The sequence below is a fragment of the Paenibacillus polymyxa genome (assembly GCF_018614975.1).
In the GTDB taxonomy this organism is placed as follows: Bacteria; Bacillota; Bacilli; order Paenibacillales; family Paenibacillaceae; genus Paenibacillus; species Paenibacillus polymyxa_E.
This window is the reverse complement of the sequence record NZ_JAGGNR010000006.1, coordinates 1-41,815: the sequence shown is the minus strand read 5'-3', so window position 1 is coordinate 41,815 and position 41,815 is coordinate 1. Positions and strand designations below refer to the sequence as shown.

The following is a 41,815-nucleotide window of genomic DNA, read 5'->3' as shown; positions in this document are numbered from 1 at the left end:
AGGCAAGATGTACCGAACGGGAGATGTAGCGCGCTGGAACGAGAACGGCCAAATAGAATACCTGGGACGAACGGATGATCAGGTCAAGATCCGGGGGTACCGGATTGAGCTTGGAGAAGTGGAAAAGCAACTGCTGGAGAGCGGTCTGGTGAGAGAAGCGGTGGTCGTCAGCAAGACCGACCGGGCCGGACTTTCTTATCTATGCGCCTATGTGACGGCGCAGGGAGAAGTGAAGTTGGAAGAACTGCGCGAAGAGCTGGGCAGACGAGTCCCATCCTATATGATGCCTGGGCACATCATCCCGCTGGAGTCTATCCCGCTAAACAGCAGCGGGAAGGCGGATCGCCGAGCATTGGCAGACTTGAACATGGAATGGTATGAAAAAGGCACATACTACGAGGCTCCTCAAACCGATACTCAGCGGAAGCTGGCAGCCCTTTGGTCTGAGATTCTGGGAATCCCAGAAGATGAGATTGGCATTCATAACAACTTCTTCGACCTTGGAGGTCATTCTCTGAACGCAACCATCCTTACATCCAGAATTTCAAAGCTGTATGAAGTGAATTTTAGGTTGGAAAGTTTTATGAAGGAGCCTTATATCGCTGGGATAGCAAAAAAAATGGAGCATCTGGACAGAGGCGTCTTCAGCGAGATTCGACCTGTAAAAAGCCTGGAGCGCTATCCTCTTTCAGCAGCACAACGCAGGATGTTGTTTATTCATCAGCAATCACCTGAGGATATTAGTTATAATATGTCAGGCGTTTTTCAGATTAAAGGCCATGTAGACTTACAGCGCCTTGAACAGGCTCTCACATTACTGACAGACAGGCATGAAATCCTACGTACTTCCTTTCATTTACATGAAGGCGAGTATACACAGGTTGTACAGTCAAATCTAGAGATTCATTTTGAGTTCCTGAAATCCAACGATCAACCTTCTGAATTAATACGCTCGTATATTCGGCCTTTTGATCTTGGACGAACGCCTCTATTTAGAACTTTGATCGTCGAGCAGTCAGAAAATAAGTATCTGTTTTTGTTTGATATGCATCATATCATTGGTGACGGGTTCTCCATGCCGATTTTAGTTGAAGATCTCTTGCGGTTGTACAATGGGGAAAGCTTAGCTCCAATTCAGCTACATTATAAAGATATAGCGGCATGGCAGGAAGACAGGCTGACTTCTGGCACATTGTCAGATCAGGGGGACTATTGGATTCAGAACATGCAGGGACAGTTACCAGAGTTACATTTGCCGGTTGATTATCCGGATCAGAACAAGCATCAGACCTCTGGTGGTACCGAAAGATTAAAATTAGATTCAATGTTAAGCAGTGAAATCAAAGAGTTTTGCAAGAACGAGAATGTCACCTTATTCATGTCTATGATGACTACTTACTATATCTTGCTCCATAAATGGATCGGACAAAGAGATTTGATCATTGGCACACCTATAGCAGGCCGGACACATCCGGATATGGAGAAGGTTCCAGGGTTATTTGTCAATACGCTGGCTATGCGTCTGTCCGTTCAACCTAAGCAAACCATTAAACAGCTTCTGACAGAGGTAAGAGAGTTATGTCTAAATGCCTATAAAAATCAGGACTATCCATTCGATAGACTTGTAGACAGACTCTCCGAAGTTCATCAGAAAAAAGTCCAGCTGTTTCAAACCATGTTCCAACTGGAAACCAGCTTCGGAGGAAAAGGAGTTACGGACTTTGAAGTAACACCGATTCCTTTTGAAGGGGCGTCCAGCAAGTTTAAATTGACCTTTTCTGTAGAAGACTATCAAGACACATTATCTCTCCGTATTAAGTATGATAGGGATGTTTTCAAGTCTTCCACGATCAAAAGACTTCTCGATCAGTATTTGGAAATTCTTACTGTATTACTGAAGGATAGTGACCTTTCCATTGAAGATATAAGCCTCGGTCATGCTGCTCATGAATTGGCTGTATCTAATATGGAGGACATTGATTTTGTTTTTTAACCATATTGACCGAAGAGAATGCTACATTTTCTTCGGTCATCCATCTTAAACGGGGTGAGCATCACTGATAGCTAAACTGTTTCCCTATATCCTTCGCTGGAAAGGCTGGTTTGGTCTTGCCGTATGCACATTAATTTTGCGAACGGTTAGCGATATGACATTGGTCTATTATCTGAATAGGATCGTGACGGCACTTTTGAATAAAGACAACAACTCATTAGCGCCTTTGGCAATTATTATTTTTTTATGTGCATTCATAGGAGTTGTCTCAATCATGATAGGCAGATACTCAAGTACAATGTACGCTGTCAAATGTACAACAAAAATACGTGATGAACTGGTTGCTTCTGCTGCTGATATGTCTATTTCTCGAAAAGGGAACTACACTTCGGGGCACTCTTCTACGGTCTTTTCATCAGATACTTCTGACGTACAAGAGTTTTTGGAAATTCATCTGCCGAATCTGATATATCAACCCGTAATCTTTATCTCTTCACTAGTGTACTTAAGTCTGATTGATTGGCAATTTCTCCTGCTAGTTTCCTTTATTGTTCCTCTTTCTTCATATGCAGTACAAAAAATATCGAGGCCAATAGAACGAGGTACCAAGGAATCTCAAAGAGTCTTCGGATCAGCAAATAGTATGGTCGGAGACCTGTATTACGGAGTCAAAGAAATTAAAAACTATAATTTGGCAAGCTACTGGATTGAACGGTATAAACACTTAGCAGAGAAAGTGCTGATAAAGCAGCTTGCTGTTTCAAGAGCCCGCTCATGGATACGTGGAGTGACGGTTGCGGTGCAGAGTATACCTTTTATTATCTGTTTGTATTTTGGGGGACAAAGAGTGATGCAAGGGGAGATGCGTGTGGAAGACCTCCTAATTTTTATCTACTTGCTGAACTACCTAGTTCAACCTATAACAGTGATGCAATCAGCAGCGGCTCAGATTCAGATAACAAGAGCAGCTGTAACACGTATCTTTGACATGATTGCTACTGTACCAGAGCAAGGAAACAAACATGTGAGAAAAGCGATTGAGAGTAATCCGACTGTCGATTTTAATCATGTGACTTTCAGTTATGAGAATGGCGTAGAAGTAACAAAATCAGGATCTTTTATAGCTAATAAAGGAAGCATCACTGCTCTTTGCGGAGCTAGCGGAAGCGGCAAAAGCTCTATATTTAATTTATTATGCGGGTTTATTCAACCGCAATCTGGCAAGATACAAATTGCAGGTAGGAGCATAACGGAGACAAGTATTGAAGACTACCGCAATTCCATTGCCATCGTTACACAAGAGCAATTCCTGATTCCGGGAACGATAAAAGAAAACATCGCCTTGGGTGATCCTGACGCTAGCGACAAAGAAATTATAGAAGCAGCAATCATTGCCGGAGCAGATGAATTTATTCAATCTTTGCCGTACAGCTATGATACACAGATTCAGGAAAGAGGAAAAAACTTATCAGGGGGACAAATGCAGCGATTAGCCATCGCCCGTGCATATCTAAAAAAGGCTCCGGTTCTATTGCTGGATGAACCATCTTCCGCCCTTGATGCACAATCAGAAGCCAGCTTATGGGCTGCACTCGCTAAAATGAAAGAAAGAATGGCAATTATCGTCATTACTCACCATTTGTCCATGCTTCGTCATGTAGACCAAGTGCTCTATCTAAACAAAGGAAAATTGCATCAGGTTAAAGATTTGGAAGGTTTGAAGATGAAGGAAGTCAACGGAAAAATGATACTGCCTTCTGGTGAGGGAATGAATATATGAGAAGATACTTTCGACAATTCAATGATTTATTCGTTCTCTTACAGATTAGAGAAAAAACAGTTGTCCCCTACGCCATAGGAATTATTATAGATTGCTTGCTTACTTCGGCTGTATCAGTATCCATGGCATTTGGGCTGCAAGCGATTGTTGATGCCATTGTTGATGAACAAACAGCACGTTTCTGGTCGGGACTATCTATCATTACATTTGGTTTTTGTATAGCTATCCTAGTTTCCCCTTTCTTTGCTTATTTAACTTGGAAAACGATTAAACATTGGTCTTACGAGATGCGTAATCAATTGGTTGCTCATCTGATGCGTATGCCACTTCTTTATTATGATCGGAATCATGGTGAGAGCGTGCTCTCATTATTTACAAACGACTTGGTTATCGTTGAAAAAACATTGACAGATCGATTGCGCAACTATATTTACTACCTTGTTTTAGGCATAGTGACGATTGGTGCCATGATGTGGCTCGATATGCGATTAGCCATCATATTGATTTTAGTTAACGGAGGCTTGCAATGTATTAACGTTCTTTTAAATCGGCGTCTAAAGGTGCAAAGTGATAAAGTACAGGCTTTGAAAGCCATTCTTTCTGAACGATATATCGATATTTTTCATGGGAGCATCCTTATCAAAATGTTTCCGAAAAGCCAATATTTGCGAAGAAGGTATGAGCAAGGTGCATCTGAATTGGTTTCGGATACGACGATATTTAGTGGACTGGCAGCTATCAGGGATGGTATTAATGCTCTCTCCGGTTTCATTGGCTTTGGCGGATTACTAGTGGCTGGCGTTTTTCTGATTGCTGACGGTAGACTTGATCTGGGGACACTCATGGCATTTATTCAATTGCAATTTAACATCAGCTTTGTTCTTGTGCAGTTAGGTACTCAATACTCCCAGGTGATTCAAGGAATTTCCGGCGCAAAGCGAATCAGAGACTTCCTGTCTGAAGTACCCGAAAAGGACCACGGAAAAGGGGCGCTTGTAGCTACACAAAAGCAAATATCTTTTCATCAAGTATCCTTTCAGTTTGAAAATAGCAACCAAGGCATTAAGGAGGCCAGCTTCACTATATCAACGGGACAAAACGTTTCTATTGTTGGTGCCAGTGGCAGCGGCAAAAGCACGATTCTGAAACTATTACTCGGTTTTTATCGTCCTACAGCCGGAAACATTACACTTGGCGATATGGATTTAGAAGAAGTCCAGCCTTCCATCCGCAATGACCTGATGGCGCTTGTTTCCCAAGATCCTTACATTTTTCCTGGCACTGTCGAAGAGAACGTTCGTTTGGGTAACATGCAGGAAGGCATGAACCAAATATATGAAGCAGCCAAGAAAGCTAATGCCCATCAATTCATTATGGAGCTGCCGCATGGGTACCAGACTCTCCTTGGCAATGGAGGAGCCAGTCTATCAGGCGGGCAAAAACAACGTATCGCTATTGCGCGGGCAATCCTTAAATCAGCACCAATTCTTATATTAGATGAAGCTACATCAGCTTTAGATGAAGAATCTTCCAGGATAGTCAGCCGGGCATTGGAACAATTCATGAAGGACAGGACAACGATCTCGGTTACACATAAGATTGATGAGACAGTGAAATCAGATCTGGTTCTCGTTTTTGACGGAGGCAAACTGATACAATACGGTTCTCCAGAAACATTGATGAAACAAAAGGGAAAATATCGTTCGTTGTATAACGTCTATCACACTTCTTAATTTTTTTACAAGTGGTTTGAAAGGAAGAGACATGATCAATGAGAATATATTCATTTCCTCATGCAGGCGGTTCTGCTACGGTATATTTAAAATGGAAAAAATATTTTTCACCCCTCCTTGAACTTCGCCCTGTGGAGTTGAAAGGACGCGGTTCACTTCTGGGAAGTCGTTGTTTTACAAATATGGATAATATGGTTGCAGATATTTACGAGCGAATAAGAACAGAATTAAGAGATGAACCATTTGTCTTTTTGGGACATAGCATGGGAAGCTTAATCGCATGGGAGTTGGCTAACCACATCAAGGCAAAGGAAGGTATGAGTCCCTATCATCTCTTTCTTTCTGGTATGAAGCCGCCACATTTAAGAGTAAGAGAGGAGATACAGACTCATCGTTTAGGTCGACAAGCCTTCAAGGATTCGGTAGCTCGTTTAGGCGGGATGCCCATTGAGATGATAAAGGAAGATAGCTTATTTGAGCTGTTTGAGCCGATTTTACGAGCTGATTTTCAGATATGTGATACTTACCTGTTTGAAGGACCCATACAAAAATTAAACTGTGGAATTACAGTTTTTGGTGGGCATGAAGATGAAATCTCTAGGGAAGAGTTAGAAGAATGGCGGCTTTACGGTGACTATTTCCAGCTTCATATGTATGATGGAGGACATTTTTTCATTGACCAGCATATTAAAGAGATTACACATATCATAAATCAGACCTGTAGTTTAATGTATTATCCATGAATTATTTAGAAATAAATAATATGTCATTAAAATACATTATATACCTATTTCTTGTATTATTGTGTTAATCTAAAGTTGTAATGATTTTTATAAGGCGGTGGAAAAATGACAACTGAGTCGCTGTTAACTTTAAAAGAAGTTACCAAGAAATACGGTAATCGAGAGGTCTTATCAGATATCTCAATTACGATTAGTCAAGGAGACTGTATTATTTTAAGAGGAAGTAATGGATCCGGAAAAAGTACGATGCTCCGGATCGTGAGTGGATTAATCCCAATAACTTCGGGACAACGGTTGCTTAAGCACTCTAATCTAGTAATTGGATATACACCTGACCGACTATCAAAACTAAGGATGACTTCAACTGAGTATTTGACACATATGGGAAGAATATCGGATATTCCTAAAAGAAATCTTAAAGACCGCATTAGGGAATTGCATTTGTTTTTTAATCTTGAGCAAAGTGATAGTTTGAAGATGACTCATTTCTCAAAAGGAATGTTGCAAAAAACCAATTTAATGCAAGCTATGATTAAAACGCCTGATGTCCTTGTATTGGATGAGCCCTTTTCAGGATTGGACAAAGAATCAACAGGACATTTGCTTCATTCACTGAAGAAAATAAAATCTCAAGGAACATCAATTTTGGCAGCTGTTCACGATCCGTTGTTGGCAAGTCAATTGGAGAGTAGCACGTACTGGATTCGGCAAGGAAGATTAACGAAGGAGGATGTAGATAGTTCTTCAGATCAGAAGGGTGCTTATTTTGAACTGGAAGGTGTTTTAAATCAGGACGTAGTGGATCTCCTTCCCAACCTGTTTCCAGATATTACGTATAAAACAGGTGATAGCGGCTATATGTTGTTTACCTTTATGCATAAAGATTATCGTGAATTTTTACCTGAGTTTGTACATAAAGGTGGAGAGATCATAAGCCTAACAAGAAAGGAGCTGAGATAATGCCTTCATTGATATCATTTTTACATACTTGTTTCATGCGTTCTTATCGCTATGGGCCAGCTACTTTTGTTTTTTTTCTAGGTATCATTTTTGTGTATAGTGTAGTCCCGAACCCCGTGATGGCCAGTTATGCCTTTTCCACAACTTTTTTATTTATTGTTTCTGCAGTTATTTGTTATACGCTTATTGATATCGAAACGGCGAATCAGGAATCGGTAACTATGCTGCATAGTGGAAGTTTACTAAAACTTTATATTTCAAAATTGTTGTATAGTTGGATTTTTTCAGTTCCCCTGGCTCTATATGCTGTTTTTTTTCCAGCCATATTCCAAAAATTCGATAGAAATCCTAGCCTCGAAGAACTAAGCATGTCCCTCCTCTACCATGTTGCTTCATCTTGGTTGGGAATCGCTCTAGCTTGTTGGTTCAGTTCTAAATTTATTCGTTCCCGCGTAATGTCTTTTTTAATGTTAAGTGTTCTCATTGTTATTACGCTTTCTGTACAGGGAATTGAGAATTTTTTGCCTGATGGGTTGAAAAAAGCAATTCTATTGCTGCCTCCTCTAAACAGTACTATAAATGTGCTAGTTGATTACGAATCACAAACGCTGTTCAGCAAACTTTCAGTAATAGGAGCATCACTTTTATATGGTGCTATTCTCACTGTGTTGTTTTTGTTCATGCTTCACAAACGAAAGCTGGATACAGCCGGACAATAATGAGCGACTCGAACTGACGTCAACAGTACAATGTGGCACAGAATGCGCTGAAGGTTAGTTCAGATGTGCAATTCGGAACGTCCAACGATGCTGTAAAACTAAGCCGCGATGTTGATTTATGGCTGCGAAAGTTGCGAAGTCGACCTACACGCTGGCTGCTGCCGACCCGATCAAACAGCAACGATTTCAGGAAGAGATATTTCACGAATAAAAAAGAACTCGAAATTGGGGAAATTGACCACCTTCTGTTTGAAGATGAGTTCACGATCACTGACTACCGGGCCTTGCAGCACACTTGGTTTCTGAAAGGAAAACAGAGGATCATTCCCACGACAGGCAAACATCGGGGCGTGAAGTTACTCGCGACGTGACTCTCAAGTATGAAATAGGACAGATTCATTGGACGGAAGATGAGCGCTATAATTCCGAGACGTTTCTGACCTTTCTTCTGCAGATTCTTTCTGCCTATCCAAGCGGAAAAATTACTATGGATTCTCAGGAATGTGAGAGGATTCCTGGAACGTATCTCTCGTGAGCCCCAAGCCAGTATTCTTTAGTTGAACTTATATAGTCGAGTTAAGTTAATCAATTTTATAATACACAGTTTGAAAAAATACTTATTCACGAAACAGAGCAAAAACCGGATTGAGCATGGATCAATCCGGTTTTTGCTCTTCCCATCAACTTACCTATACTCCATCAATCTACGACAAAATGCACAATTGCACTATATAACATTTTGGTATGAATAGGGTCAAACGTTACTTGATGCTGAACTTGCTTCACGCGCAGCATTAATGCTTTGTTCATTCCGATTCGTTCTTCGATCGCTCGTTCCAGTTCACGGAAGTCATAAGCCTGCAAGCATTCGACTTTGTCTTTGATCATATCCAGTGAAATTTCCATATATAATTCAGGCCTCCTTAAAATCTCGATTTGCAGGTTAAAAGCCTGTCGAGCTTCATTTTAGAGGAGCTTTTCCAGTTCGGCAAGAGCAATCGGGCTGAAAATCTAATAAAGACGTGATAAAATCGGGAAAGGGCAATTTTCGAGATCATCGAACTTTCAATAATTTGAAAGTCTAATGGAAGTAATAACAGATACTGCTGTTTGAAGGAAGTTCATTTACATGGTATAAGTGAAGAAGCTAGGATACCATAATGTGAATTGCAACGAAACCGCAAATGATCATGTAAATGATAGGCAAGCAGATGCAAAGAGTTACGTTTTATTATTATTAATGAGGACAAAGACTGTCCTGGAATGTATAGAGGAGCTTTTGAGATGACAAAGGAAAACTTTTGGCGTGAATTGCCACGACCATTTTTTATACTGGCACCGATGGAAGATGTGACGGATGTTGTGTTTCGGCATGTCGTAGGTGAAGCGGGAAGACCGGATGTGTTTTTTACCGAGTTTGCGAATACAGAGAGTTATTGTCACCCGGAGGGGAACAAAAGTGTGCGCGGGCGGTTGACGTTTACAGCGGATGAACAGCCGATTGTGGCTCATATCTGGGGAGATAAACCGGAATTCTTTCGTGAGATGAGTATCGGTATGGCAAAGGAAGGCTTTAAAGGTATCGATATTAATATGGGCTGTCCTGTAGCGAATGTTGCGGAGAATGGAAAAGGAAGCGGCTTGATCTGCCGGCCAGCCCTTGCGGCGGATATTATTCAGGCGGCAAAAGCCGGGGGGCTGCCGGTCAGTGTGAAAACGCGTCTCGGATTTACTGAGGTCGATGAATGGCGCGACTGGTTAACCCATATTTTGCAACAAGACATCGTGAATCTGTCTATTCACCTGCGTACGAGAGAGGAAATGAGCAAGGTGGATGCACACTGGGAATTGATTCCCGAGATTAAAAAACTTCGTGACGAGGTAGCTCCTAATACTCTGCTGACGATTAATGGGGATATTTCTGACCGTCAGACAGGCCTCAAACTCGTGGAGCAATATGGTGTGGATGGGATTATGATTGGACGCGGTATTTTCCAGAATCCGTTTGCTTTTGAGAAGGAACCGCAGGAACACAGCAGTGAGGAATTGCTTGATCTGCTACGGCTGCATCTGGACCTGCATGATCAATATTCCGAGCTTGAACCGCGTTCGTTCAGCCCGCTGGCCCGTTTTTTCAAAATCTATGTTCGTGGCTTCCGCGGTGCTAGTGAGCTGAGAAACAGCTTGATGAACGCCAAAACCACTTCTAAAGTACGCGAATTGCTCGATGAGTTTAAAAGTAATGAACAGGTGGAGTAGAGTAAGACGTAATCATGGATACGGAGTATGATTCAGGTAGATTTAATAGCAAAAAAAGAAGCGGTAACTCTTCCGCTTCTTTTTTTGCATTTCTGTTTAACGCGTATACTCAGGCTTCTCCATCGCGATGGGCTGAGGATTGGCAAGCACCCATAATACCGCCAACTCAGATAATCTGGCAGGCGCATCAAAATCGTATCCATTGCGAAGCCTGCTGACCAAGTCTGCTGCCTCTTGGAGAAGTGCGGGGGCGAGTGGCGCACCAGAGCCCAGGTGACGAATCAGTGCATCCAGCATCTTGCGATACTCCGCATCCCAGTTTCCACCGCCATTATCCAATACTTCATGGGACACACGTCCTGTGATGCGAATGACCTCTCCCTGCACCGTTTGAGCGTGGCCTTGGGCCGGAATGAGATATTCCCACAGCTCTTGGTGCTGTTTGGTCCAACTGGTTGCCTTTACCTGAATGGGGGTAGTCCCATCGTGCATGATCCGATTCGCTACCGGCTCGACATCAAATAACGGGTACAGTTTGATCAGCGCGTCTGAAACTTCATCGAGCTTGTCCTTATTGAACTTCTCACGGACGAATTCAAAATCCTTACCGATCCGCTTCACAGACTCTTTCATTTCCAGGGTGACTGCTGCACCAGCATCCAGCAGAATCGCTGAAATCTTCGACATACTGACTATATCGCTATTCCTGCAATTGGCTAACCCCTTAGCTAATGGCGTATTTCCCTGTTTATTTTCTACGTTAATCGTAGCGCCTTGGTTTACCAACGCTTGAACCACTGTGGTTCTATATCCACTGACCGCTGCATGTAACGGTGTTTCATCTTGGTAGTCCACAGCGTCCAGATCCGCACCTAATTCAAGGAACAGGGGTACATTTCCTGACCAGTGTGAGGCATGGGCATGTAAAGGCGTGCGTTGATATTTGTCGCGTGCATTAATGTCTGCCCCTTGCTCTACCAGCCAGCGAACCAATTCATCCGAAATATGCCGAAAGCTGAGGGCCGTACCTTTGCTGTAGCCCCCGCGGGCGTCCCATTCGCATTGCTCGAAAACCTCTTTTACGGTAGCGATATCATTATCTTTAACGAGTTTTTCCATATGAGCAGGTAAGGTTGCTTTCTTCGTAGCCATTACACTTTTCCTCTCCTTTGTGAATAACAACGTATGTTCCAATGGTAGGCTATGACGATTTAAGAGTAAGTAGATAATTTTCTGCAAGTTTATCACATAGGGGATTTTAAAACCAATACCTGGGTTTCTTCCATCGTCAATTTGGTTTGCTATGTTATAATTTAGGTGAATGTTGATACTGGAGACGGATTGAAAAATATTTGAAATGATCGCCGCAATTCATGCGGTAGGCTTTTGATAATAGGAGGATTTATGTCCTGGAGCAAATTGAAGCAACAACTGGAGAGTTTTCTTAGTCCTGCGTTAGTTGGAAGGGTGGAGTACCGTGCTACCAGCTATCGCTATTCACTTGATAAATCAGGCAATTGTTATATTACTGTAGATAAAAAGAATGTACTCAACATGAGCGATACAACAACCCCAATCCGATGGTATCAGACAGAGCAGGAGATCAAGAGCGATCCGGAGATCATGATTCCTGTGAGCGAAGAAGAGATTGAAGCTATTCGAAAAGATTCCAAAGGACCCATTCCCGAGGATCGTCTTCAAGTCATGGCAAGAAGTAGAAAAATCTCCGTACATGCCAAAGAGCTGTTGTTGGCTCAGACCGCACTCAGTAAATCGAATTTTACCGTTGCAGCTACGACGTATTTATCCACTTCTATAGAGGATAATCTGGAGAGCAAGGATATCTTGTTTAATATTCTGGCTTTAATGGATAGAAGAGTTGGCAAAAAGCGAATTCTAAACATGTCGGAGCAGGTCAAATTAAAGCATCCAGCGGTACAATATTTTTATGAACTGCGTCGTCGTACGGTGTGATATTGAATAACTTTTGATATAGCTTTTAACTATAACCAGTTATGGTTTTTAAGTATCCCTTCTAACTGCCCTCAGCGTGATATGATCATGGTATACAACGAGGGGGTTTTTTACATGACTGATAAGTTCCAGATCGTAGGAAGTTTATTGCGGCCGGATGAGCTGCTGAAATATAAAACACAAATTGAACATAACGATGATATCCAATATCCGTTCTACGAAAACTACGAAGGATATGAAAAGTGTGAGACGGAGGCAATCAAACAAATTGTCGCAAAGGAAATCGAACATAACTTGTCCGTAGTTACCGATGGTGAATTCTCCAAATCGATGTGGCATCTGGACTTTGTATGGGGCTTTGGTGGCGTGAAGCGTTACATCGCGGATCACGGCTATTTTTTCAGAGATGTGGATGGAACTTCGAAATATGAAACACGCAAAGATATTGGACTGCGCATCACTGATAAATTGAGTGGAAAGAACCATCATTTCATTCAACTGTTTCAACAACTGCAAGACACGGCTGGCGAGCAACAAACGAAACTTTGCGTGCCATCTCCTTCCCATATTTTCGGTGAGCTTTCCTGGTCGGATAACATTGGCGGTACGGATGCTGTATATCAGAACAAACAGGAGCTCAAAGAGGGTCTTGTGATCGCGTATAAGGAATTTGTCGAAGAATTCGCTGCTATAGGCGGTAAAATCCTGCAATTTGATGATTGCTTGTGGGAACTGTTTGCAGACGACAACCCGAACTCTCCGTTTACAGGGGAGCATATTAATCAAGATGAAGTACAGGGTCTCGCTACCGAGTTCATTGATATTAATAATACAGTAATTGATTACGGTCATAGCCTGGGCTTGAAAATGTGGACACATAACTGCCGCGGCAATTATGATTCCCGCAATATGGGTGGTGGATCGTATGCCAAAATTGCGAATCTGTTCCTGAAGCAATTGAAGTATGACCGTTTCTTCCTGGAGTGGGATGATGATCGTGCGGGTTCAATTGAAGCTCTGGAAGTGTTCAAGGACAGACCTGAAACGGAAATTGTACTGGGTCTGTTGTCATCCAAAACAAGTACACTCGATGATGAAGCACGTGTTGTCCGTTTGCTGGACGAAGCTTCCAAAATCATTGATAAGGATCGGCTGCTGTTGTCCCACCAATGCGGATTTGCATCCTGCGATGGCGGTAACGAATTAAGCGAAGCTCAGCAATGGGCGAAGATTGATCAGGGGCAGAAGATTGCGAAGCAATATTGGGGCAGCAACGTCTAGCATTCAAGCTGAATGTGTTTTGTACGATAATAGAACGGCGACTTTTCCTCTGGAATCCATCCATGGAAAAGCCGCCGTATTTGTTTTGTATTGGAACGTCCCTGATCAGTCTGGGATTTGCTGAGTATTCAAACAGTCCGACTTAGGCTTGGTTTTAGCTTTGGCTTTGGCTCTGTCTGACCGGGAGAACAATCCCACCAATTTCTCCCTATAGATATAGCCAAGTACGAATCCAATCACAGCGACAACAGAAATCATAATGGCGATTGTGTATTGTTGCATATGAATGGTAGACCCTATAGCGGCAGATGCGATGATCCACGGCAGACGACCGACGATAAGGATCGTGAAGAATCTTAACGAACTCATGGATGTAAGAGCGGCAACAAATACAAGCATGTCTTTGGGCAAGCCGGGAATCACAAAAAAGATAAATAAAAAGGCAGAGAACTTCCTCTCATCATGAATAAACGACATCCACTTATCATTTCTCTTATGCAGCAGTCGTGAAATACAAGCGCGACCGATAAAACGAGTGAAATAAAAAGCAATCGCTGAGCCTAAAATCAAACCTATTGTAGTATACAAGGACCCAAGTGTAACCCCATAGATATAACCGCCTGCAACCTGTACCACTTCCCCTGGAATAGGTGCAACCACGATCTGAAGAATCTGGAATAAAATAAACATGACCGGACCCCAATGGCCTGTTGAATGAATATACGCTCTGAAGTTGTCCATGGAAGACATGACTTTAATAAGGGCAGGAGCATAATAGACCAGTAGAGCAATGGTCAACATGATGAACAGACCCAACAATAGGTTAATCATTACTTTTTTTGAAGGTTGTGGCATACCTGACGACCCCTTTGTGTAATAACTTCTACATATTTACAGTATAAGACGAAATTATTAAGAGATACCTACACAACTTCTGAAGAATTCTTAAGTCGATTGTATTTGCTGGTAGTCGCTAATAGCGCATATTATACTGAAATTAGACGGAGGGATCAGATGAGCAAGAAAATTCTAATTGCTGATGATAACAGTGAAATTCGTGAAATTGTAAGGATTTTGTTAGAGAGTGAGCATTATGAAGTGATTGAAGCGATAGATGGTCAAGATGCGATTGATAAAGTGAACGAAGAGACGGATCTCATTATTCTGGATATGATGATGCCCAATAAGTCGGGGCTGAAGGCGTGTCTGGAGATTCGTGAAAAAACAAGCGCACCGATCCTGTTTCTCACGGCGAAAACGCAGGATTCTGACAAACAATTGGCCTTTTCCTCAGGCAGTGATGACTTTTTGTCCAAACCCTTTTCCTATACAGAACTCGTTTCGAGGGTGAAGGCTTTACTGCGGAGGTATTATGTATATCGGGGCAAGGAGAAGACCGAAGAAAAGGACCAAATTATCGTTAAGGATCTTACCGTCCATCAGGATTCAAAAGCCGTATTTGTTGGGGAGAAGGAGATTGCTCTAACTGAAATTGAATACCACATTTTGCTGCTGTTGGCTAAGAAACGAAGAAAGGTGTTTTCGGCGGAAAACATATATGAGAGTGTTTGGGGGCAACCCTATTTTTATACGTGTAATAACACGGTCATGGTTCATATTCGTAATTTGAGAGGCAAACTGGAGGATAACCCGCAGAACCCTAAATATGTGAAGACCGTTTGGGGGAAGGGGTACAAAATTGAATAGATTATTAATCGGAAAAAAGCTGAAGATTAAACTGGTTCTGGCGGTTGTTATTTCTTTGGTCATTTCTATAAGTGCATTCGTTATTTTACAAGTTGTTGGCGAGACTGTATTGGATAGTTATTTAAGCAAATCTACTTTTGTAGAGAACAGGCAGCAAGATGCGCTTGATCGATTCGAAGCATTTGTGAATAACCAGAACGTGTCAACCCGTGATCATGAGCAATTGTCTGCTTGGATAAGTCATGAGCGCTACTTAAATCTGTATATTTTTGCAAAAGACAAATTGATCTATTCCTCAAACATAGGGATTGATCCTGCTATCAATGAAGAGCTTTTAACTCAGTTCGTACCATCGAAAATACCCATCACCACCATCCATTTTGCGGATCAGGATGCCCAGATCTACTTGGTTAGCTTTTATGAGTATCAATACTACAACCTCATTCTAATTATTGGTGTTTTCATAGCGGCCATTGTGTTCCTTGTTTCCTTTCTACTGATGATTAATAAGAAAACATCGTATATTGGCGTGCTTGAACAAGAGATCAAAATACTCGAAGGTGGAAATTTGGATTATTCGATTACGATATCGGGAAAGGATGAGCTGTCATCCTTGGCCCAGAGTATTGATGAGATGAGGAAATCATTTGTAGAGCGGCTGGGCAGCGAGGAGAGGGTCAGAATGGCCAACCGCGAATTGATCACGGCGATTTCCCATGATTTGCGAACGCCACTCACGATTCTATTAGGATATATGGATATCATAGAGCTCAACAAATATAAGAAACATGAGGATCTGTTGCAGTATATTCATAATAGCAGGGAAAAGGCGTATCAGATTAAAGTGCTGTCGGACAAACTATTCGAATATTTTACGGTATCCTCTGCCGCTGAAGAAGAGGCAGTAGAATTTGAAATGTATGAGGGCAGAGCGCTGATCGATCAACTCATAGATGAGCAATTAGTGGTTTTGGACGATATAGACGTGCAGGTTCAGAAAGATGCACATTTTGAGGAATTTTTGCTGGAAATCAATCTGGTCTCCATGCGTCGTGTAATGGATAACATATTTTCAAATATTCGAAAATACGCCGATCCAGTGCATCCCGTTCATATCCAGGTTTCTTTGAAGCAACAATGGGTCATTCTTGGGGTGGAGAATAAGATTAAACGTGGCGGCAAAAAGAAAGATAGCAACGAAATTGGGCTCGTTAGTTGTCAGAAAATGATCCGGCAGCACAACGGGACGTTGACGGTGTCGCAGGAAGAAGATATCTTTTCACTACAGATTAAGCTACCTGTTATCTTCAACAAACCAACACAGACTCATATATAACGAATCTCTTGAAATGATGCTGATTGTCTTCCGTTGGATTTCTCTGGGTGTCTGATTTTGTTAGCTTAGGCTTCTGTAGTGGAATAGCTTGCCTAAATAGGCGTAGGCGAATGAACATCACTCTACCATTCACACTATACAAAAAGAGCCATGCGACAGCATGGCTCTTACATATATCGTGAGAGGGCAAGCCTCATGTTTTAAACAACAGGTGCATTCTGTTTCTTGAAATATTGTTCAATCAGAAACGCGAGCATCGGTCCGGGCTCAGCCTTCTGTAATTGAGCCTGATCGCCAAATTCCATGAGATACGGCTGTTCCGTAGTACAAGGAGTCCAATGAGGCATCAGTTTTCCAGTGGAGTCCGGACCGTTTGGATCACCTGTAGCAATAAAATTGGACAAATAATTGCACATCTGGCGGGCCAGATCATAATGCTTGCCTGTGAAAGGCCGCCAGCATTTGGCGAGTGTTTCGAAGAAAAACCACAGATCGACGGAGTGAAAAGTGCCTGGCTGGTCCCATCCCGGAATCTCGGCGTCGAAGTTATAATAGTAGAGAGGCGTTTCGGCCGAATGACCACTGTTCGCGCGGATGGCGAGCAGTATGGCATATTGGATCATGCGGACCGATGCTTGTTGCAGAGTATGCTCGATTTGGCCGGTATCAGCCTCACATAGCTGCAAAAAGGCAGGAGCATCCTCGCCGAACAGCTCTACAGCCATCTGCTTCAGTTCATCCAGATTGGCTGCGGCGGGACGGGTCCAGAATTCGGAAGACGTATGCCCCAGCATTACGGGTATCGCCTCGCGCTTCTGCTGAACAAAACGAGTAAACGGATCACCTGCGCAGAATTGTTCGTCGATGACGGTTCCCCAGAAGCTTTTGTATTCGAGTGCTTTATCACGGAGATATACAGCATCCAGTAGTCTCGCCTCAGCCAGGGAAGATACACCCAGGAAGTCGAAAAATTCCACCCCTGCTTGCTCTGCATCCTTTAGTGTGGAACGGACAGAAGGTACACGGACCTTCGGGTACAGCTCTGTAGCCATACCGCTCATGATGACGGCTCGCTGGAACAAGCCTTTATTTTGCGGAGAGGTCATCTGGCTGAGTACACTTCCTCCGCCTGCCGACTGTCCGCCAATGGTGATCTGGTCTGGATCACCGCCAAATGCGGCAATGTTGCGTTTGACCCACTGGGTGCCTGCTTGCTGATCGAGATGACCGAAGTTGGCGGGTGCATGGGGGGATTCGGCACTAATCTCAGGATGGCACAGGAAGCCGAAGGCATTCAGCCGATAATTAATCGTCACGACGATAATACCTCTACGAGCGATTCGCTCGCCGTCAAATTCCATTTCGGCCGTATGGCCGACTTGCAGGCCCCCGCCAAAATACCAGACAAAGACAGGCAACTTCTCGTCCGTGCGTTTGGCTGGTGTCCAGACATTCAGATACAGACAATCCTCGTCCATGGGCAGGTCGGGATCAACGGCCCATTCGCGGGTATAGATATTGTTATCATCGATGACTGTTGGGGCTTGCATGGAGATGGGGGCAAAATCAAAAGCTTGCAGTACACCTTCCCAGTTCAACTGCGGCTGCGGAGCGCGCCAGCGGTTCTCACCTACAGGAGGTGCGGCAAAAGGAATTCCCTTGAAGCTGTTAATCCGCGGGTCTGCCGCGGGCAGTCCTTGCACTTGTCCATGTTCTACCGTAACCATTCTAAGCATACAACATTCTCCTCTCTGGATTTAGCTTGTAAGCGTTACCGAACATCTGATCAACGATATATAAGATAAACCTAACGCCCGAACAGGGCGGCACTAGAAAGGGGGAATCAAGGTTGAATCCGATTTGGCATGAGAGCAGTAGAGCCAGTAATTTGTATTTTATCAGCGGTGGCCACAAGCCGGCCAACGCTCACCAATGGGGGCCAGGTGTACGTGACGTTTATGCGCTGCACTATATTATCCGTGGCCAAGGGACGCTGGAGACGGGGGGCCGCGTTTTTCGGTTAGTTACGGGTGAAAGCTTTATCATATTTCCGCAAAAGGAGATTTATTATTATCCAGACCCGCAAGATCCCTGGGAGTACGTCTGGATGGAGTTTAGCGGTGAGGATGCCGGGCGGTTGCTGGGGCTGACGCAGTTCTCAGAGGTACAACCCGTGGTGTCGATCTCACCGGAGACACTGCAGCCTTTTTTTTACCTTGCCTGGAACGCAGGTGCATCATCCTATGAATTACTGCGGGCGGATGCCCGTTTGCGTCTGCTGCTCTCCTACTATATGGAGCATTATCCGAAAGAGCCGCAGGTGGACGCCAAGGATTATGTCTGGCTGGCGAGAAAGTACATCGAGCAGAACTACTGGAAGCCAACATTGACCGTCACGGAGATCGTAAAGGCAGTTAATCTGGAGCGCAGCTATTTGTTTCGTCTGTTTAAGGCAGCAACCGGCAAGTCTGTTCTGGAGTATATTACATCCTGTCGAATCGAGCGCGCCTGTGAACTGCTGAAAACGTCGGGCCTACCGATTCAATCGATAGCTTATTCTGTAGGCTACAATGACCCGTTATATTTTTCCAAAGTATTCAAGAAGGCAACTTCACACACGCCAACATCGTACATGATGCTGCATCAGACCAAGGCATAACGTTAACGGAACAGGGCGCAGTTCCCGGACTCACGGAAATAACGTATGAGCTTCTCAATAGGCTCGCGTCCACTATTCAGCTTCACTCCCAGACAATCGATGCACAGAAATTGCTGGGCAGAGCGCGAGATCAATTTGAGGTAGATGCCCACATCGTCAGAAGAGAGCGGAACCTGACAGGAGGTGCACAGGCGATGTTGAGCCATCTATTTCACCAGTTTGGCACGCACAACTAAACAATCATGTGCTGCGACAACGGGAGCGAAGCGTTCACGGAATACGCCAAGCTCTTTATGTTCCCAGCAGTCGTACAGGGACAGCGCATAACCGGCAGCGTAAGGCAGACCCATATCCCAAAATTGCAAAGACAATTCCCGCTGGCTGTTGCTCAGGTTGAAGAAGCCAATAGCCAAATCGCCATCTGTAAGTACTTTCACCAGCATAAATACATCGTCTGTGTGAAACCATTGCGGCTCTGGTTTAATGCGGTAAGCTCCGCGCGCTTCTACATCCTGATTGATAGCGATCAGGTCAGGATTCAGGAGAATATCCTTTGTAATCTGGTTAGCCTTGCGCACGTCACATCCGATCATTAATGGGGAACCCATGATGGACCAGAGTGAGAAGTGAGTTTTATATTCGATGTCGTTGCATCCGCCGATGCTGCCAATATAATCATTGTTGCTTCCACCGTACATACCAACAATCAGCATATCCATGTCGTTATGGCAGAAGGAGCCGGTGTAGCTTTGTTTCCCGAGTTGAGACAGGGCAAGTTCCTTCACTGAATCCCAATTGTCACGGATATCGCCAGTGGAGCGGTACATATGTGCGCCCGATTCCCGAATCCAATCGTATACATCGTCGGCTCCCCAGTTGCAGGCAGAGAACAGGATATCGCGTCCACAGTTTTTGAGCGCAAGGCTCATGCGTTTGTACAGCAGTTCTCCTGAGATATGACGCGGCTTGAAGCAGTAATCATACTTCAAATAATCAACGCCCCATTCGGCAAAAAGGGCAGCATCCTGGAATTCATGCTCGAAGCTGCCTGGATACCCGGCACATGTATGCGTACCCACGCATGAATACATACCGAACTTTAGTCCTTTGCTATGGATATAATCGGAAAGCGCTCTCATTCCACTCGGGAATTTCTCCGGGTCAGCCACCAGATTGCCACTCGCATCACGTTCCTTCAGGCTCCAGCAATCATCAATTACAATATACTCGTAACCAGCGGCCAGATAACCTTCCGATACAAACACATCAGCGACATCTCGAATTAATTGTTCGTTAATATCCCACGTAAAGGTATTCCACGAATTCCAGCCCAGGGCAGGGGCAAAGCCTAACACTTGATTGTTGCTCATGCTCACGCATCCTTCCTCATCTCGATTTTGTTAACAATACTAAACTGAACATAAACGATGAGCGACGTATCCTGCCATAGCTTAACGTTGCTTGGACATGGACAGATGTTGCTCTGCTATGCTGGGGGAATGACCTCTTCCAATCAGACTCTGGGCAGGTATTCAGAAGTTGGCCGGTAGAAGCATAAGAAAGGAAAAATGTCTGTCTGCGAAGAAGTTATATCTATCTTTTCAGGGATCTGTGCGAAACGATGGATAAGGAGTGAGTCAATGATTTATCTAAGCAATTTCAAGCTGTCTTCGCAAATTTCCGGCAATCCCAATATATATCCTGATCATGTATTCAAACATATCTCAGGAGAAGTCCTTATTTTTGATCGAGTCACTGTACTCTATGGCAGCAACGGCTCTGGCAAATCCACCCTGCTGAACGTGATCGCCAACAAGTTGGGAATCACAGGTTCTGAACGAATGACAACGTATAGACATAGCGCCTATGTGCAGCGTTTTCTGGATATGAGCAGTTATGAGCTTGGGCGTGACGAACAGGAGCGTTTCATCCGGAAACTGCCAGAAGGGAGCCGATACATCAAGTCAGAGGACATTTTATATGAGATCAAGAAAATTCAGCAAGCAAATGTGCTCCGCGAAGGACTGTTGTATGAACAGACTCAGCAAGGAATGAGCAAGGCCGAGACAGAAGAGTTAGCGAATTCCTATGCATTCAAGAAAAAGCTGGATAACATTCAGTTTTCTCAGGAAAAATACTCCAATGGAGAAACCTCCATGCAGTTTTTCGAAGAGTACCTGCTTCCGGGCCAATTGTATTTATTGGATGAACCGGAAACATCGCTTTCTCCTGTTAACCAAATCAGGCTGGCGGAGCAAATCAATGAGTTGGCACGATATTTTGACAGTCAATTTATCATTTCGACGCACTCGCCCTTTGTTCTGGGGACGCTCCATGCTAAAATTTACAATCTCGACGGGACAATTTTGCAAACGGCAGAGTGGTTTGAACTGGACAATGTGCGGTTTTTCTACCAGTTTTTTGACAAACATAAGCGTCTGTTCGATCAGGAATGAAAATAATTAAAAAGGTTGAGGGGGGTTGCGAAGTGAATCTGGATGAAGTGATGCAAGAGCTGGAAGCGCTGGGCAAAGAACGAACGAAAAAAATCTACATCTCCAACGGTGCGCATGAACCGCTGTTTGGCGTGGCAACCGGGGCGATGAAACCAATGGCAAAGCGGATCAAAAAGGATCAACCTTTGGCGGAGCAACTATACGCAACGGGGAATTATGATGCGATGTACTTTGCGGGTGTGATTGCCGATCCTCAAGCGATGACGGAAGCTGATTTTGACCGTTGGATTGACGAAGCTTATTTTTACATGATCTCTGACTTCATTGTTGCCGTCACGTTGGCAGAGACGGATATTGCTCAAGCAGTTTCGGATAAGTGGATCGCGAGCGGAGATGAGCTGAAAATGTCAGCAGGATGGAGCTGTTACTGTTGGTTGCTCGGCAGTCGAAAGGATGCTGAGTTTTCGGAGAATAAACTGATGGAGATGCTGGAACAAGTGAAAAAGACGATTCACGAATCTCCGGAACGAACGAAATATTCGATGAACAACTTCCTGTATACCGTTGCAACATCCTATCAACCGTTGCACGATCAGGCGGTGGAGACGGCCAAGGCCGTTGGCCCTGTCGAAGTGAACAAGGACATGCCCAAGAGCAAGCTGCTGAATGCCTCTGAGAATATCCAAAAGGCCGTGGAAAAAGGGCGGATAGGCTTCAAACGAAAATATGTAAGATGCTGAAATTTTTGCCGTATCGTCAGTTTTAACATACGGAACATATGGTTATCGTGGGATTGAAATCCACAATCTCCATATTATAATGAGGACAGAAACAGCTTATAATGCAAAGAGAGCCGTGCGCTAACACGACTCTCTGATGAAATAGCCGCTTTTAAGGGCGGTGGGCTTAACAAGCAGGGTACCGACTAAATAGACCGCATCCCTTAGCCAGAGGGCGGTCTATTCTTTATTGGACAGCAGCGCTACAATCAGCGAACCGAAGGTAAGCATTAGCATAATCGCTTCAAATACTGTCACAAGGCATCACCTCCCTTCCGGGAGATTAGCCGACCGTTGACCCCGTACTTTGAATACGAGAAGAGCGTTAAGGTGGCTAGTATGGAAGTTATTTAGCTGCAAACAGATAAGAGAAAACACGCCATTTATAGGCGTGTTTTTTGTTGACAGCTAGATAATAAGCATATAGCAACATCAAGGCTACATATCGTTCCTTTTAACCATTTCTTTGGCTTGCTGCCTGCCCGCCGAGAGAAAGCTGTCGCTAAGCTCAGGATCACTAACAGAGCGTGCAAGTACAAGCGAGCCAACCATTGTACTGAACAGTGCACGACCACTGGACACATCGATCTCAGCCAGATTGGAGATAAAAGCGATCATACGCTCCAATTCATGGGTAAACACCTGCCGAACTTCTTCGGACGAACGGGATATTTCGCTGGAAAGGGCAGGAAAAATACAGCTCATTTCTGTTTGGTCGCGGTGATACGGACTCAAATAATAATCGATTACTTTATTAATTTTGGGATTTTGCTCTTCCTGATCAGCCACGTTCTGTAGAAGTGTAATGGTATCACTAATGGCATATTCGCAGGCTTCGGCAACCAATTGTTCCTTGTTGTCAAAGTGTGAATAGAACCCTCCGTGGGTTAATCCAGCTCCCTTCATAATAAATGGGACACTCACCTCCTGGATACCATTGGTGCGAAAAGCTCGTGCCGCACTCTCAACAATCTTACCTCGTACTTTTATCTTATGTCCTTTGGGATAGGGCATGATCATTCACTCCATAGCTTCATCATTCTGCTTTTCTAAAATATTATAATCATCATAATTAAGCCTGTCAATTTGGCTTTTGAATATCTGTTCATTTTCAAAAGGTCAAATACGCCTGTTGACGGCCTTAAAATATGATGGTTATAATATATTACGATCATCATATTTTAAATCAACTTCAAATTGGGAGGTATCAGAATATGAGGAAGCTTGAATCTGTAGATACGTTAGTTATTGGATCAGGTCCAGGGGGATATGTGGCGGCGCTTCGTTCTTCACAGTTGGGGATGAACACGGCGATTGTTGAACGTAAACAGCTTGGCGGGGTCTGCACACATGTGGGCTGTATACCATCCAAAGCCTTAATTGCGGAAGCGCATCGCTATGATTGGTTCAGACAGTTCAATCAAGCTGACGCGGCAGCGACATTTAAGACTGCTCAGGATTTTAAACAGGGGGTTGTGAATAAACAGGCAGGTGGCGTCCACTATTTGTTAAAGACTGCGGGTGTGAACATTCTGGAAGGAGAGGCCAGTCTGGTGGATGAGCACACAGCGATGATCCAGCAAACTGGACAGGAGCAAAGCATTTCTTTTAAAAATCTCATACTGGCAACGGGGTCTCGTCCAATTGAGCTGCCAGCATTTCCAGTTGGAGGTCGCATCTTATCTTCCACTGAAGCATTATCACTACAGGAGGTTCCGAGTAGTCTGATTGTGATCGGCGGAGGTTATATCGGTGTGGAGCTTGGACAGATGTATGCCAAATTTGGAACCAAGGTAACGATTCTGGAGGGAGGCACCCAAGTATTGCCCGGATTCGAGGCGGAACTTACAGCCCCGGTAGTCAAACAATTAAAGGCGGATGGCATCCAGATTGTAACCGGAGCGATTGCCGAAAAGGTGGAGCACAATGCGGATTCCATTACACTACATTATTCGAAAAACCAGGAGCAGCAACAAGTTACGGCAGAATATGTATTGGTTACGATCGGCAGGAAACCTAATACAGACGGCCAGTTAGGACTGGAACGCATAGGTGTTCCCGTAACAAACAAGGGACTGGTTGAAACGGATGAACAGTGCAGAACGGTTATCCCGCACATTTATGCCATTGGAGATATTACAGCTGGTCCGACGCTTGCTCACAAGGCATCCTATGAAGCCAAAGTAGCCGCAGAAGCTATTGCGGGTCTTACCTCCATAGTAGATTACAAGGTGATTCCGCTTGTTGTCTTCTCTGATCCGGAGCTATCCAGTGTTGGAGTAAGTGAGATGGAAGCAAGAACACAGGCCATTCCGGTGGTTATTGGAAAATCTTCTTTTGGGATCAACGGAAGAGCATTGGCGTTAAGGGAAACCGAAGGTTTTGTGAAAATAGTGGCTGACCCGACTTCAGGAATTGTCATTGGCGCGCAAATCGTTGGTGTGGAGGCATCCACACTGATATCGGAGCTCGCACTTGCGATCGAGATGGGGGCAACCGTGGAAGATCTGGCCATGACGATTCACCCTCATCCCACTTTGGGAGAAGTGATCATGGAGGCAGGCGAGAACGCGGTCACCAAAATGAAAAAGCAAAAATAGTCAGCAAATTTAACCATACATGAGGATTGGGAATGGGAGAGATAAATAGGATGAAGTTAAAAGCAGGTTTGTATATCGGGATTGCGATGGTGTTCATTGTTGGAGGTTCACTTTTGGCGGTTAAAGGGAAGGATGCTGTAAGTCAAGCCGAGAGCCGGAAACAAGGCATACTTGAGGCAGAGCAAACGACATTATTTTATCAGAATAGTCCCGGGACGATTGCAAAGGTTGGTGCGTTTGCAGGTGACTCCGTGAAAGAGGGAGAGGTACTATTCAAAGTGAAATCAGCCGGGGAGGGAGATGTGGATGTACTCGCACCGTATGACGGGTTGGTTGACCGAGTTGCTGTAAAGCAGGGGGTTCAAGTCCAAGCAGGAGTGCCGCTGGCAGTTCTGCAAAAGAATACGTATTACACCGACCTTTACATACAGGAAAGTGAAATTCAACAGTTTGCAGTGAATCAAAGCATGGATGTTCATTTTCCGTATTTGGATCAGCCAACGAAGGTGAAGGGGAGCGTCACTTCCATCTCATCTGCTCCTCAGTTCGCAACCATGCGGATGTCTCGGGAAAAAGGGCAAGCCGATTTAACTATGTTTCTGGTCCGAATATCGATGGATTCGAATACGGATTTGCTTCCGGGGATGACAGCAGAGGTGAAACTTGATGAAATCACTGATTGACGAATGGAGGTACGTCGCAGGAAGTAAGTATATACGGCTCATTTTTATTGGGCCAATGATTGCAGCCTTATTTTTCGGCTTAATGTTCTCACAGAATCAACTCAGTAAATCACCAGTTGTGGTCATTGATGAGGATCATAGCGAATATTCACGGCAGTTGATCTCCAAAATAAATGCGTCACAATACATGAGCGTTAAGAGCGTATATGCGAGCCGAGTGAGTCCTGAAACTTTACTTGCCAATGAGCAGGCTGTAGCGGTGATTATGCTTCCCAATCAATTGGGACTGCGTCAACAACAAGGGAAATCGACGAATATCGGTATCTTGATGGATAACACGATGCCCTCGGGGCTGTCCGGTATTCGCACTGCGATTCAGGAGATCATCCAGACGGAAAATATGACCCTTTCCATGACACGTCTGGTCCAAAAAGGGATGGATGCCGAGACAGCTAAAGGAATGGTGTCACCGTTATCCCTTCAGCAGCGGATGCTGTTTAATCCAACCTCCAGTTATGTTGGTTTTATGGTGCTTGGATTTGTGAATATCGTAGTATTGATGATTACAACAAGTGCAGCGGGTTCAATTGCACCTCGGCTTCGTCAGGAAGGGAAGCTGTTTGCCAACGGAAAGTCACCTTTCCAACTATGGGTGCGGAGTGTACCTTACGTTGTGTTGAGTTCACTTTCGCTGCTTCTATCCTATGGATTGTTAAAACAATTGGGTGGAATGCGGTTTGAAGCAGATCCTTATCTTTTTATCATTCCGCTGGTTATTTATGCTTTTGCCTTATCACTCATGGGCATGTTGATTGGGTACACTGCCAAAGACATGTCCAAAGTAAGCCTACGAACCAGCCTTGTATTGTATCCTTCCTTTCTGGCTACGGGAATTCAATTAACACCGCTGGCGTTCCCGGAACCGTTCCAAATGTTCGCATGGGCATTACCAATGAACTGGCTTAACCGTCTGATTCGTGGGATGGCGTTTCGGGACGGGGCGCTGACGGCCTACAGTCAAGAGTTGGGGGCACTGCTGATTATTATTGGCGGAGTGTCCTTGTTCATGGGATTACTGTTTCTGCGGGAAACAAGGAAGGTTTCTTCCAGCAGAATACCCCTGTTGAATACGGATATATTACCGAGCAGTAGTTCATTATTGAAGAGTCGTTAAACAACGGAAAAAGGCGCACGGGAGTCATTCCTGTTGCGTCTTTCTGTTTTATTACTGCAGATGACATATAAACATTTACAAGCTGCATCGGAAGGTTGTTCTGTCATCGGAGTACCAGTGGAAATATTCTTTAGTTGAACTTGTATAGCGAAGGTTTTTTATATCGTTTATACTTGTAAGGCCAATTTACTTGAGGAGTTGTCTAACGAATCATGAATAAAAAAGAAGTCGCGCATATACGAAAGCAGTTTAAACTCGATCACGATCTACTGAATATTTACGATATTCTCAACGTGTATATTACGAAGGAAACCAATGAGGTCTACCACTGGGAGCGTCACCCGTTTGAACTGGTGGACAGAGAGAAGCAGGAGCTGTACATGGGCAATTTCAAAAAATTGCTAACAGGCGATTTGGATCAGAAGTTGTTTGAGTTGAAATTCCAGGAAGAGGCGGAGGACCCGGCTCAGGTACTGCTCCACCAGGCTCTGGTAACAGGTGATCCGGACGAATGGCAGGATCTGATGCTGCTGCTCGTGGATCGAATGTTAGTGGATGCGAAGTATGAGCGGGACATGGTAGCTACGTTCGTGCGTGGACAGTATTATCTGCCGACCAAGGCTAGAAACGAAGCCACAGAAGAGAGTGAGAAGAATGAGGTGTTCGCCCATCCGTTCATTCTGTGCAGCGTGAATTCCACGGAGAAACAGCGGAAAACGCTATTGTTTGATTACGTGGAGAGAGAATTCAAGTACAATATTATTGTTGATCCGATTATCAAATTAAGCACGCCAGAGCAAGGATTCTTGTACCCTAGCGTGACGGACAACTACTCCGATGTGAATCGTGTACTGTATTGTACAGGTAAATCCAATTTCCCGGATCCACATTTCGTTGAAAATGTATTGAATGGAGAAAGATCCGTAACCGCACTGGAAGAACGGGCGATCTTCGAAGATATCGTCAAGGAAGTGGCCGGTGAACAGCTTGATTCAGCCACCATTGCACATGTATACGAGGAGATCAACCGAGTCATCGAAATTAACGAAGAGTCCCATGAGGAAGAACCTCCAAAGCTGGATTATAAAGATCTGGAACGTGTACTGACCGCAAGCGGTATAGAGGATCTGACAACGGAGAAAGTAGAACGTGCCTTCGAAACTATCGTTGATAACAAGAACTATGAGATGAAAGCGACCAGTGTTATGCCAAAGTTCACGTCCAAGTCCATTAAGATTGAAACCAAGGTTGCTACAATTTCAGTTAGCCCGCAAGACCTGAGATATGTGAAGCAGGTGAATTATCAAGGCAGACGTTGCATCATGATTGAAGTGGACGAAGATGTCGTGATTGAAGGGTTTACCCTTAATACGGAGACGCTATAAGTTAAAATACGTTCACTCGAAGGACAATGCTGCAATGATGTTTTGCAAAACAACTGGAAGAATGGAATAGACTGCAATCCCTCTGTTGGATTGTGGTCTTTTTTTTGCTTGATAATTAGTCCTCAGATGTTACACCCACCCTGTAAATTCCAATATCGACGCTTTTGCAGACTGTGCTTCTGTATGTGCCCCTTTGCGCCAAGCTTTGGGGGATTCGCCCATCAGTTTGGCGAAGCAGCGGTTAAAGCTGGAGATGGAGCGGAAGCCAACTTGCTCGGAGATGGACAGAATGGAGGCCTCCGTGCTTTTTAATCGTTTGCATGCCTCTTCAATCCGGGTGCTGTTCAGAAAATCGAGCGGTGTGGTTCCCATAATTTCATGGAACTTGCGGCGAAAATGCGTTGTACTCAGATGACACAGATCAGCGAGGTAATCGATGGTCACGGGCATCATATAGTTTTTGGTGATAAACTCCAGCACGGGTGAGATGACCAAGTCACCTTGAAGGTCTCGTTCCCGTTCCCGTTCCTGATCCTGAGATGACAAGCGCTCGCTGCTCGCATGAATTCGAAGCAGTTCGATATATAGAGACATCAACAAGCCGTATGCGCTCTCCCGATAATAGGGGGACTGCTGCTGTATCTCTTCTACCACTGATGTTGCGAGTGTGTGAATTTTGGGATACTGTTCCTTATTCAGAATGCAATTGGCTCCCTGAATCGCCCATAGATTCGGTTCAATGTGAGTTTGTGCTGTTTTGAGCGAATGGCGGAAGAGTTCTTCCGGTGAAAAAAAGATATAGGCCCACAGGCTGGCGTTATTAGGCGAACTATATGTGGTATGCGGAAGATAGCGGGGAATGAACGTGACGTCGCCTGCCCGAAAAGGCACAGACTCCCCCTTAATCTCCATGGTGCCTCCATCTGAATAACAGATGCCAATCTCCATGTGGTTATGGAAATGAAGATGCTCACTCTTGATATCGGATATTCTCCAGCGGTCTCCACTGAGTAACAGGACTGGGAAATCAATGGGCAGGCTGTAGTGACGATATTCAATGACAGGTTTTTTCGGTTTGGGCATGTGCTAGGACTCCTATGTATAAATGATTGAAATTGCGCAGTTTTGTTGCGAATATGCTTAGATGGAGACTATTTTACTGCGTACAATGGAATAAGTAAAGCGTTTACAAAAATGGACGGACACCTCTCAGGGCGCACTTGGGGGCGTGTGCACAGGGAGAGGGGAATAAAAAATGCTTCAAGTGAAATATGACAGGGAACAGATTCTACACGTAATCGAGAACGTTACCAAGAAAACACTGGATATGGATCTGACATGGGATTGGCCCGGCGGTGTCGCTTATTATGGCGTATCCAGAGCCTATCAGACGACAGGCAACCAAGAGATTCTGGACAGGCTGGTGAAGTGGGCAGATGAATATATTGAGCTGGGCCTGCCAAGTTGGACGGTAAATACATGTGCCATGGGTCATGTGCTCATCACTTTATATGAAGAAACCGGAGATCAGAAATATTGGGACATTGTCCTCAGCAAAGTTGATTATCTCCAGAATCATGCGCTTCGCTTTGGAGACCATGTGCTTCAGCATACGGTATCCGTTTCCAATGATTTTCCGGAACAGGCTTGGGCGGATACCTTGTTTATGGCGGCATTTTTCCTGCTTCGCGTAGGTAGCAAATTAAAGGATGAGGCCATGATTCAGGATGCGCTGAATCAGTATTACTGGCATATCAAATACCTGCAAGATCCGAGCAGCAGTCTGTGGTATCACGGGTATAACAATATTAACAAGGACCACATGTCCGGATTTTACTGGGGCAGAGCAAACGCTTGGGGAGCCTATACGATGTCTCAAGTGAAGCCGCAATTGAACGACTGGTATTTGTATCCGCAGTGTATGGATGTAGAATGTGCTCTTCGTGATCAATTGGCGGCTCTCAAGCTGGTGCAGACCGAGAATGGCTTGTGGCGTACGGTTTTGGATGACGAAGATTCGTATGAAGAGGTATCGGCTTCCGCGGGTATTGCAGCAGCCATGATCAATAACGGCAATCCACTGCATACGAAATATGTGCAAAAGGCACTAGAGGGCATCCTGAACAATATCAGCGAAGATGGGCGCGTGCTTGGGGTATCTGGCGGTACAGCCGTGATGAAGGATCGGGATGGCTATCGTAATATTCCAAAAGACTGGATTCAGGGCTGGGGTCAGGGCCTGGCACTCGCTTTTCTGTCCGATATGTTGAGATAGGGAGGGAACCAAAATGTCCAAACCAACCAAAGGCTCCTTTACACTACCGGGAGAATCCGGTTATGAGGCACTGACGCTGGAACTAGCCGATCGCTGGGGTGCCGATGTGATTCGAGACAGTGACGGTACAAAATTGTCCGATGAGATTATCAATGCCGGATATGGCATCTATTCAACCATCTGCATTATCCGGGATCATAATGAGTGGGCATCCCGTAATCTGGATAAGCTGCAGCAATGTTTTCTCATTACAAATCCGAAGGTTGCTGTACAAGATTATGTATCCATCTATCTGATGGAGGACTTCTTCGTTGAACAATTCAGGGTGAACGATTCGAAAGAAGCGTTTAAATATTGGCAAGTTTATGATCGAACGACTGGGGAAGAGGTACCTAGAGGACAGTGGAATTATGAAAGGGAATCTGGCAATGTTGTCATTACTGGCGTTGCTCCTTGGCATAAATACACAGTGAGTTTCATGGTGTATCGGATCTGGGAAGAGATCTCCATGTATAATCATACAACGAATAATTGGGACAAAGAGCACTTGATGCAGATTGACCCGATCTATACGGAAACGCAAACGTATCTGGTGAATTGGATGGAAACGTGGTGTCAAAACCATCCGGAAACAACGGTTGTACGTTTTACATCCCTATTTTATAACTTCGCCTGGATCTGGGGCAGTGATGAGCGGAATCGCCATCTGTTCTCGGATTGGGGTTCATACGATTTCACAGTAAGTTCGAGAGCGCTGGATCTGTTTGCACAAAAATATGGATATTCGCTCTCTGCCGAAGACTTTGTGAATGGCGGTAAATATCAGGTCACTCATATGCCTGCGGATCAGCGCAAACTGGACTGGATGGCATTTATCAATGATTTTGTCATTGAATTTGGTAAAAAGTTGATTGATATTGTGCACAAACATGACAAGCTGGCATATGTCTTCTATGATGACAGCTGGGTAGGCATGGAGCCGTACAATGACCGCTTTCAGGAGTTTGGATTCGACGGCATGATCAAATGTGTGTTCTCCGGTTATGAGGCAAGAATGTGCTCAGGCGTTAAGGTCGATACCCATGAGATTCGCTTGCATCCCTACTTGTTCCCGGTTGGCTTAGGCGGGCTTCCTACCTTCAAAGAGGGCGGAGATCCTACCCTGGATGCCAAGAAATATTGGATTAATATCCGGCGTGGGCTGCTGCGTGAGTCGATTGACCGGATTGGATTGGGTGGATATTTGCATCTGGTAGAGCCTTACCCGGACTTTGTGGATTACATCGAGAAGATTGCCCATGAATTCAGGGGAATGAAAGAGCTGCATCAAGAGGGAAAACCATATCAGATCAAGACAAAGGTAGCCGTTCTGCATAGCTGGGGCAAGTTAAGATCGTGGACCTTGTCCGGTCATTTTCATGAAACCCATATGCATGATATGATTCATGTGAATGAGGCATTATCCGGTTTACCGATCGAGGTCAAATTCATTGATTTTGAGGATATTCGTCAGGGCGTATTGAAGGATGTGGATGTCGTCATTAATGCGGGTTTCGCTGGTTCTGCCTGGAGTGGTGGAGCGCACTGGAATGACCACCAATGTGTAGACCTCCTGACCCAGTGGGTGTACGAAGGCGGTACATTTATGGGTATCAACCAGCCTTCAGCGGCCCACGGGTACGACAGCTTTTTCAGAATGGCGCATGTGCTTGGGGTAGATGAGGATACAGGTGCAAGAGTTGTTCATGGAAAATGGTCGTATAAGGCTCACGATGAGTATGGTTTGGTGCCGGAAGGTGCAACTATCACGTCAAAAGGTAAAAGTAGCATATATCTAACGGATGGAACAGCTAAGGTATTGCACGAGACAGATGGCAACATCACGTTGTCCACACATGCTTTTGGAAAAGGAAAAGGGATCTATCTGCCTTCCTTCGAATTCAGCTGGGAAAATACTAGACTACTTCTGAATTTGATTCGATTTGCAGGCAATGAATTCGATGAAACAAAATACATTACGGATAACTTGTATATCGAGTGCGCTTATTATCCGGAAAGCAACATATTGGTCGTGATTAACAATAGTGATCAAGCTCAAAAAACGACGATCAATACAGAGCATGGAAAACAGACCATGGAATTGGACCCGTATGATACGGTGATCACCAAGATTGGGGATCTGAAATACGTTCATGAATCAAGGACGTGAGAACGGTTACCCATTGTTAACTTCATCAAAGCTCAAGTTTACGACAGACCTGTCGAGACTTGGGCTTTTTTGCTGCGACCGGGTGAACATATTGTCATTGATTCTATATTTTTTATTTCACCCGTAAATTCACATTTGGAGTACCCAATCGTTCTCCTACTCGCTATAATAATATGGATGTCAATGTAAGAGGAGACAACGATAAGAAATGACCCGCAAGACATACTGTAAGCGTATTCAGTTTCTGGATGATTGGAGTCTCAAAACGAAGTTGTACATATTGTTCATTTTTTGTGTGCTGGTCCCGGTTCTGGTCACAAATACCGTGTTTTACCAAAGCATCAAAGGTAACATTGAGGAGAAGGAGCATAGCCGATTCAATGAAATGCAGCAAAGGATCAAGTTCAACCTGCGGAACAGTATAGACAATAGCTTGTATGTGTCCAATTTTCTCTATACCGATGGAACGCTGAACCGATTCATGGAGTTCAAGTATCGCGATCAGGAAGAATATTACTCTGCCTACTATGATATGCTTAGCAACAATAATCTGGTCAGGTACTACTACAGTTACCAGCAGGTGAATCAAATTACGTTTTATGTTGGCAACGATACCTTCGTCAATGGAGGAAACTTTATTAAGCTGGATGATGAGGTGAAGAAAAGTGATTGGTATCAGGCGCTGATGAACACAAGTGACCATATCATGATCTATTCGTATTTTGACAAACAGCAGGCGGAGATGTCGCAAAGTCAGGGAGGACGCAAAGTCAGCATTATTCGTAAACTGGATTACTTTGGGGAGCAGCAGGTTGAAAAGGTGTTAAAGGTTGATCTGGACTACGCTTTCATCAACAAATCGCTTAAAAATGAGGGAGCAAATGGGAAGGTGTATGTCGTTTCGGACGGCAGGGTCATTTTCTCGAACGATTCAAGTATGAATCAGACGCGCAAGCCATTTCATCTGATAGCGAACAGTCCAATTGACCCTGTTCAATCCATGCAATCGATTCCCGTCGTATCCGAGGATTGGCAGATTGTCGTCAGTACGGAGAAATTGGACGTTCTGTCGGAGATTGTTAATTCCAAGCTTAATTTGACTTTGCTGATCATTCTTAATCTGTTGGTGCCCACTCTGCTGATCTGGTTAATATCCAGATCACTGGTCATCAGAGTTGATCGGATAGCAAAGCACCTGGATCAAGTGAAGCATGAGAAATTTGAGGTGATATCGGGAACTGTGGGCAAGGATGAAATCGGCAGCCTGACCCATAGTTATAACATGATGGTCATCAAGATCAAGAACCTGATTGAGATTGTGTTTAAGGGTCAGGTGGAGCGGCAAGCCCTTGAACTCTCCAAGAAGCAGGCGGAGCTGAAAGCCCTTCAGAGTCAGGTGAATCCCCATTTCATGTTCAACACGCTTGAAACGATCCGTATGCGGAGTTTGATCAAGGACGAACTTGAAACCTCCGATGTCATTCATAAACTGGCACTGCTGTTACGTCAGACGATCAATTGGGGCGACGATCTGATTACAATTGCAGAGGAAATCAATTTTGTGGAGAGTTATCTGAGTATCCAGCAGTACCGCTTTGGCGAAAAGCTGCAATTTGCAATCAGGATCACTGACGAATCCATTGCTGCCATGATGATACCAAAGCTAACCGTGCTCACCTTTGTGGAGAATGCTTGTATCCATGGCATTGAGGGGACGTCGAATGATGGGGTCGTGGAGGTTTTATTCGAAATTCGAAGTAATGAACTGTACATTTCCATTCGAGATACCGGAGTTGGTATGGATCAGGACAAGCTGGCCTCGCTCCGCAAAATGATGCAAGACCCGAGTATGGATCGGATGAGCGAGCTTAGCAGCATTGGTATGATGAATGCATATATTCGGCTGCGGATGTATTTTGATGATTTCGTTCAGGTGCACATATTCAGTGAAAAGGGGAAGGGAACAACGATTGGCATTCAAATTCCTCTTATGCAGGCATCTCAAGAATAAGGAGCGAGGATATGATCAACGTGCTGATTGTGGACGATGAGCCATTTATTCGCCAAGGACTTCTATTGTTAATTAATTGGGAGTCTTACGGATTTCAGATTTGCGGTCAGGCTTCCAATGGCATGCAGGCATTGGAGTGCATACGCGCTATGCAGCCCGATCTGGTGATTTCCGACATTAAGATGCCGGAAATGGACGGAATGCAGCTTGCCAAAACCTTGTACGAGCAATATAGCGGTGACATCAAGCTGATTCTTCTAAGTGGATTCTATGAGTTTGGATATGCCAAGCAGGCAATTAAATACCAGGTGGATGACTATATTCTCAAGCCTATTGTGAAGACCGAACTGGTTCAGGTGCTTGAGGAGTTCAGGGTCGCATTTAATGCGCGGACGGAAGAGAAGCGATATCAGCAAAAAAAGGATCGAATTATTATGGCTCAGCATATGCAGTCGATCTTGCTTGGGATGGCTGAGGAGGATGCTGTTACGAGTCTGCAGCCCCACTATCAAGATGCCGGCATACTGCGTTGCATCCTGATTGAGGCGGAATCCGGTCCAGAACAGGGAACGGATTGGTGCGCTCGGGTTGAGGCATGGGTGGGCAAGCCCTCCCCGGGACAAATTTTGAAGCCGTTCACAGGTGATAAAAATGCGGTTCTGCTCATGGTTACGGACCTGATGGTGAACCGTGAGGCAGTGACCTTGGAGCAATATTTGACCCGATTACATGCCGATCTGAGCCATGGTCAAGAGGCCGCTATTGCTTGTTATGTCGGGAAGGAAGTACATGAGTTGGAGGCGCTGCACGAGTCTTATCAATCCTGCGGCATAATGAAAAGCTTACGTTTCTTCACCACTTGCAGGCCCATTTATTACTTCGAACTTATGGATACGACCTTATTTGTTAATCGGCCGGGACAGTTCGAAAAACAATTGTTTGATGGGCTAGTCAAGTCTATTGAGGAACAGCAGACGGATGAGTTATACAGTCATGCAAAGGCGATTTTTCAATTTTTTCTGGATGAGCGAATCGAGCCTGGTATTGTCCGAATCCACTTGCATTATTTGGCATACACTTTGCTGGATCTCGTGAATAACGATACGGTTACACCAGATCCCGGGCTGATGGAATCGACTTTTCTGAAGGTGAACTACGCAATGTTATCCATGGAGGAAAACATTGAACATTTATGCGAATTCTCGCTCATGTGCGCAGAGAAACTGAAGGAGCAGCAAAAGTCGAATGCGATGGGCGTATTGGCTAAAATTGAGGCCTTCATTCACGAGCATTACAGAGAAAATATCAGCCTAAAATTGCTGGGGGAGCAGTTTTACATGAACAGTGCATATCTGGGTCAGATTTTCAAAAAGCATTTCTCGATCAGCTTCAGTGATTATTTGAATCAATTGCGTATTAAGGAAGCCGCCCGGCTGTTGCGCAGAACAGATCAAAGAGTATACGAAATCGCAACAATGGTGGGATATCGGGACTCCGATTACTTTATTAGCCGGTTCGAGAAACTCATGGGGGAGACGCCTGCACAATATCGTAAAAGTGCCCATGCTGCGTACTCTCTGGATTAACATCCTGCACTCCTTGACGGAGCGGCGGGATATTTTTTTTCGCAGATGCTGGAATTAGTGGGATTCCATCTATAGTTTATCCCGTTGAGAGGGGCATGGAAGCATGATAATTTTAAGTCAGCCTTTGGAAAGCGCTTTCCAAAAAGCTTCTGTCAATATAATCGATGGAGGGGTCATGATGAAAAAGGATGTTAGAAAAAGAATCAAGTATAGTGCTCTGCTCGCTTTAATACTGGTCATCGCACTCACTGGATGTACACCGGGATCGTCCTCAAAAGGGGAAAAGACAGCAGATGGAAGGGAAATGAAACAATTTTCCGCATTTTTTGCCGTACCGGGAAAAATTGCGCCTGACGATAATCGGGTGTTAAAGGCTATTGAGGAGAAAACAGGCGTCAGAGTTACGATGGACTGGCTTACAGGCCAAACAGCCAAAGAGCGGATTGGTGTACTCATTGCAGGCGGCGAATATCCCGATTTTATCGATGGGAGTGATGGTACTCAGCAACTGGTAGCAGCAGGGGCGTTAGTACCGCTGGAGGATTACATCGATAAATATCCAAACATCAAAAATTACCTGGGCGAAGACTGGAAGAAGATGAAAAATACGACGGATGGACATATCTACTTCATTCCTCAATTCGGCAATATACAAGAAAAGTCGATGAAAGTAACCCATGACGGAGAAGCATTCTGGATTCAGAAGGCCGTACTGGAGTGGGATAATTATCCGACAATCAAAACGCTTGACCAATACTTTGACTTGATTGAACGATATAAAGCGGCTCACCCGACCGTTGATGGTCAGCCAACCATTGGATTTGAAATTATCTCCTATGACTGGCGTTATTTCGCACTGGAAAACCCTCCGCTCTTCATGGCTGGTTATCCTAACGAAGGCGCAGCCATCGTTGATAAAGAAACGCTGACGGCCAAGAACTATAATACCATTCCTGAAGCGAAGGTATATTTCAAGAAGATCAATGAGGTATATCATCAAGGCTTGGTCGATAACGAAACCTTTACAGCAAACTATGATCAATATATATCCAAAATTTCAACCGGACGTGTGCTGGGCATGGTGGATCAAGGATGGCAGTTCCTTGACGCCGAGGCATCACTCGTGAAGCAAAAACTGTATGACAAAACCTATGTACCGTTGTCCATTACACTCTCCGAGGATGTTAAAGGGCGTTATCAGAACAATCCAATTCTTAACGTGAATGGTGGCTTGGCCATTACAAAGAGCTGCGAGGATATCGAGGGAGCACTTCAATATATTAATGATTTGCTGGACCCTGAGATGGAGGTATTGAGAACCTGGGGACAGGAAGGCGTGGATTACCAAGTTGATGACAAAGGCGTGTTCTCCAGGAATGAAGAGCAGCGTGCGAATTCCAAAGATCCGGACTGGGTGCTGGCAAACACGGGGAGCCCGTTGGTCTATTTCCCGCATCATGAAGGCATGACCGCTGACGGGAAGAATGCCCTTGACCCTAAGGAGCAGCCGGAAGAGTACCTTGCCACATTGAATGACATCGATAAAAAAGTGCTGAAGGCTTATGGATATACGAAGTTTACCGACTTCCTTGAGCCTGCGGAGGAAAATGAACCGTGGTTCCCAATCTATACCTATAATTTTGAACCAAATAAACCAGAGACCATCGCCAGACAGAAAATGGACGATGTAAAACGCAAATGGCTGCCAAAAGTGATTATGACTTCACCAGCCGAATTTGATAAGGCTTGGGAAGAATATCAAGCCACGCTCAAGGAAAGTGCAGATATTAAAGCATATGAAGATGCGCTGACGGAAGAAGTCCGCAGACGTATGGAACTGTGGGGATAAAGGCCTGTCACACAGAAAGGCTATGGGGAACCCCGTAGCCTTTCTTACACGCTAGATTGGGAGATTGGATAGGAATGGAATCGATTCACCCAGACGGGGTGATATAGATAAACTCGTAAGCAAGGAGAGAAAAACATGGCCAATAAGGAGCTGCAGCCTTCGTTAAAAACCAGCCATATCCCAGCGGGAACAACTTGGATCGGGTACAACCTGTCCAGAATGAAAAGTCAGCGACAATTAATGTGGATGTCGTTTCCGTTTATTGCGTTTATCGCTATTTTTGCGTATGGACCATTATGGGGCTGGTTGATGGCGTTTCAGAATTATAGACCGGGCATTGGTTTTATGGAGCAGGATTGGGTGGGGGTGGATCATTTTCGAACGTTATTCACGGACCCTACATTTTTACGTGTCATTCGCAATACGCTGGCGATGAGCCTGATCAGTCTGTTTCTGGGATTTGTCGGCTCGATTGGTCTGGCGCTGTTATTGAATGAACTGCGAATGGTATTGTTCAAACGCGTGGTACAGACGGTTTCCTATCTTCCACATTTCCTGTCGTGGATCATCGTAACAGGCATTGTAGCGAATGTATTATCAACGGAAACAGGAATAGTGAATGTGCTGTTGACAAAATTGGGCCTGATTGATGCACCGATCAATTTTTTTGCCGAACCCAAATACTTCTGGGGGATTGTAGGTCTGTCCAGCATGTGGAAGGAAATTGGCTGGGGCACGATTATTTATCTGGCCGCCATGGCGTCGATTAATCCGAGCTTATACGAGGCAGCTTCCATCGACGGAGCCGGACGGTTTCGCAAAATGTTCAACGTCACACTTCCAAGCATCAAACCAACGATTATTATCCTGCTTATCATCAACGTTGGTAACGTACTGAACGCAGGTTTTGAGATTCAATACTTGCTGGGGAACGGACTTGTGCAGGATGTATCCGAGACGATCGACATTTTTGTTTTGAAATACGGGATTAATCTCGGCAACTACTCACTTGCCACCGCAGCAGGCATTTTCAAAAGTGTGGTCAGTCTGGTGCTCATATTTATCGCCAACGGGATTGCCAAGTCTCTTGGTGAAGAGCGATTGATATGATAAGGGGGCAGAACTGTGAAGCGATTTCGTAGAAAACGAAGCTTGGGAGACTCTATTTTTTCCATCACCAATGGCATATTTATGTTGCTTGTCATGGTTGTTACGTTATATCCTTTTTTAAACACCATTTCCGTATCTTTCAATAATGGGCTGGATACAATCCGTGGGGGGATCTATCTCTGGCCGAGGGAATGGACGCTGCAAAATTACGTCTCCGTATTCCAGAATCCGAATCTGACACAAGCCGCATTTGTTTCGGTCGCCAGAACCGTGGTGGGAACGATTGTACAGCTGTTCTGTACAGCCATGCTGGCCTATGTACTGAGCCGCAAGGAGTATATGTTCAACAAATTGGTCACGACGCTGTTTGTCATGACGATGTATTTCAGCGGCGGCTTAATCCCGGGATACATGCTGATCAAACAAGTGGGGCTGCTGAACAGCTTCTGGGTATACATTATTCCCGGGTTGATCGGGGTGTTCAACATGATTGTCATTCGTACCTACATTCAGGGACTGTCGGAGGGATTGATTGAATCCGCGAAGATGGATGGAGCCGGAGATTTTCGGATTTTCATGCGTATCGTGCTTCCCTTATCCAAGCCGGTTCTGGCTACGGTTGCACTGTTTATTGCTGTAGGTCAGTGGAACTCCTGGTTTGACTCCATGTTGTACACGGCGGGAAATCGGAATTTGACCACCTTGCAGTATGAACTGATGAAATTGTTATCCTCTGCGACCTCGCAGGGGGGAACCGTCAACGTGGATTCATTCAAAAATGTAACCAACATGGTGACGCCTGTATCCATTCGGGCAGCCATCACGGTTGTGACGGCAATGCCAATTGTTTTACTGTATCCGTTCTTGCAAAAATACTTTGTGACTGGACTAACCATTGGAGGGGTAAAAGAATGAATAATGCAAATCAAAGCGAACAATGCACGTTTAACAATCCGATTATGCCCGGGTTTTATCCAGATCCGTCCGTATGCCGGGTGGGTGAAGATTTTTATCTGGTGACATCGACATTTGCCTATTTCCCTGGCGTTCCGATCTTTCAGAGCCGTGATCTAGTGAATTGGAAACAGATTGGTAATGTGCTGGACCGCCCTTCACAGTTGAATCTTCAGGGAGCAGGCCATTCACAGGGAATATTCGCTCCAACGCTTCGGTATCATGAAGGCACCTTCTATATGATTACAACCAATGTATCACATGGTGGCAATTTTGTTGTAACCGCTACCGACCCGGCTGGGCCATGGTCTGATCCTTATTTTATTGAAGGCGCAGAAGGAATAGACCCTACGATTTTCTTCGATGACGGCAAAGCGTATTACCTTGGTACACGTCCTTGCTCCGAGGGAGTTCGTTACAATGGGAACTGGGAAGTGTGGCTGCGGGAGTTGGATCTGGGCAGTATGAAGCTGGTGGGAGACAGTTACGTTCTGTGGCGCGGGGCGATGGTGGATGTCATCTGGCCGGAAGGCCCGCATCTGTATAAGATCGATGAATATTACTATTTATTGATTGCAGAGGGAGGCACAGGGCCAAACCATGCTGTGACCATTGCTCGTAGTAAAAGTTTGACCGAAGGATACGTCGGGAATCCGAATAATCCAATCATTACACATCGCCATTTGGGTAAACGTTACCCTGTTGTTAATGTCGGACATGCCGACTTGGTGCAGGCTGCGAACGGTCAATGGTTCATGGTCATGCTTGCTTCGCGTCCATATGGAGGGAGCTATAGCAACCTGGGGCGGGAGACGTTCCTTGCTTCTGTTGTTTGGGAGGACGGATGGCCTGTTGTTAATGAGGGCCGCGGGATCTTGGAGGAGCAGGGTACGTTGGATTTGAAGCCTGTTCCGGTAGAACCGCAACTGCGTTTTGACCATTTTGACAGTGACCAACTGGGCTTGCAATGGATGTTTCTGCGTAATCCCCAGGAAGACTTATATTCATTAACGGAGCGCAAGGGATACTTGCGACTGAAGCTGAAACCGCAAACATTGAAGGAAAAAGAAAATTCCAGCTTTGTTTGTCTGCGTCAAAGGCATATGGATTATGTCGCAGCTACAGCGATGGAATTTGTGCCTGGGAATGCCAACGAAACGGCTGGTCTCGTCGTCATTCAGAACGATCAGTATCACGTACGGATTGAGCGTGCTCTGGCGGAGAATCAGCAGGTGCTGCGTGTGGTGACCTGTATAGATGGTCAGGATACCCACATTGCGCAAATCGCGCTGGATGATGAAGTATCGCGAGTGTATATCAAACTGGCGGCGACAGGTCAGCAACTAAACTTCTATTACAGCACGGATGGAAGTCAGTATCATCTGGTGGCGGAACAGGTGGATACAAGCAGCCTGAGTACCGAGGTGGCCGGCGGTTTTGTTGGTTGTTGTATCGGAATGTTTAGCAGCAGCAACGGAACTTCATCTGATCAGGTAGCGGACTTTGACTGGTTTGAATATGGTTCATATAAATAATATTTAGATGACAGAATAACAACAAGAAAGCTCAATCCGGTGGCGTTGAACCGCTCCCTGTCAAG

Annotated in this window: 35 protein-coding genes; 26 read left to right on the top strand and 9 right to left on the bottom strand. The window is 44.8% G+C overall.

The genetic code is table 11. The features are described 5' to 3' along the window. From J7E78_RS02680 to J7E78_RS02655, 6 genes are all read left to right on the top strand, one after another. The coding region (locus J7E78_RS02680) for a condensation domain-containing protein (protein WP_215074822.1) at positions 1-1,993 on the top strand (1,993 nt) is incomplete at its 5' end. Positions 1,994-2,057: 64 nt separating this feature from the next. Further along, complete coding sequence (locus J7E78_RS02675) at positions 2,058-3,773, top strand: ABC transporter ATP-binding protein (RefSeq protein ID WP_311516909.1); 1,716 nt, start codon at positions 2,058-2,060, stop codon at positions 3,771-3,773. Beyond that, on the top strand, positions 3,770-5,506 hold the full coding sequence (locus J7E78_RS02670; RefSeq protein ID WP_215074820.1) for an ABC transporter ATP-binding protein: 1,737 nt from the start codon (positions 3,770-3,772) through the stop codon (positions 5,504-5,506). The genes J7E78_RS02675 and J7E78_RS02670 overlap by 4 nt, the downstream gene beginning before the upstream one ends. A 38-nt stretch (positions 5,507-5,544) precedes the next feature. Continuing rightward, positions 5,545-6,249 carry a thioesterase II family protein gene (locus J7E78_RS02665; RefSeq protein ID WP_215074819.1) on the top strand — a complete coding sequence of 235 codons (705 nt, stop codon included), beginning with the start codon at positions 5,545-5,547 and terminating at the stop codon, positions 6,247-6,249. 105 nt (positions 6,250-6,354) lie between these two features. After that, the gene (locus J7E78_RS02660) at positions 6,355-7,209 is read left to right on the top strand and encodes an ATP-binding cassette domain-containing protein (protein WP_215074818.1); all 855 of its coding nucleotides are present in this window, start codon (positions 6,355-6,357) and stop codon (positions 7,207-7,209) included. Then, positions 7,209-7,928 (top strand): hypothetical protein, encoded by a 720-nt coding sequence (locus tag J7E78_RS02655; protein WP_215074817.1) that lies wholly within the window; start codon positions 7,209-7,211, stop codon positions 7,926-7,928. Before J7E78_RS02660 ends, J7E78_RS02655 begins: the two co-directional genes overlap by 1 nt. 699 nt (positions 7,929-8,627) lie before the next feature. Here J7E78_RS02655 and J7E78_RS02650 read toward each other — a convergent pair. Beyond that, positions 8,628-8,834 carry a DUF2536 family protein gene (locus J7E78_RS02650; RefSeq protein WP_215074816.1) on the bottom strand — a complete coding sequence of 69 codons (207 nt, stop codon included), beginning with the start codon at positions 8,832-8,834 and terminating at the stop codon, positions 8,628-8,630. Positions 8,835-9,212: 378 nt separating this feature from the next. Between J7E78_RS02650 and J7E78_RS02645 the strand changes: the two genes are divergently transcribed. Continuing rightward, positions 9,213-10,187, top strand: a complete 975-nt coding sequence (locus J7E78_RS02645) for a tRNA dihydrouridine synthase (RefSeq protein ID WP_215074815.1) — start codon at positions 9,213-9,215, stop codon at positions 10,185-10,187. A gap of 96 nt (positions 10,188-10,283) precedes the next feature. Here J7E78_RS02645 and J7E78_RS02640 read toward each other — a convergent pair whose 3' ends face one another. Next, positions 10,284-11,339 (bottom strand): ankyrin repeat domain-containing protein, encoded by a 1,056-nt coding sequence (locus J7E78_RS02640; protein ID WP_215074814.1) that lies wholly within the window; start codon positions 11,337-11,339, stop codon positions 10,284-10,286. A 252-nt stretch (positions 11,340-11,591) separates the two neighbouring features. Between J7E78_RS02640 and J7E78_RS02635 the strand changes: the two genes are divergently transcribed. After that, the gene (locus J7E78_RS02635; protein WP_215074813.1) at positions 11,592-12,161 is read left to right on the top strand and encodes an SF0329 family protein; all 570 of its coding nucleotides are present in this window, start codon (positions 11,592-11,594) and stop codon (positions 12,159-12,161) included. A 114-nt stretch (positions 12,162-12,275) separates the two neighbouring features. After that, positions 12,276-13,442: a uroporphyrinogen decarboxylase/cobalamine-independent methonine synthase family protein gene (locus tag J7E78_RS02630; RefSeq protein ID WP_215074812.1), complete on the top strand. Its 1,167-nt coding sequence runs from the start codon at positions 12,276-12,278 to the stop codon at positions 13,440-13,442. 105 nt (positions 13,443-13,547) lie between these two features. On the opposite strand, the gene J7E78_RS02625 is transcribed toward J7E78_RS02630, so the two are convergent. Beyond that, complete coding sequence (locus J7E78_RS02625) at positions 13,548-14,297, bottom strand: TVP38/TMEM64 family protein (RefSeq protein ID WP_215074811.1); 750 nt, start codon at positions 14,295-14,297, stop codon at positions 13,548-13,550. A gap of 159 nt (positions 14,298-14,456) precedes the next feature. On the opposite strand from J7E78_RS02625, the gene J7E78_RS02620 reads away from it, so the two are divergent. After that, positions 14,457-15,149 carry a response regulator transcription factor gene (locus tag J7E78_RS02620; RefSeq protein WP_215074810.1) on the top strand — a complete coding sequence of 231 codons (693 nt, stop codon included), beginning with the start codon at positions 14,457-14,459 and terminating at the stop codon, positions 15,147-15,149. Continuing rightward, complete coding sequence (locus J7E78_RS02615; RefSeq protein WP_215074809.1) at positions 15,142-16,485, top strand: sensor histidine kinase; 1,344 nt, start codon at positions 15,142-15,144, stop codon at positions 16,483-16,485. The genes J7E78_RS02620 and J7E78_RS02615 overlap by 8 nt, the downstream gene beginning before the upstream one ends. 200 nt (positions 16,486-16,685) lie before the next feature. On the opposite strand, the gene J7E78_RS02610 is transcribed toward J7E78_RS02615, so the two are convergent. Further along, the gene (locus J7E78_RS02610) at positions 16,686-18,221 is read right to left on the bottom strand and encodes a carboxylesterase/lipase family protein (RefSeq protein ID WP_215074808.1); all 1,536 of its coding nucleotides are present in this window, start codon (positions 18,219-18,221) and stop codon (positions 16,686-16,688) included. A 113-nt stretch (positions 18,222-18,334) separates the two neighbouring features. Here J7E78_RS02610 and J7E78_RS02605 point away from each other — a divergent pair, with 113 nt between their 5' ends. Beyond that, positions 18,335-19,144 carry a helix-turn-helix domain-containing protein gene (locus tag J7E78_RS02605; RefSeq protein WP_215074807.1) on the top strand — a complete coding sequence of 270 codons (810 nt, stop codon included), beginning with the start codon at positions 18,335-18,337 and terminating at the stop codon, positions 19,142-19,144. A 2-nt stretch (positions 19,145-19,146) separates the two neighbouring features. Here J7E78_RS02605 and J7E78_RS02600 read toward each other — a convergent pair whose 3' ends face one another. Together J7E78_RS02600 and J7E78_RS02595 are read right to left on the bottom strand one after the other, a co-directional pair. Continuing rightward, complete coding sequence (locus J7E78_RS02600; protein ID WP_215074806.1) at positions 19,147-19,350, bottom strand: hypothetical protein; 204 nt, start codon at positions 19,348-19,350, stop codon at positions 19,147-19,149. Beyond that, on the bottom strand, positions 19,351-20,514 hold the full coding sequence (locus J7E78_RS02595; protein ID WP_215074805.1) for a glycoside hydrolase family 27 protein: 1,164 nt from the start codon (positions 20,512-20,514) through the stop codon (positions 19,351-19,353). It abuts the gene before it with no gap. 270 nt (positions 20,515-20,784) lie between these two features. On the opposite strand from J7E78_RS02595, the gene J7E78_RS02590 reads away from it, so the two are divergent. Next, entirely contained in the window at positions 20,785-21,600 is an 816-nt protein-coding gene (locus J7E78_RS02590; protein ID WP_215074804.1) for an AAA family ATPase, read from the top strand. A 32-nt stretch (positions 21,601-21,632) separates the two neighbouring features. After that, positions 21,633-22,340: a DNA alkylation repair protein gene (locus J7E78_RS02585; protein ID WP_215074803.1), complete on the top strand. Its 708-nt coding sequence runs from the start codon at positions 21,633-21,635 to the stop codon at positions 22,338-22,340. Between the two features lie 219 nt (positions 22,341-22,559). Here the strand turns inward: J7E78_RS02585 and J7E78_RS29960 are convergent, their stop codons facing one another. Together J7E78_RS29960 and J7E78_RS02580 are read right to left on the bottom strand one after the other, a co-directional pair. Continuing rightward, positions 22,560-22,637, bottom strand: coding sequence for a putative holin-like toxin (locus tag J7E78_RS29960; protein ID WP_397330449.1), 78 nt, complete (start codon positions 22,635-22,637; stop codon positions 22,560-22,562). A 180-nt stretch (positions 22,638-22,817) separates the two neighbouring features. Continuing rightward, a complete protein-coding gene (locus J7E78_RS02580) occupies positions 22,818-23,393 on the bottom strand; it encodes a TetR/AcrR family transcriptional regulator (RefSeq protein WP_215074802.1) in 576 nt (191 codons plus the stop codon). Between the two features lie 200 nt (positions 23,394-23,593). Between J7E78_RS02580 and lpdA the strand changes: the two genes are divergently transcribed. The 4 genes from lpdA (at position 23,594) to J7E78_RS02560 (ending at position 28,221) form a co-directional block, all read left to right on the top strand. Further along, positions 23,594-24,979: a dihydrolipoyl dehydrogenase gene (gene lpdA / locus J7E78_RS02575; protein ID WP_215074801.1), complete on the top strand. Its 1,386-nt coding sequence runs from the start codon at positions 23,594-23,596 to the stop codon at positions 24,977-24,979. A 50-nt stretch (positions 24,980-25,029) separates the two neighbouring features. Next, positions 25,030-25,662, top strand: coding sequence for an HlyD family efflux transporter periplasmic adaptor subunit (locus J7E78_RS02570; RefSeq protein ID WP_215074800.1), 633 nt, complete (start codon positions 25,030-25,032; stop codon positions 25,660-25,662). After that, entirely contained in the window at positions 25,646-26,836 is a 1,191-nt protein-coding gene (locus J7E78_RS02565) for an ABC transporter permease (protein WP_215074799.1), read from the top strand. The genes J7E78_RS02570 and J7E78_RS02565 overlap by 17 nt, the downstream gene beginning before the upstream one ends. A 212-nt stretch (positions 26,837-27,048) precedes the next feature. After that, positions 27,049-28,221 (top strand): DUF4317 domain-containing protein, encoded by a 1,173-nt coding sequence (locus J7E78_RS02560; protein WP_215074798.1) that lies wholly within the window; start codon positions 27,049-27,051, stop codon positions 28,219-28,221. A 129-nt stretch (positions 28,222-28,350) separates the two neighbouring features. Here J7E78_RS02560 and J7E78_RS02555 read toward each other — a convergent pair whose 3' ends face one another. Then, positions 28,351-29,304 (bottom strand): AraC family transcriptional regulator, encoded by a 954-nt coding sequence (locus J7E78_RS02555; protein ID WP_215074797.1) that lies wholly within the window; start codon positions 29,302-29,304, stop codon positions 28,351-28,353. Positions 29,305-29,476: 172 nt separating this feature from the next. On the opposite strand from J7E78_RS02555, the gene J7E78_RS02550 reads away from it, so the two are divergent. The 8 genes from J7E78_RS02550 to J7E78_RS02515 all read left to right on the top strand — a co-directional run bounded on the left by J7E78_RS02550 (position 29,477) and on the right by J7E78_RS02515 (position 41,750). Further along, positions 29,477-30,496, top strand: coding sequence for a glycoside hydrolase family 88/105 protein (locus J7E78_RS02550; protein WP_215074796.1), 1,020 nt, complete (start codon positions 29,477-29,479; stop codon positions 30,494-30,496). 13 nt (positions 30,497-30,509) lie between these two features. Further along, positions 30,510-32,705 carry a 1,3-beta-galactosyl-N-acetylhexosamine phosphorylase gene (gnpA, locus tag J7E78_RS02545; RefSeq protein ID WP_215074795.1) on the top strand — a complete coding sequence of 732 codons (2,196 nt, stop codon included), beginning with the start codon at positions 30,510-30,512 and terminating at the stop codon, positions 32,703-32,705. A 208-nt stretch (positions 32,706-32,913) separates the two neighbouring features. Next, complete coding sequence (locus J7E78_RS02540; RefSeq protein WP_215074794.1) at positions 32,914-34,716, top strand: cache domain-containing sensor histidine kinase; 1,803 nt, start codon at positions 32,914-32,916, stop codon at positions 34,714-34,716. 11 nt (positions 34,717-34,727) lie between these two features. After that, entirely contained in the window at positions 34,728-36,302 is a 1,575-nt protein-coding gene (locus J7E78_RS02535) for a response regulator (RefSeq protein ID WP_215074793.1), read from the top strand. 175 nt (positions 36,303-36,477) lie between these two features. Beyond that, positions 36,478-38,151, top strand: coding sequence for an extracellular solute-binding protein (locus J7E78_RS02530; RefSeq protein ID WP_251034773.1), 1,674 nt, complete (start codon positions 36,478-36,480; stop codon positions 38,149-38,151). Positions 38,152-38,286: 135 nt separating this feature from the next. Then, positions 38,287-39,261 (top strand): ABC transporter permease, encoded by a 975-nt coding sequence (locus tag J7E78_RS02525; RefSeq protein ID WP_215074792.1) that lies wholly within the window; start codon positions 38,287-38,289, stop codon positions 39,259-39,261. 15 nt (positions 39,262-39,276) lie between these two features. Beyond that, on the top strand, positions 39,277-40,176 hold the full coding sequence (locus J7E78_RS02520; RefSeq protein ID WP_215074791.1) for a carbohydrate ABC transporter permease: 900 nt from the start codon (positions 39,277-39,279) through the stop codon (positions 40,174-40,176). Further along, entirely contained in the window at positions 40,173-41,750 is a 1,578-nt protein-coding gene (locus tag J7E78_RS02515; RefSeq protein WP_215074790.1) for a glycoside hydrolase family 43 protein, read from the top strand. Before J7E78_RS02520 ends, J7E78_RS02515 begins: the two co-directional genes overlap by 4 nt. The last annotated feature ends 65 nt before the right edge of the window (positions 41,751-41,815 follow it).

Bases quoted from the DNA above. Each gene is read 5' to 3' on its own strand.
- J7E78_RS02645 (WP_215074815.1), top strand. From the start codon at position 9,213: ATGACAAAGGAAAACTTTTGGCGTGAATTGCCACGACCATTTTTTATA.
- J7E78_RS02535 (WP_215074793.1), top strand. From the start codon at position 34,728: ATGATCAACGTGCTGATTGTGGACGATGAGCCATTTATTCGCCAAGGA.
- J7E78_RS02580 (WP_215074802.1), bottom strand. From the start codon at position 23,393: ATGCCCTATCCCAAAGGACATAAGATAAAAGTACGAGGTAAGATTGTT.
- J7E78_RS02655 (WP_215074817.1), top strand. From the start codon at position 7,209: ATGCCTTCATTGATATCATTTTTACATACTTGTTTCATGCGTTCTTAT.
- J7E78_RS02530 (WP_251034773.1), top strand. From the start codon at position 36,478: ATGATGAAAAAGGATGTTAGAAAAAGAATCAAGTATAGTGCTCTGCTC.
- J7E78_RS02635 (WP_215074813.1), top strand. From the start codon at position 11,592: ATGTCCTGGAGCAAATTGAAGCAACAACTGGAGAGTTTTCTTAGTCCT.
- J7E78_RS02590 (WP_215074804.1), top strand. From the start codon at position 20,785: ATGATTTATCTAAGCAATTTCAAGCTGTCTTCGCAAATTTCCGGCAAT.
- J7E78_RS02670 (WP_215074820.1), top strand. From the start codon at position 3,770: ATGAGAAGATACTTTCGACAATTCAATGATTTATTCGTTCTCTTACAG.
- J7E78_RS02515 (WP_215074790.1), top strand. From the start codon at position 40,173: ATGAATAATGCAAATCAAAGCGAACAATGCACGTTTAACAATCCGATT.
- J7E78_RS02620 (WP_215074810.1), top strand. From the start codon at position 14,457: ATGAGCAAGAAAATTCTAATTGCTGATGATAACAGTGAAATTCGTGAA.
- J7E78_RS02650 (WP_215074816.1), bottom strand. From the start codon at position 8,834: ATGGAAATTTCACTGGATATGATCAAAGACAAAGTCGAATGCTTGCAG.
- J7E78_RS02550 (WP_215074796.1), top strand. From the start codon at position 29,477: ATGCTTCAAGTGAAATATGACAGGGAACAGATTCTACACGTAATCGAG.
- J7E78_RS02665 (WP_215074819.1), top strand. From the start codon at position 5,545: ATGAGAATATATTCATTTCCTCATGCAGGCGGTTCTGCTACGGTATAT.
- J7E78_RS02565 (WP_215074799.1), top strand. From the start codon at position 25,646: ATGAAATCACTGATTGACGAATGGAGGTACGTCGCAGGAAGTAAGTAT.
- J7E78_RS02525 (WP_215074792.1), top strand. From the start codon at position 38,287: ATGGCCAATAAGGAGCTGCAGCCTTCGTTAAAAACCAGCCATATCCCA.
- gnpA (WP_215074795.1), top strand. From the start codon at position 30,510: ATGTCCAAACCAACCAAAGGCTCCTTTACACTACCGGGAGAATCCGGT.
- J7E78_RS02560 (WP_215074798.1), top strand. From the start codon at position 27,049: ATGAATAAAAAAGAAGTCGCGCATATACGAAAGCAGTTTAAACTCGAT.
- J7E78_RS02555 (WP_215074797.1), bottom strand. From the start codon at position 29,304: ATGCCCAAACCGAAAAAACCTGTCATTGAATATCGTCACTACAGCCTG.
- lpdA (WP_215074801.1), top strand. From the start codon at position 23,594: ATGAGGAAGCTTGAATCTGTAGATACGTTAGTTATTGGATCAGGTCCA.
- J7E78_RS02625 (WP_215074811.1), bottom strand. From the start codon at position 14,297: ATGCCACAACCTTCAAAAAAAGTAATGATTAACCTATTGTTGGGTCTG.
- J7E78_RS02660 (WP_215074818.1), top strand. From the start codon at position 6,355: ATGACAACTGAGTCGCTGTTAACTTTAAAAGAAGTTACCAAGAAATAC.
- J7E78_RS02600 (WP_215074806.1), bottom strand. From the start codon at position 19,350: ATGGCTCAACATCGCCTGTGCACCTCCTGTCAGGTTCCGCTCTCTTCT.
- J7E78_RS02610 (WP_215074808.1), bottom strand. From the start codon at position 18,221: ATGCTTAGAATGGTTACGGTAGAACATGGACAAGTGCAAGGACTGCCC.
- J7E78_RS02640 (WP_215074814.1), bottom strand. From the start codon at position 11,339: ATGGCTACGAAGAAAGCAACCTTACCTGCTCATATGGAAAAACTCGTT.
- J7E78_RS02570 (WP_215074800.1), top strand. From the start codon at position 25,030: ATGAAGTTAAAAGCAGGTTTGTATATCGGGATTGCGATGGTGTTCATT.
- J7E78_RS02540 (WP_215074794.1), top strand. From the start codon at position 32,914: ATGACCCGCAAGACATACTGTAAGCGTATTCAGTTTCTGGATGATTGG.
- J7E78_RS02595 (WP_215074805.1), bottom strand. From the start codon at position 20,514: ATGAGCAACAATCAAGTGTTAGGCTTTGCCCCTGCCCTGGGCTGGAAT.
- J7E78_RS02630 (WP_215074812.1), top strand. From the start codon at position 12,276: ATGACTGATAAGTTCCAGATCGTAGGAAGTTTATTGCGGCCGGATGAG.